Annotated in this window: 43 protein-coding genes; 26 read left to right on the top strand and 17 right to left on the bottom strand. The window is 63.1% G+C overall.

What is annotated here, in order from left to right; all coding sequences use genetic code 11:
- The first annotated feature begins 121 nt into the window (after positions 1 to 121).
- Together flgK and flgL are read left to right on the top strand one after the other, a co-directional pair.
- Positions 122 to 2,080 (top strand): flagellar hook-associated protein FlgK, encoded by a 1,959-nt coding sequence (flgK, locus tag C1H69_RS01700; RefSeq protein WP_102651692.1) that lies wholly within the window; start codon positions 122 to 124, stop codon positions 2,078 to 2,080.
- A 17-nt stretch (positions 2,081 to 2,097) separates the two neighbouring features.
- Positions 2,098 to 3,387: a flagellar hook-associated protein FlgL gene (gene flgL / locus C1H69_RS01695; RefSeq protein WP_102651691.1), complete on the top strand. Its 1,290-nt coding sequence runs from the start codon at positions 2,098 to 2,100 to the stop codon at positions 3,385 to 3,387.
- A gap of 256 nt (positions 3,388 to 3,643) precedes the next feature.
- Here flgL and fliR read toward each other — a convergent pair whose 3' ends face one another.
- From fliR to fliF, 13 genes are all read right to left on the bottom strand, one after another.
- The gene (gene fliR, locus C1H69_RS01690; protein ID WP_102651690.1) at positions 3,644 to 4,438 is read right to left on the bottom strand and encodes a flagellar biosynthetic protein FliR; all 795 of its coding nucleotides are present in this window, start codon (positions 4,436 to 4,438) and stop codon (positions 3,644 to 3,646) included.
- A gap of 7 nt (positions 4,439 to 4,445) precedes the next feature.
- Positions 4,446 to 4,715 (bottom strand): flagellar biosynthesis protein FliQ, encoded by a 270-nt coding sequence (gene fliQ, locus C1H69_RS01685; RefSeq protein WP_102651689.1) that lies wholly within the window; start codon positions 4,713 to 4,715, stop codon positions 4,446 to 4,448.
- A 16-nt stretch (positions 4,716 to 4,731) separates the two neighbouring features.
- Positions 4,732 to 5,493: a flagellar type III secretion system pore protein FliP gene (fliP, locus tag C1H69_RS01680; RefSeq protein ID WP_102651688.1), complete on the bottom strand. Its 762-nt coding sequence runs from the start codon at positions 5,491 to 5,493 to the stop codon at positions 4,732 to 4,734.
- Positions 5,490 to 5,930, bottom strand: a complete 441-nt coding sequence (gene fliO / locus C1H69_RS01675) for a flagellar biosynthetic protein FliO (RefSeq protein WP_102651687.1) — start codon at positions 5,928 to 5,930, stop codon at positions 5,490 to 5,492. Before fliO ends, fliP begins: the two co-directional genes overlap by 4 nt.
- Entirely contained in the window at positions 5,927 to 6,493 is a 567-nt protein-coding gene (fliN, locus tag C1H69_RS01670) for a flagellar motor switch protein FliN (protein WP_102651686.1), read from the bottom strand. The genes fliO and fliN overlap by 4 nt, the downstream gene beginning before the upstream one ends.
- The gene (gene fliM / locus C1H69_RS01665) at positions 6,486 to 7,532 is read right to left on the bottom strand and encodes a flagellar motor switch protein FliM (protein WP_102651685.1); all 1,047 of its coding nucleotides are present in this window, start codon (positions 7,530 to 7,532) and stop codon (positions 6,486 to 6,488) included. Before fliM ends, fliN begins: the two co-directional genes overlap by 8 nt.
- An 18-nt stretch (positions 7,533 to 7,550) precedes the next feature.
- Positions 7,551 to 8,030, bottom strand: coding sequence for a flagellar basal body-associated protein FliL (gene fliL / locus C1H69_RS01660; protein WP_102651684.1), 480 nt, complete (start codon positions 8,028 to 8,030; stop codon positions 7,551 to 7,553).
- A 114-nt stretch (positions 8,031 to 8,144) separates the two neighbouring features.
- Entirely contained in the window at positions 8,145 to 9,410 is a 1,266-nt protein-coding gene (locus tag C1H69_RS01655) for a flagellar hook-length control protein FliK (RefSeq protein ID WP_205738381.1), read from the bottom strand.
- 19 nt (positions 9,411 to 9,429) lie between these two features.
- A complete protein-coding gene (gene fliJ, locus C1H69_RS01650) occupies positions 9,430 to 9,885 on the bottom strand; it encodes a flagellar export protein FliJ (RefSeq protein WP_102651682.1) in 456 nt (151 codons plus the stop codon).
- The gene (fliI, locus tag C1H69_RS01645; RefSeq protein WP_240609774.1) at positions 9,882 to 11,282 is read right to left on the bottom strand and encodes a flagellar protein export ATPase FliI; all 1,401 of its coding nucleotides are present in this window, start codon (positions 11,280 to 11,282) and stop codon (positions 9,882 to 9,884) included. The genes fliJ and fliI overlap by 4 nt, the downstream gene beginning before the upstream one ends.
- Positions 11,283 to 11,300: 18 nt before the next feature.
- On the bottom strand, positions 11,301 to 12,059 hold the full coding sequence (locus C1H69_RS01640; protein WP_102651681.1) for a flagellar assembly protein FliH: 759 nt from the start codon (positions 12,057 to 12,059) through the stop codon (positions 11,301 to 11,303).
- Positions 12,052 to 13,059: a flagellar motor switch protein FliG gene (gene fliG / locus C1H69_RS01635; protein WP_102651680.1), complete on the bottom strand. Its 1,008-nt coding sequence runs from the start codon at positions 13,057 to 13,059 to the stop codon at positions 12,052 to 12,054. The genes C1H69_RS01640 and fliG overlap by 8 nt, the downstream gene beginning before the upstream one ends.
- Positions 13,056 to 14,786 (bottom strand): flagellar basal-body MS-ring/collar protein FliF, encoded by a 1,731-nt coding sequence (gene fliF / locus C1H69_RS01630; protein ID WP_102651679.1) that lies wholly within the window; start codon positions 14,784 to 14,786, stop codon positions 13,056 to 13,058. Before fliF ends, fliG begins: the two co-directional genes overlap by 4 nt.
- Positions 14,787 to 15,041: 255 nt before the next feature.
- Here fliF and fliE point away from each other — a divergent pair, with 255 nt between their 5' ends.
- On the top strand, positions 15,042 to 15,371 hold the full coding sequence (fliE, locus tag C1H69_RS01625; RefSeq protein WP_102651678.1) for a flagellar hook-basal body complex protein FliE: 330 nt from the start codon (positions 15,042 to 15,044) through the stop codon (positions 15,369 to 15,371).
- Between the two features lie 25 nt (positions 15,372 to 15,396).
- On the opposite strand, the gene C1H69_RS01620 is transcribed toward fliE, so the two are convergent.
- Positions 15,397 to 15,762, bottom strand: a complete 366-nt coding sequence (locus C1H69_RS01620; RefSeq protein WP_102651677.1) for a flagellar protein FlaG — start codon at positions 15,760 to 15,762, stop codon at positions 15,397 to 15,399.
- A gap of 456 nt (positions 15,763 to 16,218) precedes the next feature.
- Between C1H69_RS01620 and C1H69_RS01615 the strand changes: the two genes are divergently transcribed.
- From C1H69_RS01615 to fliD (C1H69_RS01595), 5 genes are all read left to right on the top strand, one after another.
- Positions 16,219 to 17,856, top strand: coding sequence for a methyl-accepting chemotaxis protein (locus C1H69_RS01615; protein WP_165789397.1), 1,638 nt, complete (start codon positions 16,219 to 16,221; stop codon positions 17,854 to 17,856).
- A 160-nt stretch (positions 17,857 to 18,016) separates the two neighbouring features.
- Positions 18,017 to 19,774, top strand: coding sequence for a diguanylate cyclase domain-containing protein (locus C1H69_RS01610; protein WP_102651675.1), 1,758 nt, complete (start codon positions 18,017 to 18,019; stop codon positions 19,772 to 19,774).
- A gap of 138 nt (positions 19,775 to 19,912) precedes the next feature.
- Positions 19,913 to 20,995 carry an OmpA family protein gene (locus C1H69_RS01605; protein WP_102651674.1) on the top strand — a complete coding sequence of 361 codons (1,083 nt, stop codon included), beginning with the start codon at positions 19,913 to 19,915 and terminating at the stop codon, positions 20,993 to 20,995.
- A gap of 201 nt (positions 20,996 to 21,196) precedes the next feature.
- Positions 21,197 to 23,608 carry a sensor domain-containing protein gene (locus C1H69_RS01600; RefSeq protein WP_102651673.1) on the top strand — a complete coding sequence of 804 codons (2,412 nt, stop codon included), beginning with the start codon at positions 21,197 to 21,199 and terminating at the stop codon, positions 23,606 to 23,608.
- 166 nt (positions 23,609 to 23,774) lie between these two features.
- A complete protein-coding gene (gene fliD, locus C1H69_RS01595) occupies positions 23,775 to 25,160 on the top strand; it encodes a flagellar filament capping protein FliD (protein ID WP_102651672.1) in 1,386 nt (461 codons plus the stop codon).
- Between the two features lie 34 nt (positions 25,161 to 25,194).
- Here fliD (C1H69_RS01595) and vapC read toward each other — a convergent pair whose 3' ends face one another.
- A complete protein-coding gene (gene vapC, locus C1H69_RS01590; protein ID WP_102651671.1) occupies positions 25,195 to 25,605 on the bottom strand; it encodes a type II toxin-antitoxin system tRNA(fMet)-specific endonuclease VapC in 411 nt (136 codons plus the stop codon).
- The gene (vapB, locus tag C1H69_RS01585) at positions 25,605 to 25,835 is read right to left on the bottom strand and encodes a type II toxin-antitoxin system VapB family antitoxin (RefSeq protein ID WP_102651670.1); all 231 of its coding nucleotides are present in this window, start codon (positions 25,833 to 25,835) and stop codon (positions 25,605 to 25,607) included. Before vapB ends, vapC begins: the two co-directional genes overlap by 1 nt.
- Before the next feature lie 268 nt (positions 25,836 to 26,103).
- On the opposite strand from vapB, the gene C1H69_RS01580 reads away from it, so the two are divergent.
- Positions 26,104 to 26,928 carry a flagellin N-terminal helical domain-containing protein gene (locus C1H69_RS01580; protein ID WP_102651669.1) on the top strand — a complete coding sequence of 275 codons (825 nt, stop codon included), beginning with the start codon at positions 26,104 to 26,106 and terminating at the stop codon, positions 26,926 to 26,928.
- A 143-nt stretch (positions 26,929 to 27,071) separates the two neighbouring features.
- On the opposite strand, the gene C1H69_RS01575 is transcribed toward C1H69_RS01580, so the two are convergent.
- Complete coding sequence (locus C1H69_RS01575) at positions 27,072 to 27,785, bottom strand: putative metalloprotease CJM1_0395 family protein (RefSeq protein ID WP_102651668.1); 714 nt, start codon at positions 27,783 to 27,785, stop codon at positions 27,072 to 27,074.
- A gap of 91 nt (positions 27,786 to 27,876) precedes the next feature.
- Between C1H69_RS01575 and C1H69_RS01570 the strand changes: the two genes are divergently transcribed.
- From C1H69_RS01570 to C1H69_RS24340, 17 genes are all read left to right on the top strand, one after another.
- Complete coding sequence (locus tag C1H69_RS01570) at positions 27,877 to 28,098, top strand: DUF2835 family protein (RefSeq protein WP_102651667.1); 222 nt, start codon at positions 27,877 to 27,879, stop codon at positions 28,096 to 28,098.
- Between the two features lie 184 nt (positions 28,099 to 28,282).
- Positions 28,283 to 29,533, top strand: coding sequence for a GGDEF domain-containing protein (locus C1H69_RS01565; protein WP_102651666.1), 1,251 nt, complete (start codon positions 28,283 to 28,285; stop codon positions 29,531 to 29,533).
- Positions 29,534 to 29,658: 125 nt separating this feature from the next.
- Positions 29,659 to 33,267 carry a bifunctional diguanylate cyclase/phosphodiesterase gene (locus C1H69_RS24050; protein WP_102651665.1) on the top strand — a complete coding sequence of 1,203 codons (3,609 nt, stop codon included), beginning with the start codon at positions 29,659 to 29,661 and terminating at the stop codon, positions 33,265 to 33,267.
- A 77-nt stretch (positions 33,268 to 33,344) separates the two neighbouring features.
- Positions 33,345 to 35,021 (top strand): HD domain-containing phosphohydrolase, encoded by a 1,677-nt coding sequence (locus C1H69_RS01555; protein ID WP_102651664.1) that lies wholly within the window; start codon positions 33,345 to 33,347, stop codon positions 35,019 to 35,021.
- Between the two features lie 188 nt (positions 35,022 to 35,209).
- The gene (gene fliD, locus C1H69_RS01550) at positions 35,210 to 36,604 is read left to right on the top strand and encodes a flagellar filament capping protein FliD (protein WP_102651663.1); all 1,395 of its coding nucleotides are present in this window, start codon (positions 35,210 to 35,212) and stop codon (positions 36,602 to 36,604) included.
- 56 nt (positions 36,605 to 36,660) lie between these two features.
- Positions 36,661 to 37,080: a flagellar export chaperone FliS gene (gene fliS, locus C1H69_RS01545; protein WP_102651662.1), complete on the top strand. Its 420-nt coding sequence runs from the start codon at positions 36,661 to 36,663 to the stop codon at positions 37,078 to 37,080.
- On the top strand, positions 37,081 to 37,473 hold the full coding sequence (locus C1H69_RS01540) for a flagellar protein FliT (RefSeq protein ID WP_102651661.1): 393 nt from the start codon (positions 37,081 to 37,083) through the stop codon (positions 37,471 to 37,473).
- Positions 37,470 to 38,756 (top strand): flagellar hook-length control protein FliK, encoded by a 1,287-nt coding sequence (gene fliK, locus C1H69_RS01535; RefSeq protein WP_102651660.1) that lies wholly within the window; start codon positions 37,470 to 37,472, stop codon positions 38,754 to 38,756. Before C1H69_RS01540 ends, fliK begins: the two co-directional genes overlap by 4 nt.
- Positions 38,749 to 39,048, top strand: coding sequence for an EscU/YscU/HrcU family type III secretion system export apparatus switch protein (locus tag C1H69_RS01530; protein ID WP_102651659.1), 300 nt, complete (start codon positions 38,749 to 38,751; stop codon positions 39,046 to 39,048). The genes fliK and C1H69_RS01530 overlap by 8 nt, the downstream gene beginning before the upstream one ends.
- Before the next feature lie 324 nt (positions 39,049 to 39,372).
- Entirely contained in the window at positions 39,373 to 39,699 is a 327-nt protein-coding gene (gene flhD / locus C1H69_RS01525) for a flagellar transcriptional regulator FlhD (protein ID WP_102651658.1), read from the top strand.
- Between the two features lie 2 nt (positions 39,700 to 39,701).
- Positions 39,702 to 40,292 carry a flagellar transcriptional regulator FlhC gene (flhC, locus tag C1H69_RS01520; RefSeq protein WP_102651657.1) on the top strand — a complete coding sequence of 197 codons (591 nt, stop codon included), beginning with the start codon at positions 39,702 to 39,704 and terminating at the stop codon, positions 40,290 to 40,292.
- A gap of 192 nt (positions 40,293 to 40,484) precedes the next feature.
- Positions 40,485 to 41,357: a flagellar motor stator protein MotA gene (motA, locus tag C1H69_RS01515; protein WP_102651656.1), complete on the top strand. Its 873-nt coding sequence runs from the start codon at positions 40,485 to 40,487 to the stop codon at positions 41,355 to 41,357.
- Positions 41,354 to 42,301, top strand: a complete 948-nt coding sequence (gene motB / locus C1H69_RS01510; protein WP_102651655.1) for a flagellar motor protein MotB — start codon at positions 41,354 to 41,356, stop codon at positions 42,299 to 42,301. The genes motA and motB overlap by 4 nt, the downstream gene beginning before the upstream one ends.
- A 41-nt stretch (positions 42,302 to 42,342) precedes the next feature.
- Positions 42,343 to 44,442: a chemotaxis protein CheA gene (gene cheA / locus C1H69_RS01505; RefSeq protein WP_102651654.1), complete on the top strand. Its 2,100-nt coding sequence runs from the start codon at positions 42,343 to 42,345 to the stop codon at positions 44,440 to 44,442.
- Entirely contained in the window at positions 44,439 to 44,933 is a 495-nt protein-coding gene (locus tag C1H69_RS01500) for a chemotaxis protein CheW (RefSeq protein WP_102651653.1), read from the top strand. The genes cheA and C1H69_RS01500 overlap by 4 nt, the downstream gene beginning before the upstream one ends.
- A gap of 96 nt (positions 44,934 to 45,029) precedes the next feature.
- Positions 45,030 to 46,391 (top strand): methyl-accepting chemotaxis protein, encoded by a 1,362-nt coding sequence (locus C1H69_RS01495; RefSeq protein ID WP_240609773.1) that lies wholly within the window; start codon positions 45,030 to 45,032, stop codon positions 46,389 to 46,391.
- A gap of 133 nt (positions 46,392 to 46,524) precedes the next feature.
- Positions 46,525 to 48,509, top strand: a 1,985-nt coding sequence (locus C1H69_RS24340; RefSeq protein WP_102651652.1) for a methyl-accepting chemotaxis protein, incomplete at its 3' end; no start/stop codon positions are given.

Below are 48,509 nucleotides of genomic sequence, written 5' to 3'. Positions count from 1 at the left end.
AATGAGTACTTTGAGCCGATTTTTAACGCTGTATGGGCGAGCGCAGACAGTTTTCGTACAATGCCTAAAGTTTTGGGCGTGAAGGCCGATAGACAAGGCATTGGCGAAAGGAACCGACACCATGAGCATTCTCTCCATCGGCCTGAGCGGCCTCAATGCCGCACAGAACGCGCTGAACACCACCAGCAACAACATCAGCAACGTCTATACGCCCGGCTACAATCGCGAGCTGACGATTCTTGGCCAGGGCCGTGCCGCCGGCGGGGTCCAGGTCAACGACATACAGCGTCAATTCGACCAGTACGTGGCGTCGCAGCTCAATGCCGCCACCAGTTCCTCCAGCGCGCTCAGCACCTACAAGAATCAGATCAGTCAGATCGACAACCTGCTGGCCGACCGCGATGCCGGCCTGGCGCCGCTGATGCAGAACTTCTTCTCGTCGCTGGAAGACTTGGCCGGGGCGCCCTCCGACCCCGCCGCGCGGCAAGGCCTGCTGGGCACCGCCGACACCCTGACCTCCCAGTTCCGGGCCTTTGACGGTTACCTCCAGGACATGCAGGAGGGCATCAACGGTCAGATCCAGGATGAAGTCACCCAGATCAACAACATGACCGAGCAGCTGGCAACGCTGAACCGGGAAATCGCCCTGGCGCGGGCGCGCAGCGGTGACGCCCCCAACAGCCTGCTGAACCAGCGTGACCAGCTCGTCCATGAGCTCAGCGAGCGCATGGACATCCGGGTGAACATCCAGGATGGCAAGACCTACAACATCAGCCTGCCCAACGGCCAGCCGCTGGTGTCCGGCACCAATCACTATCGCATGGAGGCCATGGATGCCCCCTACGACCCGCAGCGCACCGTGGTCGGTTATCGGGACTCCGGCGGGAATCTGGTGGCGATACCGGAAGACACCATCAAGGGCGGCACCCTAGGCGGGCTGATGACCTTCCGTTCGGAGACCCTGGACAAGACGCAGAACCAGATCGGTCAATTGGCCATATCGATGGCCGTGGGTTTCAATGAGCAGCACCGCCTGGGCGTCGACCTCGACGGCGAGCAGGGTGGGGACTTCTTCAGCATTGGCAAGCCACAGGCCTATTCCCACGTTCGCAATACCGGCGACGCGGAGGTCACCGCAACCGATTTCGATGCGGCGAATATCGACAAGCTGCGGGCCACTGATTACACCGTTCGCTTTGGCGACCCGGGTGATCCGCCACAGGTCATTCGCAAGGACAATGGCCAGGCGGTGCCGGCTGAAGAAATCGAATGGGAGTGGGATGGTGACGAAAACGAAGGCGTGCTGAGCTTTGGTGGCATCACCCTTACCTTTGAAGGGGCTCCCAGCCCGGGCGACCGTTTTGAAGTCCAGCCGGTGCGGCGTGCCGCGGCAAGCATGGAATCGACTATCAGCGATCTGGACAAGATTGCCGCGGGCAGCCTGGTGGCCATTGATGGCGATATGGCCACCAGCGGTATGCGAGCTGAAGAGGGCGCCCTGAGCGGCCTGCCATCCGGCACCGCCTACGAGCTGTCGCTTGATAGTGACGGTACCTTGACGTTCAGCACCGAGGATGGGGCGGCCATACCCGCCACGATCATCGTCGATGGCGAGACGCGTACCGTGGACCCAGGTACCGGGCAGATCGGCGGGGATCCTGTCGCGTCCGGTGCAATTCTGACGGTCGACGGTGTCAGCTTTGAGGTCAATCGTCCCGAGGCTGGAACTGCCACACTGACTCTGGGAGCTGCTGAGTCCGGCACCGGCGATAACCGCAACGCGCTGGCCTTGCAGGACCTGCAGGACCGGTCCCTGGTGGGGGGCAGGGCCACCCTGAGCCAGGCCTATGGCGGCATGGTCAGCGACGTGGGCAACCGTACCAATATCGTTCAGGTCAACCTCGATGCCCGCGAAGGGCTCACCGCCCAGTTGAAGGCCGTGCAGCAGTCCGAGTCCGGGGTCAACCTGGATGAGGAAGCGGCCAACCTGATCCGCTATCAACAGTTCTACATGGCAAATGCCCGAGTCATCGATACCGCCTCCACGGTGTTCGATACCATCCTCGGCCTGCGTAACTGATTCAGGGAGTCATAGCGATGCGTATCAGCACCGTGACCATGTTCGATCAGAGCGTGGCATCCATGAACCGCCAGCAGAGCGATTTCCTCAGGGTCAGCCAGCAGGTCGCCAGCGGGCGCCGGGTGGTCAACCCCTCGGATGACCCCCAGGCCGCGTCTCGCGCCGTGGGCGTTTCCCAGTCCATGGCCGTGACCCAGCAATTCGCCGATGCCCGTATATCGGCGCGAAACACGCTCTCCCAGGCGGAAAGCGTGCTCAACAGTGTCAGCGATGCCTTGACCAGCGCCAAGACGCTTCTGGTCAAGGCGGCCAGCGATACCTTGAGCGACGTCGACCGGCAGTCCGAAGCCAGCGTGCTGCGAGGCATCTACGAGACGCTGATCGGCCAGGCCAACGCCACCGACGGCAACGGTCGCTACCTGTTCGGCGGCTATAACGATGATGCCCCTCCCTTCGCTCGTACCAGTGAAGGCGGAGTCTCCGGCACCCAATACAACGGTGACGAGAACGCCCGTGAACAGCGCATCGACGCATCGCGCCTGATGTCGGTGGCCGACAACGGCAAGGCCATCTTCCAGAGCGTGCCCAGCGGTGCCGGCTATGTGGCGCGGGCGGAGCGCGATCCCGCAGCCGCTGATGCCACGTCCCTTGGGGTCCAGACGGGTTACTCCGCCAATGAGGGCTCGGTCACCTTCACCAGCGGTCCTAACCGGGTCGATCCTGGCGACCCCGCCTTTGGCGAGAACTTCACCATCGCGTTCGTCGACGTCGCGGGCGAGATGCACATCCAGGTCGAGGACCCCTCCAATCCGGGTGACTTTCTCTACGATGCTCCCTATGTATCCGGCGAGACCGTCAGCTTTGGTGGTGTCAGCATCACGCTGGAAGGCACCCCGGCAGACGGTGACCAGATCCAGCTGCGCCCGGCCAATGACGAAGGCGCCAACCAGGACCTGTTCAAGTCCCTGAAGGACGCCATTGACGTCCTGGAAATGGACCAGGAGGGCACCCCGGAAAACCGGGCCCATTATCGCAATACCATCAACTCCGTCATGCGCGAACTGGACAACAGCCTCGACAACGTCCTGACGGTTCGCGCCTCCATGGGTGCCCGTCTGAACGAGCTCGACGTCGTGGATGCCGTGGGCACCAACCGCATGATGAACTACGATCAGACCCTGTCCGACCTGGTGGATCTCGACTACAGCGCAGCCATTGCCGAGTACAGCCTGCGTCAGGTAGGGCTGCAGGCGGCCCAGAGGACCTTCGTCGATATCAGGGGGCTGTCGCTGTTCAACTTCCTGTAGTGCGCCTGAAGCGAATGCTCTGTCCAGGGCGTTCGCCGCTTGCCCGATCGAATCGTTCCTGCTGATCCGTCTCGGAACGTCCGGCCGGCTTCTGATGCACTTTCTGACGTTCCCTGCGGGTCATGGTTTTTCTGCCATGGCCTCTTTTCTCCGCTCCGGCTTGCCTGGGCGGTTTTTTTTGGTTCGTCAATTCGGACCCGGTCCCGACTGGCACCGCAGGCGCCCGGGCAGGTGGAAAACAGGGATCAGGCAGCCATCAGGTGGTGAGCGGTGCCAGTGCTTCGATCAACTGGTGCATGACATGCAGTCCATTGCTGAACAGGCGCTGCAGGAAGCGGCCCATGTCGGTCATGAGCACCATCAGCAGGATCAAGCCGACGGTCAGGGACGTGGGGAAGCCGATATTGAACACGGTCAGTTGGGGCGCCGAACGGTTGAGGATGCCCATGGCCAGGTTGATGATCAGCAGCGAGCCGACCAGCGGCAGTGCCAGCGACATACCGGAAATGAAGATCGTGCCGCCATAGCGCACCAGCATTTCGAAGGCGGCCGGATTGAAGGCGCCGATGCCGATGGGGAGGCTGTGGAAACTGCTGGCCAATGCCTCCAGAACCATCAGGTGCCCCCCCATGGCGAGAAACATCAGCAGGGTGACCATGAAGAAGATTCGCGACAGGATCATGGTATTGGTGCCGCTGCCGGCATCGAAGAAGCTGGCGAAGGCCAGGCCCATCTGCAGGCCGATGAATTCCCCCGCCGCCTGAACCACGGCGAACACCACGTGCATGACCAGGCCGATGGCGATACCGATCAGCATCTGTTCCACCATCAGGCCAAAGCCGGCCCAGGAAACGATGGGCACGTCCGGCATCGGCGGCAGAACCGGGGCAACCACCATGGTGACGAGGAAGGCGAGGCCGATCTTGGCCTGGTTGGGTACGCTGGAATGCCCCCACAGGGGGGAAGCGACCAGGAACGAGGTGATGCGGACGAAGGGCCACAGCAGTGCCACGAGCCAGCCATGCAACTGGTCAAAGGTCACCTCGACCATGGCTGCCTCACATCAACATGCTGGGAATGCTGGTGAACAGGCTGCGGGTGAAGTCGGTGATCAGCTTCAGCAACCAGGGGCCTGCGAATACCAGCACGGTGAACACGCCCAGGATCTTGGGAATGAAGGATAGGGTCATTTCGTTGATCTGGGTGGCGGCCTGGAACAGGCTGACCGTCAGGCCGGTCAGCAGGGCCGTGATCAACAGCGGGCCTGCCAGGAAAAGCGTGACGCGCATGCCCTGATAGGCGATGCCCATGACCATTTCCGGTGTCATTCTTTACTCCTTGCTTCTATATGAAGAAGCTTTCCGCCAGCGAGCCGATGATCAGCTGCCAGCCATCGACCAGTACGAATAGCATCAGTTTGAAGGGCAGGGAGATGGTGGCCGGAGGCACCATCATCATGCCAAGCGACATCAAGGTGCTGGCGACCACGAGATCGATGATCAGAAAGGGGATGAAGATCGTGAAACCTATCTGGAAGGCCGTCTTCAGTTCGCTGGTCACGAACGCCGGCACCAGGATCCGCAGGGGGACGTCTTCGGGTCCCTGCATCGGGCCGATGTCCGCCAGTCGCGCGAACAGTGCCAGGTCGGGCTCCCGGGTCTGGGCCAGCATGAACTCGCGGAACGGGTCCTGGGCCAGAATCAGGAATTCCTCGAAGCCGATCTCGTCAGCGGTCAGCGGCAGCCAGGCCGTTTCGTAGACGAGGTTGAAGACCGGGGACATCACGAAGAACGTCAGGAACAGGGCCAGGCCCAGCAGTACCTGGTTGGGTGGCGTGGCCTGCGTGCCGATCGCGGTGCGCAGCAGGCTGAGCACGATGATGATGCGGGTAAACCCCGTCATCATCAGCAGGACCGCCGGCAGGAAAGCCATGGCACTGAGCAGCAGCAGGGTCTGCAGCTGGATGGACCATTGCTGACCGCCATCGTCCAGGGGCTGACTGACGATGCCGGGGATCTGCTGGGCGGCAGCCGACAGCGGCAGCAGCGTCAGCAGCAACAGCCCTGACAGTATGAAAAGGGACTTCAACGAGACAGGGCGGGTCATGACTCTCCCCGGCCAGGGCCTCCCAGGCCGGCGTTCTGTTTCAGGGCACGGGCGAAGCGAGCCGCGAAACGCTCGCCCTGAACGGGATCGGGTATGGAATCGACGACGGGACGTTCCGGCGCGTCGAGCTCGTGAAGCTTGCTGATCTGCCCGCCGCCCACGCCCAGTACCAGCCAGGTGCCTTCCACTTCCACGAGGACCAGGCGTTCACGGGGGCCCAGCGCCGTGCTGCCGATCACCCGCAGGTGGCCACCGGCTGCCCGGCGCTGGGGACCCCAGCGCTTGAGCAGTGAGGTGCACACCAGGATGATGGCGATGACCAGGGCCAGGGCGGCGGCGGTCTTGCCCAGCGTTGCCATGCCCACCAGGGCATCGCCACCAACGGACAGTGCCTCCAGCCCGGTTGCCGTGGCCTCGGTGGAAGGGGTATCGCTCATCGGTTGAGTTTCTGAACCCGCTCGGAGGGGGTGATGATTTCGGTGATACGGATACCGTACTTGTCATCGACCACGACCACTTCGCCCTGGGCGATGAGGTAACCGTTGATCAGGATATCCATGGGCTCGCCGGCCAGGCCGTCGAGTTCGATGACGGAACCCTGGGCAAGCTCCAGCAACTGCTTGATGGTGAGCTTGGTACGGCCGAGCTCGACAGTGAGCTTGACCGGTATGTCCATGATCATGTCGAGATCACGGGCGGCTCCACCTTCGGTTCCCTTGTCCAGGGGGCGGAAAATACGCTCTCCGGCCGACTGCGGTGCCGAAACGGGCGCGCCGCTGTCGACAGGGGCTCCCTGTTCAGCCGCGTCGGCGGACTCCTGCTCGGCCAGGGCCTCGGCCCAGGGATCGTCCTCGGCTGCCGCTTCGGCCGCCTCCTGCTCGGCCATGGCTTCCGCCCAGGGGTCATCCTCTGGAGCTGGCTGGTCGCTCTGCTGATCCGACATGGCGGCCGCCCAGTCATCGTCGGAAACGTTCTGATCGGGTTTCTTGGGATCAGTCATGCTTGGATTCCTTGGCTTGAGGCGCAGCGCCCTTGATGAAGGCGTCTGTAGGCACCGAGTTCTGCGCACCATGATCGATGATGCGGATGACACGCAACGCACGCTGTTCATGCTGGCTGCCGTAGTCGCATGCCATGACCGGCACGCCATCGACGCTGGCGGTCACGGTTTCGGGCAGATCCAGCGGCAATACGTCACCCACCTTCAGGGCCATCACGTGGGCGATCCGGCTGGGGATGTCGGCGAAGTTGGCAATCAGTTCCACCTCTGAATGGCGGATTTCGCCGGCCATGCGTTTCGTCCAGCTGCCGTCCTGATTCTGATGCCCATCGTTCAGCGGATTGGTCAGCAAGTCCCGCAGCGGCTCGACCATCGAGTAGGGTATACAGATCTGGAAGCTGCTGGAAAGGTTGCCCACTTCGATATTGAAGCTGGTGTTCACCACGATCTCGTTGGGCGAGTTGGTGATATTGGCAAACTTCGACTGCATCTCCGAGCGCAGGTAGCTGATCTGGAGCGGGTAGACCGACTTCCATGACTCCTCGTACGCTTCGATGGCCAGTCGCAGCAGGCGCTGGATGATGCGCTGCTCGGTATTGGTGAACTCGCGTCCCTCCGACTTGGTCAGGAAACGCCCGTCACCACCGAACAGGTTGTCCACCACCATGAACACCAGGTTCGGGGGGAACACGATCAGCGCCGAGCCGCGCAGCGGCTTCATGGCGATGATGTTGATATTCGTCGGCACCGGAACGTTGCGCGAGAAATCGCTATAGCTCTGGTAGCGCACCGAATCCACCGTGATATCGGCACTCCGGCGCAGCAGGTTGAACAGCCCCATGCGAAAATGCCGTGCGAAGCGTTCATTGATGATATCCAGGGCCTGCAGGCGCTCGCGAATGACCCGATGCTGGGAGGCCGGGTCATACGGGCGAATGCGAGACTCGTTATCGCTGCGTGCAACGGGTTCGTCGTCGCCGCTGACCCCCTTCAGCAGGGCGTCGATCTCATCTTGTGACAGCAGATCGTCTTGGGACATGGTGGCCAGGGCACCCGGTTATTGCACGATGAACTCGGTGAACAGCACGTCCTGGATGTCCAGGGGCGGCTGCGGCTGGGTCAGTGGCTCGGAGAGTGCCGCCGTGACTTCAGCGGCCAGGCGACGCTTGCCTTCCGGTGAGGTGAGCTCGCCCGCCTGCTTGCCGGAAAACAGCATCAGCAAACGACTGCGAACCTGGGGCATGTGCTCCTCGAGGACCGACCGGGTCTCCTCATCGCCGGTTTTCAGCGAAAGGCCGACATACAGCAGCCGGGAGCCGAAGTCGTCGTCGGCGAGATTCACGGTGAAGGGGTCGATCTTGAGGAATATCGGGGCCTGGCGCTCGAACTGCTGGCCCTGCATGTTGCCCTGACCAACCTGGCCATCCCGATCGTTCATGACCATGTAGATCGCTACCCCGGCCGCAGCCGTGGAGATCAGTACCAGCAGTATCATCAGCCACAGCAGCTTGGAGGAGCTACCCGTCGATTTCGCCATTGCCTTGCCTATCGTGAAGTGTTGGTCCAGCCGTAAAGCCGCATTATGCGCAATTCATACGAGCCATGATGAAATGAACAGACCGCGCGAAAGGGTCTATCTTGGCTTTTTGTTTCAGGCGTAGAGATTCACTCGCCCATCCAGGGTCATGCCGATTGCCGAGTCGGCCATGCCCGGTTCGGCCATGTCCGACAGCGCGTCATCCGCATCGGAAGCCAGGCCCGGGCCGCCTTGACGCTGTCCGTCCTGGCCGGCAAAGGCTTGAGCATCCTGCTGCCGCTGTTCGCCGACCGAAGTATCGCCGAGCGTGATGCCCTGCTCGGCCAGTGCGTCACGCAGTTGCGGTATGGCCTGCTCGATGACCTGGCGAACCTGGGCATGGGCAGAGAGGAACTGCGCCTGGGCTCCCTGTTCGGTCATCTTCAGCGTGATGGAAAGGGGGCCCAGCTCGGCCGGATGCAGCTGCATCTCGATGCGCTGTTCGCCACCCAGGCGGGCAAACTGGATCAACTGCTGGCCGAGTTGCCCGGGCCAGGCCTGGCTCTGCACCTGCGTGGCAAGGCTGGCCTGGGCCGGCATGGGCTGAGCGGCCGACGTGCCTGGCTGATGGCCTGCCTGCGGGGCCAGCGGGTTGATGGACTCGGCGGGCATCAGGCCGGCACGAGCGGTTTCCGGCATTGCCACCCGCAGCTCGTTGCCGCCCAATGGCGAAGCCGGGGGCAGGTCGGCGGAACGGCTGAACTCTATCGAACGCAGTGGCGGGTTGGCGCTACGGGTGTCCCGCTCGATCGGGGCGTTCTGGCGTTGGCTGGTATCGGCAGCCTCATGCCCCGGGCTCGGCCGCCCCTGGCGAAGGGCGTCCTGAAGGCCGGCCGGGGGCGGCGGGACGTCACCCGAGCGAGCCGCGCCGGAGCGTGCCTCGAGGGGGCGGGCCGGGTCGTCCATGGCATGTCGGAGCCCTTCGTTCGCGGCCAGGGCAGCCAGTATGACCGCCTCGCTATCCTCGGGTGGCACCTCGGTCACGTCGGGCGTCTTTTCCGGCAGTTGACGCGGGTCGAACCGGTGGGTGCTCTCGATCAGCGCCAGACGCTCCATGATCTCGTCGAGCGGCAGCGAGTCGGCCGACGCCAGGCCATGTTCCGTTGCGGCATCGTGATGTGCGAGCGCCTGCAGCAACGCCTGTTGCGCCGCCATGGTGTGCGGCATGCCGGTAGTGGCGCCGTCGGCCAACTGAGCGGCGAGATCGCTGGCATGGTCACCCCTGGACTGGCCGGCGTTGGCCAGGGCCAGGGCGAAATGGCCGCCCTGCGTGCTGTTGTCCGGCTCTGCCTTGCCCATGGGTTTGCCCGGCAGGGCGGACAGTATCATCTGAATATCCATTGCGATCTCCCGATTCGAATCACGAATCACGCGTGTTGCGTTGCCGAAGTAGTCGTCCGGCTGACATGTCGTCACTGTTGCGTTGTTCGCGCCGCTCATCCTGCCTCTGCTTCTCGGCATGGCGGCGCGAGGAAAGGGTGTCATAGGCCGACAGGCGCTTCTGCTCCTGCTGCCACTGCTGCTGGCTCTGCTGTACGCGCCGCCGCTGCGAGTTCAATGCCTCTCTTGCCCGCTCCAGCGCGGCATCCAGTGACGCCAGGAAATGCTGGTAGTTGTGCATGCTGGCGGGGTCGATACCCTCGCTCATGGCAGCCTGAAGGCGTTCCGCGTATTCGAGCCGGTAGCGGGTGAGTGACTCGAGCTGTGCGGCCACCTGGCGTTCACTCTGTCGCTCGCCCGCCAGCACCTGACCGGCCTGGTCGCGGGCGTCGCGGGCAAGATCGCTCAGCATGGCGAGCTGTGATGACGCGCTCATTGCCCGACTCCCAGGGTCTCTGCGAGATCCAGCCGTGAGGCCTCGATCGAGGCATTGTCATGAATGTTCTGCTGGAGGAAGCTCTCCAGCAGCGGATAGCGCTGGACGGCTTCGTCCAGCTGCGAGTCGTGGCCCGGGCTGTAGGCGCCCACGCTGATCAGGTCGCGGTTGCGCTGATAGCGGGAAAACAGCCGCTTGAACGTCTGTGTCATCCGCAGCTGCCCGTCGTCGATGATGTGCGTCATGACGCGGCTGATCGACGCTTCGATATCGATTGCCGGATAGTGGCCGGCCTCGGCCAGCGTCCTCGACAGCACGATGTGGCCGTCGAGAATGGCCCGTGCCGAATCGGCGATCGGATCCTGCTGATCGTCGCCTTCCGTCAGTACCGTATAGAAGGCGGTAATGGAGCCTCTTCCGCGCTCCGCATTGCCGGCCCGTTCCACCAGGCTGGGGATCTTGGCGAAGACGGAGGGCGGATAGCCCTTGGTGGCGGGCGGCTCGCCGATGGCCAGGGCGATTTCACGCTGGGCCATGGCGTAGCGGGTCAGGGAATCCATGATCAGCAGCACGTTCTTGCCCTGGTCGCGAAAACCCTCCGCCAGTCGGGTTGCGTAGGCGGCCCCCTGCAGGCGCTGCAGCGGCGAGGTATCGGCCGGTGCCGCTACGACCACCGCGCGGCGGCGTCCCTCCTCGCCGAGGATGTTGTCGATGAAATCCTGAACTTCGCGCCCCCGCTCACCGATCAGCCCCACCACGATGACATCCGCACCGGTATAGCGTGCCATCATGCCGAGCAGGACCGATTTGCCCACGCCGGAGCCGGCAAACAGCCCCATGCGCTGACCGCGGCCCACGCTGAGCAGGGCGTTGATGGCGCGGATGCCCACGTCGATCTGTTCGTTGATCGGAGCACGGGCCAGGGGGTTGAGCGGTGGCGTGGAAAGCGGGAAGCGGGGGGCGGTGTCCAGCGGACCCAGCCCATCGAGGGGGTCGCCATTGCCATCCACCACCCGGCCGAGCAGCGAATCGCCGAGCGGAAAGCGGCGCGCGGCATGGTCGGGGCCGTCGCCCAGGGGAAAGACCCGCGCGCCGGGCATGAGGCCGGTGATCTCGGAAAGCGGCATCAGGAACAGGCGCTCGCCGGCGAAGCCGACGACTTCCGCCTCGGCAAAGCGGGGGGGCTCGTTGCCGCCTGGCGACGGCAGCTCGATACGACAGGCATTGCCCAGTGCCACCCGGAGGCCGATCGCCTCGATCACCATGCCGGTTGCGCGCAGTACGCGACCGCTGGCGCGAAACGCCGGCACGGCATCCACGCGCTCACGAACGTGCTGCAGCGTCTGCTGCCAGCGCGTCTGATGCGCATTGCGGGCCTGAACCGGGGCTTCTGTCATGCCGTTTTCTCTCCTTGCTTATTCAACTGGCTCATCATCGGTCGCCGAGGCGGGTGGTGGCCGGCGTCGACGTACCTGGGCCTTCACGGCCTGCCAGCGGCTTTCCCAGGTGGCGTCGAGTTCGCCACTGGCACTGGTCGCTCGGCAGCCGCCGCGGCTGAGCTGGTCGTCGGGCTGCAGTTTCCAGCCAGCGGCTCCCAGCTCCTGTCCAAGGTGCTGTTCCACCAGCTTATGGTCCTGCGGGTGTAGCCACAGACGCTGATGACCGGTCAACGGCGGCTCCGTATGCAGCAGGGCCCTGACCAGTTCCAGCACCTGGCGAGGCCGGGCCTTCAAGGCCTCGCCGGCCAGTTGGCGACCGGTGGAAAGGGCCAGTTCCACGAGGTCGTTGGCGATCTCTTCGTCCAGTACCGCCAAGGCCTCGGAAAACTGCTCGGCCAAGGGCTTGAGAGGGGCGAGGGCGTCATGGGTCAGCACCTCGAGCTCGCGTTGGGCCTCCTGGCGGCCCTCCTCCAGACCCTGGGCATGGCCCTGGGCGCGGCCTTCTTCGAAGCCGGCCTGATAGCCCTCCTCCCGGGCCTCGCGGAAAATCTTTTCGCGCATGGCCTTGAGTTCGGCCTGGCGGCGAAAGCTCTCCTGGCGACGAGCTTCTCCGGCGATATCGGCGGCCCGACGCTCCTCGCCACCCTCGTGACGTGCCTCGCTCTGCAGCTCGCCCATCCGCCAGCGTCGCCAAGAGCTCTGCTGTTCCGAGTGGGGCGTCGAGCGATCAGACATAGGTGTCGTCTCCACCGCTCAGCACGATATCGCCGGAATCGGCCAGTCTGCGGACCACCTGCAGGATCGACTTCTGCTCGGCCTCCACCTGGGAGACGCGAATCGGTCCGCGGGCCTCCATGTCCTCGCGCATCAGGTCGGCGGCACGCCGCGACATGTTGCGCAGGAATTTTTCCATCAAGGTTTCCGGGGCTCCCTTGAGCGCCACGACCAGGGAGTTGGTGTCGATCTCCTTGAGCACCAGCTGGATGCTGCGGTCGTCCAGGTCCATGAGGTTCTCGAACAGGAACATCTCGTCGATGATCTTCTGGGCCAGGTCTTCGCTGTGGGCGCGCACCGTCTCGATGGCGGTCTCTTCCTGGGTGGAATTCATCAGGTTGAGGATCTCGGCTGCCGTTCTCACGCCGCCCATCTTGCTGCGCTTGAGATTCTGGCCGTCGAGCATTCCCGTCAGCACTTCGGTCAGCTCCTGCAGTGCCGCTGGCTGCACGCCGCTGAAGGTGGCGATACGCAGGACCACGTCGTTGCGCAGCTTGTCGTCGAACAGCTCCAGCACATCGGCCGCCTGGTGGCGGTCCAGGTGGACCAGGATGGTGGCGATGATCTGCGGGTGCTCGTCGCGGATCAGTTCCGCCACCATCGGTGCTTCCATCAGGTTCAGCGAGTCGATGCCGCTGCTGCTGCCGGAGGATTCCAGGATGTCCTCGATCAGGCTGGTAGCGCGTTCGCTGCCGAGCGCCTTGGTCAACACCGAGCGGATGTGGTCGCTGGAATTGAGGTTCAGGGCGATGAACTCCTCGGTTTCGTCATGGAACTGCTGCAATACCTTCTGCATGTCCTCATGAGAGACCTGGTCCATATCGGCCATTTCCATGCTCAGCTTCTGGATCTCCTTTGGCGCCAGGAACTTGAACACTTCCGCCGCGCTGTCCTCGTCCAGGGCCAGCATCAGGATGGCGCTACGGCGTACGCCGGTGATGGCTTTGGTAGCGGTACTCATTCTTTGTTCATCCAACTGCGAATGATCATGGCAACCATGCGAGGATCCTCCTGGGCCAACTCGCGAAGCTCGGCGAGGTTATCCTCATAGCCCGAGGACTTGCGCCTGCGCTTGGGCTTCTGGTAGGTCCGCTCGGCTTCCAGATCCTCCTCCAGCTGGCCGTCGGTACCGTCGAGTGTCTCATCGCCGACCTGGGCCCGCAGGCCGGTGCCTGGCGCTGCCGCCAGGGCAGGCTGCTGCACGTGCCGCTTGATCAGCGGACGCAGGATCAGCAGGTAGGCCAGCAGGATGCCGAGCGCGACGAGGAGGTAGCGGCCGAAGGTCAGCGCCAGGTTGTGTAGCTCGGGCGACTGCCACCACTCCAGCTCCTCCCTGTCCTCGACCGGGCGGCTGAACGGACTGTTGACCACTTCGACTTCGTCGCCGCGGGCCTGGGAAAAGCCCATGGCCTGGCGTACCAGACGCTCGATCTGGGCGATTTCGACTTCGGTAAGCGGTACGCGCTGCCACTCGCCGTCTTCGTCCCGCTCTTCCCGGAAATCCACCACGACTGCAGCGGAGAGCCGCTGCACCTGGCCCTGGCGATGCTGGATGTGGGCGATATTGCGATCCACTTCGTAATTGACGACGTCGTCCTGGCGCAGGTTGCTCAGCGCCTGCAGCCCCTGCTCGGCTTCCTCGAGAAGTTCGCCATCCTCATCGACCGGCAGGTTGATGGGGGAGGGAGCCACTCCGGGAGGCGTGTTGCTCAGCGCGCCGGGAATGCCCAGTGCCAGGTCGTCGCCACCGCTATAGGAAAGGCTGGACTGACTGCTGCGCACGGCAGCCTCGTTGGGTGGCTGGTTGGGCCCGAAGCGTTCGGACGTTTCCTCACGGCGGGAAAAGTCGATCTGGGCGGCGACCTGGGCCCGCACATTCTCCTGGCCGAGGATCGGCGCCAGAATGCTCTCGATGCGCTGTCGGTAGGAGCGCTCGACCTCGGCGATGTAGTCGAGCTGAGTGCCGTCCAGGTCGCGACCGTTGGCGCTGGGCATGGAGAGCAGGCGGCCGTTCTGGTCGACCACGGTCACGTCTTCGGCGGAAAGGTCCGGGACACTGCTCGACACCATGTGGATGATGGCATTGATCTGGCCATCCCCAATGACGCGACCCGGCTCCAGCGTCACGATGACCGATGCCTTGGCCGGCTCCTGGTCGCGCACGAATACCGACGAGCGGGCCATGGCCAGGTGAACCCTGGCCCGCGAAACCGGACCGAGGGATTCAATGGAACGGGACAGCTCGCCTTCGAGACCGCGCTGGAAGTTGACCTGCTCGGCAAACTGGCTGATGCCGAAGGCCTGGCTGTCCATCAGCTCGAAGCCGACGTTGCCGCCGCGGGGCAGCCCCTGCTCCGCCAGTTGCAGGCGCAAGCCGTGCACCGCATCCCCGGGCACCAGGAGGGCGGTCCCGCCCTCACTGAAACGGTAGGGCACGCCACGACTGTCCAGCTCGTTGATGATACGGCCGCCATCGACTTCCGTGAGGTTGCTGTAGAGCACCCGGTAATCGGGTTCGCGTGCCCACAGCAATAGGGCCACGATGATAGCGATAACGGCGGCGCCGCCAATCAGTATGGCAATCAGCGGGTTACCGCGCAATTGTTCCTGAATGCGCCCGAGTAGGGCGCTTGCCGGCTGGCTGGGCGTGGACTCCTGACGATCCTGCGTCGTGGCGCCATTGCTCATGCACGCCCCCTCGAGAGTGGCCCGTCCGCCGCTTGAATCCTGATCCTAGAAGATGGCATTGACTGCATCCGTCCACCGCGTTCTGGCTGCCCACAAGGGGCGCAACTGTGATGAACGCTATTATGCGAACCGCCGTCCAGACCAAATGCGGGAAAAGCCCGGTTTTTCCATGCCAATTGCCAGTATGGTCATCGGGTTGTAGCTGGTAGCCTTGCGCTACACTTCGAAAAATGACGTTACAGGGGGCCGCGGGCCATGAGTTCACCTGCCATTCAATCCGCACTTGCACAGATGCAGACCCTGGCCACTCAGGCCGGCGGACAAGCCACCAAGGGGCAGCTGGTTTCCACACAGGTGGGGCAGGGCGGTTTCGCTGGGGAGTTGCAGGCGTCCATTCAGCGTATCAATCGGCTGCAGCACACGGCCAGCACCAAGGCCATGGCTTTTCAGGCCGGCGACCCCAATGTCGAGCTCAACGATGTCATGGTCGACATGCAGAAGGCCAGCGTGGCGTTCCAGATGGGCTTGCAGGTCAGAAACCGGCTGGTTTCCGCCTATCGCGATGTCATGAACATGCAGGTCTGATTGTCCTGCCGTATGCCTTTACGCATCAGGCCTTGAGATCGATCAGGTTGCCCTGCAGCTCCTGCAGGCGTTCGGCGATGGCCAGCACCTCCTCGGAAGGAATCTGGCGCAGCACTTCACCGGATTCGCGGTCCACGATCTGCGTGATCACCCGTGACGGCACGTCGTTGAGCTTGAACTCCACGCCATACTGGCGCAGCACCTCATTGATCCGCTGAATCGGCTCCACCAGCTCGGCCGGGTTGATCGCCTGGGCGCTTTCGGTCTGGGCCAGCACGCCGCCTGCGGTGGGTAGCGACGCGATCACCGACTCCTTGCGCTCGCGCGGTGTCAGATCATGCAGGTAGGAAGCGCTGAGTGTGCTGGTGGCATCGGTCAATGGTGATGACATGGCGAATTTTCCTTATGTATGCCTTGAGGAGCACCGACCCCATATCGGTGCTCTCTCCTTTCTTGGTCGGCGCAAGGCCGCATTCCCCTGAAAATCCATCGGTAGAGACCCTATCGGCAGCCGAGCGGAGAAACTTTAGGTTTTGTATGAAAAGTCGGCATCACGACCTTGTTTTTTCTCCCGGCTCGACGCCTCGACCTGCCTTTTCCACCCTGTTGGAGCGCCGCTCCGCATCGCGACTGGCGCCACAGGCACCTCGGCGAAGGCCACTGCGCTGACGTATAAGTCGTTTATTTTACGTCTGTCAATACATCATAGAGCCTGACTATGATCCAGATCATGGCAACATTGTTACTGACTGAGTAGCCTCGGAAAGCCGAGCGGGGCAGGGGTACGGAAGATGAGGGAACAGCGCCGCTGCCAATACAGCAATGACAACACATGGGCAGAGACACGATGCGCATCAATCATCCGGTGACCGACCGCGAGTATGAGATACGCGACGATCAGAACCTCATTTCACGTACCGACGCCAAGGGGTGCATTACCTACGCATCTCCTACCTTCTGCGAGGTCAGCGGCTACTCCCGCGAGGAACTGATCGGCTCGCCCCACAACCTGATACGCCACCCGGACATGCCGGAAGCCGCCTTCGCCAACCTGTGGCAGACCATCGAGGCCGGCGAGATCTGGTCGGGGGTGGTCAAGAACCGGCGCAAGAACGGCGATTTCTACTGGGTGCATGCCCATGTGGTGCCGATTCTGGAGAACGGCGAGATGCGGGGTTACACCTCGGTGCGCGTCAAACCGGTACCTGGCGCCTGTGAAAGAGCCGAAGCGATCTATGCCCGGCTGCGCGAAGGCCGCACCCGCGGCATCCGCCTCGACCGCGGTCGGATCGTATCCACCGGGCCGCTGAGCCGCATGGTCAGGCTGCTGCCATCGGGGCTCGGGGGAGCGTTGTTCGCCATGGCCCTGGTGGCCATCGGCGTGATTGCCGCCAGCGACTTCATCGGCTGGCAGGGCCGGCTGGCCGGGGCCGTGGCGATCCTGGCAATGGCCTTTGCGGGCGGGCGGCGCTTCGATACTGCCGTGGCGCGCGTGCGCCATTTCTCCATGCAGGTGGCCGCGGGCAATCTGGCGGCGTCACCGCCACCCGCACGCCGGGATGGAATGCGCGAGGTCATTGACGCCATGGCCATCATGCAGTGCAGTCTGGCCAATATTTCAGGGGACATTCACCGTACTCTGGACGTGGTCGAGCGGGGAACCCTGGACCTGGAACGTGACAACCGCAACCTTGCCGAGCGGGCCCAGCAGCAGTCGACCTCGCTGCAGCAGACCGCCGCCAGCATGGAAGAGCTCACGACCACCGTTCAGCAGAACGCGGCAAGCACCGAGCAGGCGGAAAACGAGGCAAGACGGGTACGTGACGCCGTAGGCCGGAGTGGCCATGACGTCGGGCAACTGGTCGAGAGCATTCGCCATATCGCATCCAGCGCCGGCAAGATGACAGAGGCCATCGAGGCCATCGAGGCACTGGCCTTCCAGACCAACCTGCTGGCGCTCAACGCTTCCGTTGAAGCCGCCCGTGCCGGGGTGCATGGCCGTGGGTTTGCCGTTGTCGCGCAGGAAGTTCGTCGGCTGGCGGAGAGTTCCGCCACATCGGCCGATCGCGTGCGTGAGCTGATCGATCGCACTCAGGATGACATCGAGACAGGGGAGACGCGCATCGGCCAACTGGCCGAGAACAATCGCGGCGTGGTCGAGGCGGTGAACGGCATCGATCAACTGATTCGTGAAATGGCCATCGCTTCCCGGGAACAGGCCATCGGTCTCGAGCAGATCAATCAGGCGGTGGTGGCAATGGACAACGCCACGCGGCAGAGTGCCGAGAGAGTGTCCAATTCCGCCGCCCTCGGCGAGCTGCTGGCCGAGCAGGTGGAGCGGCTCACGGTGGCCATTTCGGCCCTGCGCCAGGCCGGTGAAGGCAAGGAGCGGGTGAGCCGCGAGCAGCGCTTTCGGGGCGCTGCCCGTGAGGTATCTCAGCTCGACGACTACGAGTCACTGCGGCTGGAAAACGAGCCCGTCTGACACGGGAGCGCCGATCCGGGGTACCCGATCAAGAGGGTCTGATCCAAGTGTGAATCGTGGAGTGGCTGGGGTATTCTGATGGTAATGGCTTGATGTTGATCAGCTGGAGTTCGCGTCAGGCCCATCAGGCAGCAAGCGCTTACCTTGCCAGCGAGGCGTCATGAGTCACGAGCTACCTATCGAACGCATCATGCAATCTGGCCTGCTGACCTGTGAGCCGGAGACCCCCCTGTGTATGGCGGCGGATCGCATGGCCGAACGCCAGTGCAGTTCTATCCTGGTGGTCAAGGCAGGGCAGGCGGTAGGGATATGGACCGAGCATGATGCGCTGTCGGTGAATTTTGCCGACTCGGATGCCGTATATGTGCCAATCAGCCGGGTGATGAGCCAGCCGGTGGCAACGCTGCACAAGACCACGTCAATCAGCGAAGCCGCCATGCGTTTCGGCACCGAGGGGCGCAGGCACTTTCTCGTGGTGGACAACGACGGTGCGCCACAGGGCATCCTGTCCCAGACCGACGTGGCGCTCAATCAAGGGCTCGAACCCTATCTGCGCCTGCGGGAAGTACGGGCCGCCATGCGGCAATGCCCACTGGTGCTTGCCGGTGACCGGTTGCTGGCCGAAGCGGCCGACGACATGCGCCAGAGCGGGTGCGATGCCGCGGTGGTGCAGTGCGAACAGGAGGGGCTGGGGATACTCACCGAGCGTGACCTGGTACGCTTCGTGGCGCGCCATCCCGGCAATACCCCGGTCTCGGACCTGGCCAGCCGCCCCCTGCTGACCGTACGGCTGAGCGACACGCTGATCTTTGCCCGCGATCTGCTGTTGAACCACCGGGTGCGCCACCTGGCGGTCAAGGATGAGGGCGGGGCGGTCGTCGGCTTGCTAGGCTTCCGCGACATGCTGGTCGGGGCCGAACACCTCTATATGCAGGACCTGCGCGAGGCGCTGGAGCAGCGTGATCGTGCCCTGGCCCAGTCGCGCCAGAACCTGCAGCTGGCGGAGCGAGTCATCGACTCTTCGCTGGAAGGCATCCTCATCACCGATGCCGACAACCGGATTGAATTCGTCAATCCGGCGTTCACCCACATGACCGGCTATACCGCAGAGGAGGCAATCGGCAAGACACCGGCCCTCATCTCGTCGGGACGCCACGATGCCGGCTTCTATCATCAGATGTGGGCGACCCTGAGGTCGTGCGGCTACTGGCGGGGTGAAATCTGGAACCGGCGCAAGGGCGGCGAGCTCTATCTGGAACTACTGACCATTACCGCCATCACCGATGACAGCGGCACCGTGACCCACTATGCCGCACTGTTCAACGACATCACCCATATCCGCGAGAACGAAGAGCGAATACGCAAGCTGGCCTACTACGATCCGCTGACCGGGCTGCCCAATCGTCGCCTGCTGGAAGATCGGCTCGACCTGGCGATTCGCCACGCGCATCGCAACCAGTCCCGTTTGGCGGTCATCTTCGTTGATCTCGATCACTTCAAGCAGGTCAACGATAGCCTGGGCCATGCGGTGGGGGACGAGCTTCTCGTGCTGGTTGCCCAGCGGCTGCAGAGCCGGCTCAGGGAGGACGATACCCTGGCGAGGCTGGGCGGTGACGAGTTCCTGATACTGTTGCCCGATCTCCGTGGTGTGGAAGAGGTGACCCCGGTCGCCCGGCGACTGATCGGCTCTCTTGGTGAGCCTTGCTTCATTGGCGGCCATGAACTGACGCTGGGGTGCAGCCTCGGCATCAGCCTTTATCCCGACGATGCCGACAACGCCGAGGCCCTGCTGCATGATGCCGATGTGGCCATGTACCATGCCAAGCAGAGCGGGCGCAATGCCTTCCGGTTCTATCGGACCGAATGGAACTCGCCGGACAACGAGCAGAAGGCAACGGTGCTGCCCGACTCGCGCTAGACGTGCTTCGTTCTGGAAAGGGGCGTTCCAGAAAGACACATTCAAGAACGGCGGCATGAAACGGCCCTTTTCCCGGTTTCATATGGTTTGCACTGCGGGTAGGCTAGGCGGCTGTTTACGGTTAACCGGCAGCCCTTGATGACCCGAATCAGCCCCAGCGGCGGCAGCGACCATCGTGGCCCCATGCGGCACGAATCGCTGATGGCGACCCACCATGATCCAGACCAGGACAACACCTGGATGATCGGCTATCTGGACATCATGACCCTGCTGGTGGCGTTGATGGTACTGCTGTTCAGCATTTCCTTCATGGACGACGGCGAGCCTCGTGACGCACGGGCCCTCGATGCCGAATGGCCCATGACCATCCCCCTGCCCAGCGAGTTGACATGGGCCATGGCGGCGCGGCCCCTGCTCCCTTCCGATCAACTGAGCCCAGGGGCCATTTCCGCCGCCCTGGGCGTTGCCGGTCTGCCGGTACGACGCGGCCTTGTGGAGCCTGCCCCGAAGGGAGCCCCCGCGCTGCTGGCGCTTCCTTCGGCTCGGCCCGAGCCCACGGCGCCCGTCGCATTCGCGTCGCCGCCGACGCCACTGGAGCTGCTCTCACGGATACCCCGCCTGGCGGGTCCGCCGCCCGATGCATTACCGTTTCCGCAGCCGGTCCTGCCCCGAGACACCGAGATGGCGGCGCCCCTTGCCGACTTCATGCTGGTGCTGACCGACCGGCCGCCAACGGGCGCGCTGAGCGTGATGCCGCAAGCGATTGCCGGTGCCATGGCGTTGAACCGGTCGTTGAGCGAACGAATCGAGGAAGCCCCCTATCTGCCCGACCTGGAAGGAGTGGAGGTGTCGCGGGTGGCGGAGGGCATCAAGCTGCGCGTGGAGGACCAGTTGCTGTTTCCCACCGCGGAGGCCGAGTTGACCGATGAAGGCCAGTCGCTGGTGCAGCGTCTTGTCGAGGTCATTCAGCGCCACGACGGTGAGGTGGCGGTGGAAGGCCACACGGATAGCCGTTCCATCCAGACCCCTGAGTTTCCCTCCAATTGGGTGCTCTCCAGCGCCCGGGCCATCGCCATCGTCCACGCCTTGGAGCAGGCGGGCGTCAGCTCCCATCGCCTGCGTGCCGTGGGGCTTGCCGATACCCAGCCCCTGGCCGGGAACGACACGGTGGAAGGTCGCGCCCAGAACCGCCGGGTCGAGGTGACGATCCATGCGAGATAGCCCCTTGTCGACAAACGTTTGAATGAAACGGCCATGTCATCCAGGCAGGGCAATCATGATGTGAATCAATTCTTATGGGATGAACCAATCCAACGGTTGCGCATCCCTTCTCTCAGGCAACACTCTCAAGCGACAATGGGCGACAGCAGGTCCCAGATGCACCAATAACAAAGCCTTAACACCTTAGCAGGGAAAGACGGCATGAAGCAGGTACCCGGCGAGCCTCGGGAAGACTCATCCACACGTCCTGCCAGCGAGCAGAAAGCCTGCCCGCTCTATCGACGGCAGCAGGAAGAGCTGCGCTTGATGGCGGCTGCGTTCGAGACCGGCCAGGCGACCCTGATCACCGATACCGACACGCGCATCATACGCGTCAACCAGGCCTTTACCCGGATCACCGGCTACCGCCTTGAGGACGTGCTCGGCCAGACCCCCCACCTGTTCAAGTCCGGCCGCCATGGCCCCGGGTTCTACGCCATGCTGTGGAATAGGCTCATGGCCAAGGGGCACTGGCAGGGGGAGATATGGAACCGCAACAAGCATGGGCAGGTGTACCCGATCTGGCAGTCGATCACGGTGGTGAAAGGCGACGATGACCAGGTTCTGCACTATGTGGCCGTCTTTCACGATATCACCGAACGCAAGCGTATCGAGCGCGCCCTGGCGCGGGAGGCCAGCAGCGACCACCTGACCGGTGTCGCCAATCGTCGCAGCTTCGACCGGGCGCTGGTCAAGGCGGTGAAATCGGCCCAGGCGGAAGAGCGCGAACTGGTGCTGGTGCTGTTCGACATCGACCACTTCAAGCGCGTCAACGATATTCATGGCCACGATGTCGGCGATGAGATCCTACTGCTGCTCGCGCGCTGCGTGCAGGACCGCCTGCGCAAGACGGATCTGCTGGCCCGCTGGGGTGGTGAGGAGTTCACCCTGCTGCTGTCGGATACGCCTTTGAGCGGTGCACTGCAGCTGGCGGAACGGTTGCGCCGCGACGTGGCCCGAGCCATCTTTCCCGGCCCGACCGTGACGATCAGCATTGGCCTGACCCGTTTCCAGCCCGGCGACAGCGCTCGCGACCTGCTGACCCGTGCGGATCGTGCGCTCTACCGCGCCAAGCAGAACGGCCGCAATCGGGTGGAAGTCATGACCCCGGATGCTTCCGAGCTGCCGCCTTTCCTGGAGCGAAGGGCCTTCGGCACCAGTGCGAAAGGCATCATTAAACTCCCCGCGACATCGTCGGCGGGAAGGCGTCCGGCGAAGGACTCGCACCAGGGGAGTGCAGGCGCTACCGTGCTGGATTCCGAGCATGCCGTACTGCCCAGCCACTCCCGCCTGTCGCGGGTGCTGGACAACGCTCTGGCCATCGCCATCGAGCGTCGCGGTTCATTGACGCTGTGCGCGCTGGATATCGACCATTTCAAGGCTATCAACGATACCCTGGGAAATGAACAGGCTGACCGGCTGCTGGTGCTGCTGGCGGAGCGTCTGGGCCACTACTTGCAAAACGACGACATGGTGATGCGTACCGGTGGCGACGAATTCGTGCTGCTGATGCAGCGTATGGCCGACGATACGGCGCTGCAGGCATTGCTCGAGGTCATCAGTCGCCCCTTCACCCTGGGCGATCGGCAGGTCAGGGTCACTGCCAGCATGGGCGTGTCCTGTTTTCCCAATGACCAGGCCGAAGGGGACAGCCTGTTGCGCCATGCCCAGCAGGCCATGTATCGCGCCAAGCAGAACGGCCGCAACATCCTGAGTCGCTTCGATCCCCGGCACGATCGCCAGGTACAGCAGTTCATGGTGGAACGTCGCCGTTTCGAGCGGGCCATCGACCAGGATGAGCTGCGCCTGCACTACCAACCCCAGGTGGACATGGCCACTGGCCAGGTAGTGGGGGTCGAGGCCCTGGTGCGCTGGCAGAGGCCGGGCGAGGGGTTGCTGGCACCGCACACCTTTCTCCCCCTGATCGAAGGCTCCCGCCTGGAAGAGGCCCTGGGCGAGTGGGTGCTGCGAACGGCGCTGACCCAGCTCGATCGATGGCAGGAGCTGGGCATCACGCTGCCGGCCAGCGTGAACATCAGCCCTTCGCACCTGCTCACTCGTGATTTCGTCACACGGCTTTCCGCGCTGCTCGCCGAGCACCCCAATGTCTCGCCCAGTCGTCTCAAGATCGAGGTAGTGGAAACCGCCGCCATGCACGATATCCAGGCGGCGCTGGAGGTGATCACCCGTTGTCAGGACATGGGAGTGCAGATGGCCATCGACGACTTTGGCACGGGGTTCTCCTCGCTGACCTACCTGCGCCAGCTACCGGTGGACCTCATCAAGGTGGACAAGAGCTTCGTCCGCGACATGCTGGCCGACCCGAGCGATCTCGCCATCGTGGAAAGCGTGATCTACATGTCGCGCCGTTTTGGTCGTTCGCTGCTGGCGGAAGGGGTGGAAACCCTGGAACACGCCAGCGAACTGCTGGCACGCGGCTGCCACCTGGCGCAGGGCTACGGCATTGCGCGGCCCATGCCGCCGGAATCATTGGAAGAATGGTTGGCGCAATGGCCCAATCGCGCCGACTGGCAGGCATTGGCAGGGGAGGTTGGTCGCTCCGGGCATGCTTGAGAGGTGGCTTCAGCTCGCGACCGTGTTGCCTCCGCCAGGGCGCCGGCCGCGATGGAATCAGCGCTACCAAGAGCCTTTTTTTGCGGGTCACCCTAAAGTTCTTCGGTGATAAGCCGAACCATACAGGTGAGGAGGCTCATTCACCTGACAGACAAGGCAGTTCCCCATGTCAACGATCTCATCCCTCGGCATAGGCTCCGGCCTGGACCTCAATGGTCTGCTGGACCAGCTCAACGAAGCCGAACGCGGCAAGCTCGAACCCATCGAGCACCAGATAGAGTCCCAGCAGGTACGAATTACCGCCTACGGTGAGCTGAAGGGGGCGCTGTCCAGCTTCCAGTCGTCCGTCGATGCGCTCAATGACGCTTCGCTGTACCAGAGCCTGTCGGCCGACGTGAGTGGCGAGGCGGTACAGGCAGCCACCAGCTCGGATGCCAGCCCCGGCCGCTATGACGTCACCGTGAATCAGCTGGCGATGTCGGGCAGTTTGGCCACCCAGCGGGTCGAGGGCCTGGACACGGTACTCACCGACGCCGATACCACGCTCAACTTGACCTTCGAGAACGGCGAACTCGATCATGGCGTTGCCATTGCAGCCGGCAGCACGCTGGAAGACGTGCGCGATGCCATCAACGCGGACCCCGAGGCGGCGGTCACGGCCTCCATCGTCAATGATGGCGAGGGTTTTCGCCTGGCGCTGATGTCAAAGGATACCGGTGAGCAGGCCGCGATTACCGGTACGGATTTCGCTGCGATGGCGACCCAGGCCAGCCTGACGGACGACACTATCGTTCAATCGGGCCAGGATGCTTCTCTCGAGGTTAACGGCATCGCCATCTCCAGCGCCACCAATCAGGTCGAAGGCGCCATCCAGGGCGTTACCCTCGGCCTGACCCAGGAAGGCAGCAGCACCATCAACGTGGAGCGCGACACCCGCGCCGTGCGCGAGGCAGTGACCAATTTCGTCGAGGCCTACAACGCCTTCAGGACGACGACCGGCGAACTGGCCGCCTTCGATGGCGAAACCGGCCAGGCTGGTGAATTGCTTGGCGACAACACCCTGCGTACCGTGGAGTCCCGGCTGCGTGCCGACCTGGCTGGCGGCGTGATGCAGGGTGGCGAAGAGGGTGGGATGTCGATGCTGGCGGATATCGGTATCTCGATGCAGCTCGACGGCAGCCTGGCACTGGACGAGGACCGCCTCGACCTGGTGATCGGCGAGGACATGGATGCCCTGGGTGCGTTCTTTACCGGCGACCCCGATAGCGACGTCGAGGATACAAGCGTCGGCATGGCCGGCCAACTGAGCGAGACCCTGGGGCAACTACTCGGTACTAACGGCATCGTGGAGAACTCGATCAGCGGTGCCGAGACCCGCATCGACAGCCTCGTCGACCGCTATACGCGAATGGAGCAGAGCATCGACGCGACAATTGCCCGCTATCGCACCCAGTTCGGCCAGCTCGACGCCATGATCGCAAGCATGAACCAGACCAGCAGCTATCTGACCGAGCAGTTCGACATGATGAACGCCCAGCTTGGCCGGAATTGAGGTGGCCTTTGTGAACTGAAGGGTAACGGGGAGCTCAGTGCTCCCCGTTCGTCCAGTCTTCAGTCCTCAATCCGGGCACACGTTCGAACTCGCGCAGATTATTGCTGACGACGACCAGCCCAAGCGATCTGGCATGGCCGGCTATCATCTGGTCATAGGGGCCGATAGGGGTGCCGTGCCTGGCGAGTTCAGCCCTGAGTTGGCCAGTATGGGCAGCGGCATTGGTATCGTAATCCAATATGTCCAGCCTGGCGGCGAAACCTTCGACGACCGTCAGGTTTCTCTCCGGTGCCGCCGACTTTTCTGCTCCATATACCAGTTCCATCAGCGTGATGGTGCTGATGCACATCTGGCCCTGATGGAGGCGGAAGGCTTTCCGAACCTCCTCGGGTTTGTTCTTGATGGTGAATATGGCGATGTTGGTGTCCAGCATGTACTTCAGCATCAGATCGCCTCGCGCTCTTGCCCCTCGGGTTGCTCGCGCTCGGCCATGAAATCAGCGCTGACGTTCTCACCGTCGAACCAGCTATCCCAGGATTCGCCTGCTGGTGTAATGATGCGGATACGGCCGACAGCGACGATGTCGACACGTCTGACGTCATCGGGTAGAGCGACAAGCTTGGGTAAGCGGATCGCTTGGCTACGATTGCTCTTGAATACGGCGCCTTGTTCCATGATCGGCCCTCCATGGATATGTCAAATGTATATGGCAAAAGAATAGCGCGGCGCCTGGATATGTCAATGGGATATGCCGTCGGGCTTCGCGCACCAAGCCGCCCTGCTCGGTACCAGTCCGCGGCACACGGCCATGCTGCGTCTCGCGCCAGCGAGTGAAGCCGACCCGTTCGGCAAGTGCCGGATGACCTGCCAGGCCTAAAGTCTTGCCGCTTCCGGCCGATAACCTTCCCACAGGGCCGTGTCGCGCCCTTGCGAGTGTCACGCCGTGGCCGTCATCAACACCAACATCCTTTCCCTGAAGGTGCAAGCGAACCTGCGCAGCAGCCAGGCCGCGATGCACACGGCCATGCTGCGTCTTTCATCCGGCCTGCGCATCAACAGCGCCAAGGACGACCCGGCCGGTCAGGCCATCGCCAATCGCATGACCGCGCAGATACGCGGCCTCGAGCAGGCCGCGCGTAACGCCAACGACGGCATTTCCCTGGTGCAGACCGCCGAGGGCGCCCTCAACCAGGTCAACGACAACCTGCAGCGCATTCGCGAGCTTACCGTGCAGGCCGGCAACGGAACCCTCAGCCCTTCCGATCTCGACTCGATACAGGAAGAGATCGACATGCGCCTGGACGAGATCGACCGCATTGCCGCACAGACCGGATTCAATGGCATCGGCGTGCTGGGGGAGGGGCGCCGCGTGCACATCCAGGTGGGAGCCAACGACGGCCAGACCATCGCCATCGACCTGCCGCGCTTCGACCGCCACACCCTGGGCCTTGGTGAATTCCGCGTTGCCGAAGGCGCGGGCGGCGCCACCGAATCCCCGCTCGAAACGCTGGACAAGGCCCTCAACCAGGTGGATCGCCAGCGCAGCCGGCTGGGTGCGCTGCACAACCGCTTCGAGGCGGTCATCGACAACCTGCAGAACACCTCGCTCAACCTCAGCGCCGCGCGCTCGCGCATTCAGGACGCCGACTACGCCCGGGAAATATCCAATCTGGTGCGCGCCCAGATCCAGCAGCAGGTGGGTATGGCCGTGCTGGCCCAGGCCAACCAGCAGCCGGCGATGGTGCTGGAGCTATTGCGCCACCTCTAGCAGGGTGGCATCGGCGGGTTGCTCGATGATCGCCGCAAGGCGCGGGGGGCGATGGTGAATGCGCCGCCACTTGGCGCTGTGAAACTAGCGAGTGGCGCTGCGCGGATGAGTGCCCAGTGGCGGCCATGCCCGGCTAGCCAGAGTCACGCTCGGCCACTCAGTGTGCTCTTGCCTCCCGTGGATTGTACGGCCCGGGCGATGATGTCGTACTGAGTCAGCTCAGGCGGGGACTCCAGTGTGCCGCTGTCGGCGGCGATGCGAGCCCGGGTACCCTCGGTGGTATTGGGTTCGGTACGTTCGGTACTGTGCCGCTGGTTGGCCTGTTGTGCCATTTCCAGTTGGGCGGTGAGCAGATACTGGCGGGCGGTGGCGGCCACCTGGTGATCCTTGGGTGACGGGTCGGCCGGGGCAAGGGCGGCGCTGATCACCTGCTGCATCTTGCCGATGGTGGCCCGGGGGTCGCCGGGCACGGGGCCGTAGTCGATGGGCACCTGACCGGCCACGGCGTAGTGTTGCCCGTCTGGCCCGCGTTCGTATTCGTAGCTGGCAACGCCGGTGTACTGGCCGCCGGCAATCTGATGGGCCAGTTCGTGCTGGCGCACCTCGCGATCGATGGTCTTGAGCTGCTCCAACTGACGCAGTTCTTCTTCGCTCAGGGTTTCGCCGTTGGGCTTCTGCGCCGCTTCGCTTTCGGCAACCTTGCCCTGGGCCGCTTCCTCGGCGGCCATGCCGGTTGCCTCGCCACTGGCGGGCTCTCCCACGCGGCGTGCGGCGTCGGCATTGCCGAGGTGGCTGCCGCCGGGTTGCCAGCTGTTCGAGGTGAAGGGTACGGGGCCGATAACGGTGGAAGCGTGCATTAAGGAATGTCCGTAAGGCGGGCGTAATCCGGTAAAGTATTGGCGACCCTTGCGTTGACGGCAAGCCCCACGCAATCATGACCGACAGCTCATGCCGACCATTGACGTCATCATCGAACTTTCCCCGGAATCCTGCCTGGCCCATTACGAAGGGCGAGTCGGGCAGGTTCATGCCCATAGTCTGGATGGCCGACGGGTCATCTTTCCGGCCGAGGCGCTGCGCCGGGTCGTGACCCGCGAGGGTGTGCATGGAATCTACCGGCTGACCTTCACTGTGGAAGGCCGTTTCGAATCGATCCGGAAAATAAGATGACCGAGGTCAAGACCGTGGGCTATTGGTCTTTGCATCATGCTGTTTCATCGGCGCAACTTAGATACCATTCTCCCCTCCGGCTTTTCAGACGGAGCCCCCGGGCGTTTCGTCCCAGGGCTCGGGCGGGGTCATCAGGCATCAACTGCTTATAAAAAATAATTCACTATGAAAAGAAGGCATTGCCATGTTGTCAGGGGTGGCTGAAGAGAAGCGTGCGGGCAGGCGGCAGAGAAAGCGCCGTCTCGATTCAGTAGACACGGTGGCCAAGCCGCCCGAGATCGGTCAGGAACTGTTCGTGGGGCTCAACTCCCTGCGCGATACCTGCAGCAGCCGGCACCACTCGCGGGACTTCGCCTTCGCCCACGCCCATTATCTGCGCAGCCGGGTGCTTGCGGTGGGGCTGATCTTTGCGCTGCTTTCGCCGCTGTGGATCGTGGTGGACGCGCTGGTGCTGCCTTCCAGCCTGCTCAAGTACACCCTGGCAGGAAGGATGGTGTTGATGCTGGGGCTGGTCGGGCTGCTGCTGCTGGCGCTGGTCAGCCGTGAGCGCATCCGCTGTATCCGGTTCTCGGCCGGTATGCTGCTGGCGCTGCCCGCGGCGTTCTATGTGCTGGTGCTTGTCATGCTGCCATCCGATGAACTGAAGAGCCTGGTGGGCTACGGCTTCATTCCTTTCCTGCTGGTGGCGTCGCTCAGCGTCTTTCCCTTCACCCTGCTGGAATCCTTCCTTGCCGGCATGGCCATGCTGACGCTGCTGATGTTCTCCCAGGTAATGGATGGCAGCTGGATGTCCGGCAGGGGCGTGGAGTCGCTGTGGCTGTTGACCAGCCTGCTGGCGGTGTCGCTGGCGGCCAACCACTTTCAGCTCAGCCTGCTGCTGCGGCTCTACCGCCAGGCCACCCACGATTCGCTGACCGGGCTGTTCAACCGCAGGGCGCTGGAGCTGCACCTGGAGAAGATCCAGGCCTGGCAGCGCGAGATAGAAGGCAGGGCCAGTGCAGGCAAGGCACCCTGTTCGGTGCTGATGATGGATCTGGACCACTTCAAGCGGATCAACGACACCCATGGCCATTCGGTAGGCGACACCGTGTTGCGCAAGTTTGCCGCCATCCTGTTGGGTCAGACGCGCAAGCACGACTGCGCGGCGCGCTATGGCGGCGAGGAATTCGTGGTCATCCTGCTGGGCAGCGATGAGCAGCAGGCGACAGAAGTGGCCGAGCGCATTCGTTACGCGGTGGAATCCCACGAGTTCAGGAACCACGAGCGGCAGCGCGTGCCGGTCACCACCAGCATCGGGGTAACCCAGTTGCGCCAGGACGAGCCCCCGCAGAACGCGATCAAGCGAGCCGACGAGGCGCTCTATCGTGCCAAGCACGAGGGCCGTAACCGGATCGCGCTGGCGGAAATGCCGGTCGTGGAAGGCGGTGCGGCATGATTCCCCGCCTGAGCGGCTAGGGCGATAGGCGCCTTGCGCCGGGCGTGCAGCGGCGTCGCCGACATTCAAGTAACCGGGCCCATGGCCGATATCCCCTACAGAGTGTCTGCAAGAGTGGGGACTGCATGCCCAATAATACTCAGCAGGTAGCGCTTCATACCTGGCTGATCATGGTGCCAGTCCTGCTCATCGTGATGGGTTTGATCAACGGCCTGGCTGCGTGGCAACTGGCGACTGCATGGAAGCCGTCGCTTGTCAGCATGCCGCTGTTGGTGCTGGCGGGGATGGGGCTGCTGTCCGTGACCTTTGGCCGTATGGTCTTCGCACGGCTGTGCGGTGGCCTGCTGGTTCTGTTTTGTCTGCTGGCGGCGCTGGCGGCCCATATGCCTGGTGTGCCGATCCCCTGGCCGCTGCCGATTCGGGTTGCCACCGGCGTGGCTATCTTCTGCGTGGCGGTCTGCCTGCTGGCCGGCGCCGGTTCGGAGCGGGTGCGCTGGCTGTGGGTGATGCTGGGGTTTGTGCTGACGCTGCTCGGCGGTCTCGGCGTCGTGGGAGATATCTGGCCCGACACCACGTTGCATGACCGGCTGGGCGGCTCTTTCAACAGTGCGTTCACCGCACTGCCTGCGCTGCTGTGCGGTACCGCCATGCTGCTGCACGGCTTCTTGCCGCCACTGCGGCGGGCAGAGATTCCCCGGGTGGTGCTGGTGGCGCTGCTGTGTGGCTCGCTGGCCAGCGTACTGACCTGGTACGGCCTCAGTTGGCAGCATTACGATGACCAGCGACGGCAGGGCGCCGAGCTGCTGGCCAACTTCAAGACGTCATCCGAGCAGGTGGTGGGCAGCAGCCAATTGCTGCTGCAGCGCATGGCGGAGCGCTGGACGCACCTGGGCGGCCTGCCCGAGGCGGGCTTCCGCGAGCTGGAGCTCGCTACCTATTTCCGCGACACGCCCAGCCTCGTATCGTTCTACTGGCAGAACAGCGAGGAGCGTTTCCACTGGGGAGTGGACCGTGATACCAGCTTGGTGCTGCCGCACTGGGTGCAGCAGGAGGATGGCTGGCTGATGGACTGGCTGGCGGTGGGGGGCCTGGCACCGCGCTGGGTGCTGCCGGACCCGGCGCGCCCCGGACTGGCGCTGGTGTCGGTGCCGCTCGGCCGTGGCCAGGAAAGCCGCCTGGTCGGGGTGGTGGATCTGGGGCGGCTGCTGAGCGAAGAGGTGCGCACCATCGTCAGCCCCCTGGCGCTGACGGTGCATCGTGACTCCCATCTGCTGTTTTCCAACCGGGGTGGCAAGGACGAACTCGGCCATCAGCTTGCCACGACGGGTATCGTGCTGCCGGGCGGGGTGACGCTCGAGGCTCGAGGATACGCGCCGGCGTCGGTGGCGCCTACGCTTGGGGGCCTGGTGCCGCTGGGGGTGGCCGTAGGCGGGTTGACGCTGACCTATCTGCTGGCGTTCAGTCTTGGCGTCACCGGCCTCAGCTCGCGCCGTTCGTTGATGCTGGCCCAGGCGCAGCGCCATCGCCGAGCGCAGCAGCGGGTGCAGGCCATGGTGGCGCGGGATCGTCCGCTGCCGGAAACCCTGAGGGCCATCTGCCGGCTGGTGGAGTTCCAGTCGCCGGGAGCGCTGTCTTCCATCATGCTGTGCGACCGGCAGCAGCGAACGCTGGATCGCGCCTTCAGCACCAGTCTGCCCGCCAGCTATCTGGACAAGGTGAGCGGTGCGCGGATCGACCCGGCATCGAGCGCCTGCGGCCGCGCTGCCTATCAGCGGGACTTCGTCATCTGCCGCGACATCGCCACTGATCCGCTGTGGGCGGGCTTCCGTGAGGTGGCGGAAGCCCATGGGCTGCGTGCCTGCTGGTCCTGCCCGGTAATGGCCAGTAACGGTCGCGTGCTGGGCACTTTTGCCATCTACTACCGCCAGCCTGGAGAACCTTCCCGCGGCGACCGGCGCCGTCTCGTCGAAGCGGCCGAGCTGGCGTCGCTGGCGGTGGAGCGTGAAGAGAACCGCCAGGCTCTCCACGAGAACGAGCAGCGCTACAGCTCGCTGTTCACCTACCATCCGGATGCGGTGTTCTCGCTGGATCTGTCGGGCCGTTTCATCAGTGCCAACGCCGCCTGCAGCAAGCTCACGGAGTACCCGCTGGATCGACTGATCGGCATGCATGTCAGGGCGCTGTTCGATGAGGAAGACCGGGAGCAGGTCGAGAATCGCTTTTCCTCCAGCCTGCAGGGTGAAGCCCTCCGCTACTCGGTGGAGGTGAAGCGCCGGAGCGGTGAGGCGGTGTCGGTGGACCTGACCCATCTGCCGATCATCATCGATGGCGAGGTGGTGGGGGTGTACGGCATTGCCAAGGATACGACCGAGCGCAAGGCCTACGAAGCACAACTGGCATTCCACGCCAGCCATGATGACTTGACCGGCCTGGCAAACCGTGCCCTGTTCGAGGAGCGTCTGGTACACGACGTGCAACTGGCGCGGCGCCATGAGCGGCAACTCGCCGTGCTCTTCATCGATCTGGATGACTTCAAGCCGATCAACGACAGCCTGGGGCATGAAGTGGGGGACCAGGTGCTGAAGCAGGTTGGCCAGCGGCTGGCCGAGGAGTTGGCGCCTGGCGATACCCTGGCTCGATTCGGTGGAGATGAGTTCATCGTTCTGCTTCCCGAACTGAGTTACGAAAGGGCCGCGCTGGAGTTGGCGGAACGCTTGATTCTCTGTGTCGGCCGGCCCTACTGCGTGGAGGGGCACGAACTTTATATCGGTGCCAGCGTTGGCGTGGCCTTCCTGGTGGAGGCGCTTGCCAGCCCGCTGGAGCTGATCCAGCAGGCTGACATGGCCATGTACCGTGCCAAGCAGCAGGGGCGCAATACCTGGCAATGCTTCACCAGTGAGATCAATGAGGACGTGAGCTCGCGCATGGCCTTGCGCAATGATCTTCAGGAGGCCATCGAAGCGGAGAATTTCGAGCTGCATTACCAGCCCCTGCTCAATGTCGCCGACGGCTCCGTGGAAGGGGTCGAAGCACTGGTACGCTGGCATCACCCGGACAAGGGCTACCTGACTCCTGCTCTATTCATTCCCCTTTCCGAAGAAACCGGCCAGATCGGACCCATCAGCGAGAGGGTGCTCAGAAAGGCCTGTCGTGACATGTATCAGCTGGAGAAAGAGGGGCTGGGGCGCCTTCGGGTGTCGGTCAACCTCTCGCCGCTGCAGTTCCATCGTCCCAATTTCCTGGCAAACCTCAGGCAAACGTTGAGGGAAACCGGCCTGGATGCCACCTGTCTGGAGCTGGAACTGACCGAAGGTATCCTGATGAGCGACACGATCGGCGCCATCGAAACGCTCCAGGCGTTGCGCAACATGGGCGTCGAGGTGTCGATCGATGACTTCGGTACCGGGTTCTCCAGCCTGAGCTATCTGAAACAGTTGCCGATCAACAAGATCAAGATCGACCGCAGTTTCATTCATGATGTCACGACGAACCCTCATGACAGTGCGATCGTGCAGGGCATCATCTCGATGGCGCACCATCTCGGCGTCAGGGTGGTGGCGGAAGGCATCGAGGAGAGCGAACAGCGTGATTTCCTGCTGGAGCACGGCTGCGATGTCTTCCAGGGGTACTTCTTTGCTCGGCCGATGCCACTGGATCAGCTAAAGGCCTATCTGGTGCGGCGGCCGAGAAAGGTGTCCGGTATGAAAAAACCGTTGATGCCGGTCGATAGATAGCAGAGTCGACCCTTGGCCTGGCTCCCGCCAGGCCGGTCGAGTTCCACCTAGACGCAGCAAGGTCAGACGAGGCGAGGATGGCAAAGCAAGACGATTTCATTCGAGTCGGCAGACCAGCCGAGATCGAGATGCTGCTGGATCAACTGATCCAGCCCGGCGGGGCTTCGCTACTGCTCGACAAACCCGACAGCACCCCCTTGCCGGTACTGCTCATGGAGCAGGTGCCGGCTGAGTCGCTGGCGATGGATATCACCGCCGTTCGCGAGATCGCGGTGGAGCTCAAGCATGGCCTGGCGTTCAGGCTGATAGGGCAGGTACAGGGCAAGATGATTCGCACCCCCCTGCTCAAGGTGGTGGAAACGGACACCTCGGGTGGCCGTGTGACCTGCTACTGCGAGTATCCTCTCTACCTGGAAGAGCTGCAGCGTCGCGAGGCGTTTCGGGCCAGACTGCGGCTGGGCATGGAAGTGGGGGCCATCCTCAGGGGCGCCGGGGAAATGACGGCCCAGGGCGATCTCAAGGATCTTTCCCAGGAAGGGTGCCAGCTCGAGCTGCCCGCCTCTGCCGCTGCCCTGTTGTCCGGTTCGTCCCCGCTCGAGATCGAGCTCTGCTTTCCCGATGGGACGCGTTTCGTCGTCAAGGCATCGCCGCGCCACCGGACGACGGATACCGAGCGACAGGTATTGAGCGTGGGCTTTCGCTTCGAGAACTGCAGCTCCGAGCAGGAGCGCAAGCTGTGGTTCTTCGTTCGGGAGATCGAACGAGAATCCTCGCGTCATGCCGAGGAGGCCGATGTGGGACGCCTGGCCTCCATGCTGTTCCAGAGCCAGTCCAGCGTGGCGGCGCCGGTGGGGCGACGCAACCTGTTGACCTATCCCACCCCCATGGCACGACGCCTGTCGCGTGTGGCCGGTTATCTGGATTCACAACTGCTCGAGCTTCAGCAGGGTGACGCGATCGACTCCGTGCAGCTTTCCCGTCATGCGGACATGCTGCTGACGCTGGCGGAAGAGGACATCGAGGCGCTACTGTTCGCCAGTCGCTGTCTCGGCCGTGAACCGCTGCTGGTACGCCACGGATTGTCGGTCGCCATTCACATGCTGGCACTGGCCAGTGAGAATTCGGTGCCGCGAGACGTGCGCAAGGCGCTGGCCGCCAGTGCCATGGTGCATGATCTGGGCAAGGGCCTGTTGCCGGCATCGCTGTTTTCGGCGACATCGCTCGCGCCCCCCGAGTACGAGCAGTTGAAAGAGCATGTGCCGCTGCTGCTGCAGGGCTTGAGGCATTGCCAGTGGCTTTCCGTCAGCGTGGCGAAGGCGGTCATAGAGGGCGCCAACGAGCGCCTGGATGGCAGTGGTTATCCAGCCGGACTGGTCAGCGACCAACTCCAGGAACTCTCCCGCATGAGTGCGGTGGTGGATGTCGTCGATGCCATGCGCCGCGACCGACCCGATCGGCCGGCCTGGCGTATCGATGCGGTGTATCGACATCTGCTCAAGGAGCCCGGGCAGTTCGATCCGCGCTGGGTCAAGCGCTATATCCAGCGCTTCGGGTTGCGGCCGGTAGGCTCCCTGGCGCGTTTCGCCAACGGCGACATGGCCTGGATCCAGCGCCTGGACCAGCAGGGCAAGCCGTTCCAGGTGCAACTGACCGATAGCCTCGAGCCGCCGGGAGAGTCACTCGGCGAGATCGTGCGTGGCGATGTCACCGCTCGACTGGGCGAACCGGTCGAGGAAATCCCTGTTTCGACATGATGCCTGCCGACAGGCTGCTCGCGGCAGAGGGACGAGCCGGCTCGGTGGTGGCAAGGTAATGCAACGAGCGATTAAAGTTGTCGGCGCGGATGCCGATACAGGGAAATAACCGCTAGGTCTTGGGCTTTTCACCGAAACCCCCTGGTGCCGGCCCTGTCAGAATGGTCAGGAATGAAAAAGGACGTGTCATGAGCACAATCACTTCTCTGGGTATCGGGTCGGGGCTGGACCTCAACGGTTTGCTGGATCAGCTCAACGCCGCCGAGCGCAAGAAGCTCGAGCCGATCAAGCTGCAGCAGCAGAGCCACCAGGCGAAGATATCCGCCTACGGCACGCTGCAGGGCGCCTTGTCGAGTTTCCAGACCGCAGCCGCCAAGCTCAACGATCCGGGCTTTTTCCAGAGCGTGAGCAGCACGGTAACCGGCAGTGGCGTGAAGGCGGCCGCCAGCGCCGATGCGCCGCCGGGGCGCTACGACGTCAACGTCGAGGCGCTGGCCCGCTCCCAGAGCATTGCGACGGGCGGTTTTGCCGGGGATGCCACCTTTGGCGGCGAGCTGACGATGACCGTGGGGATGGGCGACGAGGCCAGGGAACTGACGATCGACCTCGATGAGGGTAGTTCGCTGGCCGACCTGCGTGACGCCATCAACGCCGAGAAGGGGGGAGTCACGGCGTCCATCGTCAACGATGGCAACCCCGACAGCCCCTATCGTCTGGTGTTGACCGCCAACGAGACCGGTACCAACGCGGCGGTGCAGTCGGTGTCGCTCGGCGGGGAGAACGGCTTCAGCTTCGGCTTCGATGCAGAGGGTAACGCCACCGGCAGCATGACTCAGACCGTGGCGGCCCAGAATGCCCGTCTGGAAGTCAATGGCATTGCGATCACGAGCCAGTCCAACCAGGTGAAGGGTGCCATTCAGGGCGTCACCCTGGATCTTTCCGAAACCACTGCCGACGGCTCTACCACCACGGTCACGGTCGAGCGCAATACCCTGGCGATTCGCGAAGCGGTGAGCGACTTCGTCAAGGCATACAACGAGGTGCGGGCCACGATAAACGGCCTGACCAGTTTCAATGCCGAAACCGGTGATGCCGGCGAACTCCTGGGTGACAGCACCCTGCGCACCATCGAGAACCGGATGCGTAGCACCCTGAGCGGCGGCGTGGCTGAAGGTGAGTTCCGCATGCTGTCGGATATCGGCATCACCCTGCAGCGTGACGGTAAGCTCAAGCTCGACGAAGAAAAATTGAGCGGGATCGTGGCCAGTGAGCCCGAGGCGCTGGCGGCTTTCTTTGCCGGCGAGAGCGAGGCCGGCGGCATGGCGGGCAAGCTGAATGAAGCCCTCGATCAGGTATTGCGCGACGAGGGCCTGCTGGACAACGCCAAGCGCGGGCTCGAGACGCGGATCAGCAACCTGGACGACCGCCACGAGCGCATGGAGCGCAGCATCGAGCAGACCATCCAGCGCTATCGTATCCAGTTTGGCCAGTTGGACGTCATGATCGCCAGCATGAACCAGACCAGCGACTATCTGTTCCAGCAGTTCGAGATGATGAACGCCCAGTTGGGGCGCAGTAGATAATCGGCCCAGGCCCTCGAGCCTGTGACTGGCCGTCACAACACAGGAGAATGAGTGCCATGACCGCAATGCGAGGGGCCGCCGCCTACGGCCGTGGAGCCGGGGCCTATGCCCGGGTTGGCGTGGAAAGCGGGGTGATGTCGGCAAGCCCGCATCAGCTCATCGTCATGCTGTTCGATGGTGCTCTGAGCTCGATTCGTGCCGCTCGCATTCATATGCAGGCCGGCAGTGTGGCCGAGAAGGGCAGGGCGATCTCCAAGGCGCTGGATATCGTCAACAACGGGCTGCTGGCAGCGCTGGATACCGAGAAGGGCGGCGAAATCGCCGAGCGGCTCGGTTCTCTGTACGACTATGTCGTCCGGCTGCTGCTGGCAGCCAACCTGCACGATGACCAGGAGAGCCTGGACCAGGCGGAACGGCTGCTGGAAGACATCGCCTCCGCCTGGCGGGAAATCGGCAGCGCCGGAGCGCAGGATTGAATGGCGACGTCAAACGCTGGGAAGCCGGCAACCGTGATCGTCGGTTATGTCCAGCTTCAGGAGCTGGTGTCTGGCATGCTCGAGCTGGCGCGGGCCGGTGACTGGGAGGCGCTGATCGAGCGTCAGGCCGACTATTTGCAGCTTGCCGAGCGGCTGAGGCGGCTGGATGCCGAGCAACCCCTGGGCGAGGCGGATGCCTCGCGCAAGGCGGAATTGCTGGAATCGATCCTGGCCGATGACCTGGCGATCCGCGAGTACCTGCTGGTGCGCCGCAATGAACTGGGACAGCTGATGGATTCATCACGTCGTCAGCGCGACCTGCATCGCAGCTATGGCAAGCAGGCGTCATCGACCAATGCTGCTGGGAACCACTATGACCAGGGGACCCCGTGAGTGGCATCACGCCGCTGCTGGACACCCTGCTCCATCAGGTGCTGGGCAAGCGTGTCGATACCCAGCCGCCTCGTGATCTGAACGAGCCGGTTCGCCCCGTCAACGCCGGTGAGGGTCCGAGGGCCCTGCACAGCGATTCAAGACTGGAAGGTCGCCGCCCGGGCACGACGCCGTTACCCGTACCCGGTTCGACCGGTCCATTGCCGCGCGGGGACGCGCCGGGTGGCCAGGCTGATTCGGCGCGCCCCCCGGCCTCTTTCCAGACCCACTTCAGTCCTTCGGCGCGTACCATCGCCGACCTTCTGGTTCGTTTTCCCGCCCCCCCCTCCGTGCTGAGCGCGACGGGGCCGCTCATGGGCGCCGATGAGTCACCCAGCGCCGCCACCCTGGCCAACCGGCTGCAGGTGGGTATTCGTGACAGTGGGTTGTTCTACGAGTCTCACCTGTCCCGCTGGTATCGCGGCGAACTGACTCGCCAGCAACTGGAGCGGGAGCCACAAATGTGGCGAACGCTGCGTTTCTCTCCAGCAGCGGTGACTCAAGGCGGTGCCGCAACGTCACCCGGCGCCATGGTGGGCCCGGCCGCTGGTGGCGCGGGGCTGCCAGGTGCCCAGGTGGCGGCAGGAGCGGGTTTGACGCCGCCACCCGTGACGGGGGGCGGCCCCATCCAGGGGCCGGCTGCCCAGGCCCAATCCTATGCCGTTACCGGCGCACTGCTTCCCGCCACTTCATCTGGCGGGGGTGACAGTGCGGCACCGCGCGACACGGCGGCCGCGTCATCGCGCGCGGCCGCCATGCCTGGTCAGGGAGCTGGCCCGGAAACGGCGGGGCGCGAGCCGTTGGAAAACGCTGCGCGGATGCGCCCGGGTGCCGGAGAGCCGGTGCACGAGAGCCTCCAGGGGGTCGTTCGCCATCAGTTGGAGATGCTGGTGACGCCTGTCCTGCGCTGGGAAGGGGATGTCTGGTCGGGCATCTTCATGGCGCTGATGGTGCAGTTGCCGGTGGGTGCCAGGCACGAAGACGAGGGTGAGCAGGAAGGGGATTCTTCGCCTGGATACTGGCATTCGGAACTCCGGCTGACGGTGCCCAGCCTGGGCGAGATCCGTGTGGCCATGTGGCTGCGTGACGTGGATGTCAGGCTTGAGTTGAAAGCGGCTGATGAGCCGACCTTGGCGATACTGCAGGGTGGCGTGCCGACACTGGAGCAACGACTTCAGGCGGCAGGCATGTCCCGCGTCCTGATCGACGCGCGCCTCTTGGAGGAGGGCAAGTCCCATGGCTGAGCCCGGTCCTGAGCATCGTCGACAGGCCATAGCCCTTGCCTACCGGGACGGTGATGATGCACCGAGAGTACTGGCCAAGGGTTACGGTGACATGGCCGAGCGCATTCTGGCCGAGGCACAGCGCCAGGGCATCTATGTTCACGATGCCCCCGAGCTTGTGGCACTGCTGATGGGGCTTGATCTGGATGAACGGATCCCACCGGTGCTCTACGAGGTGATTGCCGAGCTGCTGGTCTGGGTTTACGAGCTGTCCGAGGAGCGTGCTTCCCTTCAACAAAGTAACAGTATGTAAAAAATAGTGTCGATTTGTATACGGAATTTGTTCTCTTTTGTTTGTCAAGTGAAACTGATCTGTTTTTTTACGTTACCGGCCAAATGCTTAACGATTTAATCGTGCAGTTTGAGATTCGTCATGCTGCAGGATGACTTTCGTGGTCTTTTGGTCGGTTGGCAACGCTGTTTCAAAACATCACAATGGAAAGGTATAAAGAAAGTCCTTGATCGGGCGTTGTTCCGGCTTTCGCAGGTCGCTCCTTTTTGCCAGCAGCCGTCGGCGCCCCGAAAAGCATAAAAAATAATAGGCACATGCGCTTGTCGCGTGCAGGGAACTCGAAAAATGAAGAACATGAATCACCTGGACGATATCCAGGAACTCAATCTCGCTTATCTGCTGCTGGCCCAGCGGCTGCTCAACGACGATCGCACGGCGGCGATGTTCCGCTTGAAGATCGAGGAAGAAACGGCTGACCTGCTGCTTTCGCTGGGCGCCGTGCAGCTGACTCGCCTGGCGCGTACCAACCAGTTGCTGTGCCATTTCGGCCTCGAGGGCGCGGATCAGTTGCGTCAGGTCGTTGATAACCCCCGTGACAATGGGCTGTCCCAGTTCCATGCCTCGCTTCTGATGGCTGGGCGAGGGGCTGTATCGATGGCGAGGGAGGGCTGAGGATGACACAGCAGAAGAGCCTCGTAACGGAAATGCGCCAGGTTCAACTGGCGATCGAGCTGATCGAGCTGGGTGCGCGTCTGCAGGTACTGGAAACCGAGACCGACTTGAGCCGGGCGCGCCTGATTCGCCTGTTCAAGGAAGTGCGCGGCATGTCGCCGCCCAAGGGGATGCTCCCGTTCTCGACGGACTGGTTCATCACCTGGTTGCCGAACGTGCATGCTTCCCTCTTCTACAACATCTACCTGAACCTGCATGAGGGGCAGCAGTGCGAGCGGATGCGGGCTTTCGTGACCGCTTACAAGCTTTACAACGAGCAGGTGAACATCGATCAGGTCGAGCCGGTGCTGGGCCTGACCCGTGCCTGGACCCTGGTGCGGTTCTTCGAAAGCGACCTGTTGCAGCTCTCTTCATGCACGCAATGCAGCGGACACTTCGTGGCGCATGCCCACGCGCCCGATCACGACTACGTGTGTGGCATCTGCATGCCGCCCTCCCGTGCCGGGAAGACGCGCAAGCGTCGCGAGAGCGAGGCGGCCAAGGCGAGACTGGTGGGTGTCGAGCTGGCACCTGTCGCTCGCTGCGGTACCTGAGTGCCTCCGTAGCACACTCTTGCAGCCTCCCGGCCCTGGCCGAAGCCTCTGTCGCCGCCCCGATTTCATCACCGGGGCGGCGTCGTTCTGTCTGTCCTCTCCATGCTTTTTTCCCGTGGGGGCTCAAGTCAGCGCGTGCCTGGCCGATAACCAGAAATATAGACAAGTCGCACCCATTAAAGGATATCGGTTGTGCTGATTCTGATTGGCTACATCGTCGTCACACTCAGTGTCTTCGGGGGCTTCGTGCTTGCCGGGGGCAGTCTGGGGCCTCTTTACCAGCCCACCGAGCTGCTGATGATCGGCGGGGCAGGTGTCGGCGCCTTCATTGCGGCGAACAATGGCAAGGCCATCGTGGCCACCTTCAAGATGTTCCCCAAGCTCAAGCGAACGAAAAAGTACAAGAAAGTCATGTTCATGGAGCTTCTTGCCGTTCAGTTCAAGCTGCTGGGCAAGATCCGCCGCGAGGGGATGCTCGGCATCGAGCGGGATATCGATAACCCTCAGGAGAGCGCTCTGTTCCAGGAGCACCCCAAGGTGCTGGCCGATCCCATGATCATGAACTTTCTCACCGACTATCTGCGCCTGATGGTCAGTGGGGGAATGGACCCCATGGAAATCGACGAGTTGATGCTCCACGAGATCGAGGCCTTCGAGCAGGAGGCCCATATCCCGGTCGACGCTATCGCCAAGGTCGGGGATGCCATGCCGGCCTTCGGGATCGTGGCGGCGGTCATGGGGGTGGTGAAGGCACTGAGTACGGCGGATGCCGGGCCGGACCAGATGGGTGAGATGATCGCCCACGCCCTGGTCGGCACCTTCCTCGGCATCCTGCTGGGCTACGGCTTCATCAATCCCGTCGCGAGCAATCTGGAACGTCAGGCCAAGGAGGCGGAAAAGATGTTGCAGTGCATTCGCGTCACCCTGCTTGCCAGCCTGCACGGTTACGCACCGCAGCTGGCCGTGGAGTTCGGGCGCAAGGCGCTGCACACGGCGGAGCGTCCGGGCTTCAGTGAGCTGGAGGATTACGTTCGCAATGCCAAGGCGGGTGCGGCCCGCGAATGAGTACGCAAGGCGACAAGCGCCCGATCATCATTCGGCGCAAGAAAGTGGTGCACTCCCATCATGGGGGGAGCTGGAAGATCGCACTGGCCGATTTCATGACGGCCTTGATGGCCCTGTTTCTGGTCATGTGGATACTGTCCACCGCCAGTGAGGAGCAGCGGCAGGGCGTGGCGGACTACTTCAGCACCCCCCTGACCACGGCTATCGGCGGAGGCGATCGTTCGGGCAGCACCCGGGTCATTCCCGGCGGCGGACCCGATGCCGTTCACAGCGATGGCGAGCGAGCCCGTGTCGATACCCTCAGCCAGACTCGTCCCAGTAACCAGCAGCGTCGCTTCTTCATGGATCTGCAGCGTCGCATCGAGGCGGTGATCGAGGCCGACCCCGAACTGCGCGAGCTGCGCCAGCAGATGCGTTTCGACCTGACACCCGAAGGGCTGCGGATCCAGTTGCTGGATACGGAACAGCGTCCGATGTTCGACATCGGCAGCGACCGGGTCGCACCCTACATGCGCAACCTGCTGCGTACCATTGCGCCGCTTCTCAATGAGCTGCCCAACTACCTCAGCATCAGTGGCCATACCGATAGCCTGCCTTATGCCGGTGGTTATCGTGGGTACAGCAACTGGGAGCTTTCGAGCGATCGGGCCAATGCATCGCGACGGGAACTGGTAGTGGGTGGGCTGGATTCGGATAAATTGCTGCGGGTCTCCGGTTTTGCCGACCGGGTGGAGCTGCCGGATACGGACCCTCGCAGCGCGGACAATCGCCGGATCGAACTGCTGGTGCTGCTGCCGGAGGTGGCCGATTACATTCGCCGCCCGAGTATTCTCGGCGGCCCGGGTGTACCAAGCCCACTGAGTACGCGTCTGGAAAGCGACGTGGACCTGGCCCCCGTTCACCAATTTATGGAAAGCCTGCGTCGCTCGCTCGGCAACGAGTGAGCGAGGCTGGGAAAACAATCTGACACCAGGTGGTGATGCGCATGGATATCACGGATTTCTATGACACTTTCTTCGAGGAAGCCGAAGAGCTGTTGGCCGACATGGAACGCTACCTCCTGGAGCTGGACGTGGATGAGCCGGATATCGAGCAGCTCAACGCCATCTTCCGGGCGGCTCACTCGATCAAGGGCGGAGCGGGCACCTTCGGCTTCGAAGCGTTGCAGAGAACCACACACCTGTTCGAGAACCTGCTGGACCATACCCGCAAGGGCGAGCTGACGCTGCGCCGGGATATCGTCGACACTTTTCTGGAAACCAAGGATATGCTCAACGATCAGCTGGACGCCTACCGCAATGGCGGCGAGCCCGATCAGGAGGCCTTCGAGCGCATCTGTCAGACGCTGCAACGATTGGCGTTGGAGGAGATCGGTCGGGATCTGGATGACACGGGAAGGGCGGCATCCCCGGCGCCTGATCAGGCTTCCGCTCCCAGGATCGAGCCCCCGGCCGCGTCGACCGACGCCGGGAGTGCCGAGCCGGAGAGCGGCGGGCAGCGCATCGTTACTCTGCTGGGCGTTGCCGAGAAGGATCGCCAGCTCCTGATCGAGGAGCTGGGCCAGTTGGGGGATGTCGTGACGCATCGGGGCGATGAGGCGCGCTACGAAGTGGTGCTGTCGTCTGCCGTCGGTAACGATGATATCGAAGCGGTCATGTGCTTCATCATCGAGGCGGACCAGTTGCAGATCACCGCCGCGGAAGGTACGGAAACCGTGCAAAGCCCGGCTCCGCCGCCTTCCGCTCCCCAGGATTCGGCGGCATCTTCCGTTCCCGCGGCCAAGTCCGCGGCGGATGCGAAGCCGTCGAAGGCCAAGTCCAAGGCGAAGAGCAAGTCGGCCGGCGAGACATCATCCATCCGTGTGTCGGTGGACAAGGTCGACCAGGTCATCAACCTGGTGGGCGAACTGATCATTACCCAGTCGATGCTGGACCAGACCGTCAGCGAGATGGAAGGCGTGGCCGACAGTGCTCTCCTGAACGGGATGAGCCTGCTGCAGCGTAATGCCCGGGACCTCCAGGAGTCGGTGATGTCGATCCGGATGATCCCCATGGAGTTCGTTTTCAGTCGTTTCCCCCGAGTGGTCCGGGAAACGGCCGGCAAGCTGGGCAAGGAGATCGAGCTCGTTACCGAGGGGGAGTCCACCGAACTGGACAAGAGCCTGACCGAGCGGATCATCGACCCGCTGACCCATCTGGTGCGCAACAGCCTCGATCACGGCATCGAGATGCCGGATGATCGCGAGGCGGTAGGCAAGCCGCGTACGGGGCGGTTGACCCTGTCGGCCCAGCACCAGGGGGGCAATATCCTCATCGAGGTCATCGATGATGGTGCGGGCCTGAACCGTGACAGGCTGCTGTCCAAGGCCCGCGAGAATGGCTTGAACGTCTCGGATTCCATGACTGACGACGAAGTCTGGCAGTTGATCTTCGCGCCGGGTTTCTCCACCGCCAAGGAAGTCACCGATGTGTCCGGCCGTGGAGTGGGGATGGACGTGGTCAAGCGCAACATCCAGGGCATGGGTGGCCACGTCGAGATCATGTCCCGCTCCGGCGAAGGCACCCGCATTCGCATCGTCCTGCCGTTGACCCTGGCGATCCTCGACGGCATGTCCATCAAGGTGGGTGACGAGATGTTCATCCTGCCGCTGTCCGCGGTGCTCGAATCGCTGCAGCCGGCCAAGGAGGATATCTATGCCATGGCAGGCGACGATGTCGTGCTCAAGGTGCGCGATGAATACCTGCCGGTGGTGGCCGTTCATGAAGCGCTGGACGTGCCGAATGCCAAGACCAGGCTGACCGAAACCATCGCCGTGATCGTGCAGGGCGAAGGCCGCCGCTATGCGCTTCTGGTGGATGACCTGGTCGGTCAACAGCAGGTTGTGGTCAAGAATCTCGAAACCAACTATCGCAAGGTGCCGGGCGTCTCGGCAGCCACCATCCTGGGCGATGGCAGTGTGGCATTGATCCTGGATATCGCCGGGCTGCATCGCCTCAATCGTGCCAAGAAAGAGGCGCGCCGGCCCGAGCGCACCAATCACTCTCTCGAAGCCTTAACCGATAAAGAGCTGGAGACATCCTCATGAACCAGACGACCGATGCGGCGCTGACCGCGGCCGAAGCCCACAACCGTGAATTCCTGGTCTTCTCGCTGGGCGAGGAAGAGTACGCCGTTGACATCCTCAAGGTGCAGGAAATACGGGGTTACGAGAACGTCACCCGCATTGCCAATGCCCCCGACTTCATCAAGGGCGTGACCAACCTGCGCGGCGTGATCGTGCCCATCGTCGACCTGCGCATCAAGTTCCATCTCGACAAGGTGGAATACGGTGGGCAGACGGTGGTCATCGTGGTGAACGTGGAAGATCGCGTCGTGGGCATCGTCGTGGATGGTGTCTCCGATGTGATGACGCTGTCACCGGACCAGATCAAGCCGGCACCCGAGTTCGGCGTGACCCTCTCTTCGGATTTCCTGAGTGGGCTGGGCAGCCTGGAGGATCGCATGCTCGTCATCGTCGATATCGACAAGCTGCTGACCAGCGACGAGATGGAACTGGTCGAGCGCGTGGCCGAATAAGCGAACGCTTGCCTCCCGCCGATGGTATCGGCGGGTACGCTCCGGCTCGTCGATATGACAATCGGGCCCTGTGCCTGTCGACCATGAGGGAATGATGTGAAGCTTCTCGACAACCTGACCGTCAAAGCCAGTTGGCTGCTGGTGCTAATGTTCTTCGCCGGCATGATCATCGTGCTGAGTCTCCTTGGCCTTTATGCGCTGCAGCAGGGTCATCATGCCATGGCCGAGATGGCGCCACATGCCGGCGAGTCGGGGGCGGCATTGTTGCAGTCCTTCGTTGACTTTGCCGAGCTCATGCGTCTGGCCATCGTCGCCATGCTGATTGGTGCGGCGTTGGTGATGGTGGTGGTGATATGGGGGATCACGGTCAATGTGCTCCATCCATTGGCCAGGCTGGTGGGTTACTTCGAGGGTTTGGCCCGGGGAGACCTCTCCCAGCCGGTCGAGGAGCGTGGCAACAACGAAATCGGCCGCCTCTTCACCTCCTTGAAGCACATGCAGGATGGTCTGTCCGAAACGGTCGGTACGGTTCGTGGCAGTAGCGAGGGGATCTATCAGGGTGCGCAGGATATCGCCCAGGGCAATGTCGAGCTGTCATCGCGTACCGAGCAGCAGGCCGCCTCGCTGGCCGAAACGGCATCGAGCATGGAGCAGTTGGCCTCCACCGTGGAACAGAATGCCGACAACGCTCGCCAGGCCAGCCAGCTTGCCGCGGAAGCCTCGCGTACGGCTGCCACTGGCGGCGACGTGGTCGGCGATGTGGTGACCACCATGCACGACATCAGCGAGAGCTCGCACAAGATGTCGGACATCATCGGTGTCATCGACACCATCGCTTTCCAGACCAATATCCTGGCGTTGAACGCCTCCGTCGAAGCCGCAAGAGCCGGTGAGCATGGCCGAGGCTTCGCGGTCGTGGCCCAGGAGGTCCGCAGCCTGGCCGGTCGCAGCGCCGCTGCGGCCGGGGAGATACGCGCGCTCATCCAGAGCTCTCTGAACAAGGTGGACGTGGGGACTTCCCGGGTGGATCAGGCGGGCCAGACCATGGCCGAAATCGTGGCGGCCGTTCAGCGGGTCAGCGACATCATGGATGAGATTGCCTCCGCCTCCCTGGAACAGAGCAATGGCATTGGCCAGGTCAACCAGGCCGTTACCCAGATGGATCAGGTCACTCAGCAGAACTCGGCGCTGGTGCAGCAAGCCGCTTCCGGTGCCACCCAACTGGAAGCCGAAGCCGGCCGTCTGCGCGAGGCCGTGATGCGTTTCCGTCTGGCTGGTCAAGATAATGGCCCGGCCAGGGGCACGGGGTCGGCTTCCACGACGGGTAACCGGGCTGGAACCGGCAATAATGCGGCGCCGAAAGCCCTCACGCAGGATCCGCTGCCGGCAGCCAGGGACGCGAGAGCGTCGACGGCGGCCCGGGAGCAGAAGCAGGAGGAGGAATGGACGTCCTTCTAGGACCATGACGCCAGCGTAGAACCATGACGCCAGCAAGACAGGACATTCGTGGCGACGTCGACTCCGAACGTGCGTGTCGGCGCCGGACACGGGAAAGCCCCCGACAAGATGAGGCGGTATAAGGATAATAACCATGCGCGATAACAAGCCAGTTACACAGCGTGAGTACAAGCTGGATGATCAGCAGTTGCTGATCACTCGGACCGACCTCGAAGGGTATATCACCTACGCCAACACGGCGTTCGTGGAAGTCAGCGGCTTTAGCCATGACGAACTGATCGGCGCGCCGCACAACCTGATCCGGCATCCCGACATGCCGACCGAGGCATTTTCCGATCTATGGTCGACCATCAGGAAAGGTGACGCCTGGCAGGGAGTGGTCAAGAACCGACGCAAGAATGGCGACCACTATTGGGTGGAAGCCACGGTAACGCCGATTCTGGAGGACGGTAAATGCCTGGGCTACACCTCGGTGCGTGCCAAGGCCGAACCCGAGGTCGTCGACAAGGTCGAGGGCGCTTACGCGCGTCTTCGCGAAGGGCGCGGCAGGCATCTTGCCGTGAAGCAGGGCCAGCTCGTTCGCCGTGGACCACTCGGCTTCGTGTCAAGGCTCAACCTGCGGACCATTCGAGCCAGGCTGGTTCTGATCACGCTGGTCTCGCTGCTGCTGCTGGCGATAAGCGGAGGTGTTGGCCTGTATGGACTGCAGGCGTCGGGGGCGCGGGTGGCCGAGCTCAACCGTGACGGGCTCCAGGACGTGATTCGACTGCAGCAGCTCGATCAACTGATCAACGAGGGCCATCAGCGTGTCACCACCCAGGAACGCATGGAGTTGCTGGGGGAGCGCCATTCGCACGGAGAAGCGCTCCAGCGGATCATGGTCCAGTTGGAAGCGCTCTGGGATGAGTATGGTAACCGCGAGGTGAATCAGACGCCTATCGCCAACGAGTTTGGTGAAAACCTGAGAGTGTACGTCCATGAAGGACTGGCCGACATGGCCGCGGCATTGGGTGCGGAGGAAGCCTATGAGGCGCTGATGGCCCTCAATAATGACGTGGCGCCACTTCGCGAGCAGGGGGCATTGCTCTCTACGCGGGTCAATGACCTGATCGAGGTGGAGAGGCTGGCTGCGTTGGAGATGGCTGTCGAGGCCGAGCGCGGCCAGCGCCTCATGTTGGCCGGTCTGTCCATTTTCATGAGCGTGGCCCTTGTGCTGATGCTGGTTCTGGGTGGCTGGATTCTGGCGGCCATCAACCGTCCGCTGCGCCGGGCCGTGGACTTCACCCTGCAGGTCGCCTCGGGCAACCTGGCGGCACGTTCGCCGGATCAACGGCGTGATGAGGTCGGGGTCCTGCTCAGGGCGATGGACATCATGCGCAAGAGCCTCTACAGCACGACTTACAGCGTGCAGCAGGGGATCGAGGTGGTGAACCCGGCATCCCGCTCCATTGCCCGTGGCAACGAGGACCTCTCCGCCCGTACCGAGCAGCAGGCCGCCTCGCTGCAGGAGACGGCCTCCAGCATGGAGGAGATGACCACCACGGTGCAGCAGAATACCGACAATGCCCGGCAAGCCAGTGGCCTGGCGCTGGACAACGCCGGTCGCGTGCGTGATACCGGCGATCTGATGAACGGCGTGGTGAAGACCATGGAGCGCATCACCGCCAGCTCGAACAAGATGACCGACATCATCAATGTCATCGACGGTATCGCCTTCCAGACCAACATCCTGGCACTGAATGCCTCGGTGGAGGCGGCGCGTGCCGGCGAACAGGGTCGCGGCTTCGCGGTGGTGGCGGAAGAGGTCCGCAGCCTGGCCGGACGTTCGGCGGACGCGGCCAAGGAGATCCGTCAGCTGATCGACGGCTCGGCCGGCGAGATCAGGGAAGGGGCGGCCCAGGTCCAGAAGGCCGAGAGCGCCATGGCGGAAGTCGTGGCGGCGTCTTCCCGGGTCAACGACATCATGGGTGAGATCACGGCGGCTTCCGAGGAACAGAGCAGCGGCATCGGCCAGATCAATCAGGCCATCACCGAAATGGACCAGGTCACTCAGCAGAATGCCGAGCGCGTGCAGCAGAGCGCCCGTGCGGCCAGCGACCTGCGGCACCAGGCCGAGCA

Origin of the sequence: Billgrantia endophytica (genome assembly GCF_002879615.1) — a bacterium.
Taxonomy (GTDB): domain Bacteria; phylum Pseudomonadota; class Gammaproteobacteria; order Pseudomonadales; family Halomonadaceae; genus Halomonas; species Halomonas endophytica.
The sequence above is the reverse complement of the archived record's forward strand: the minus strand, read 5'-3'. Positions and strand labels throughout refer to the sequence as shown.

Bases quoted from the DNA above. Each gene is read 5' to 3' on its own strand.
- fliL (WP_102651684.1), bottom strand. From the start codon at position 8,030: ATGGCGAAATCGACGGGTAGCTCCTCCAAGCTGCTGTGGCTGATGATA.
- fliD (WP_102651663.1), top strand. From the start codon at position 35,210: ATGAGCACAATCACTTCTCTGGGTATCGGGTCGGGGCTGGACCTCAAC.
- fliP (WP_102651688.1), bottom strand. From the start codon at position 5,493: ATGACCCGCCCTGTCTCGTTGAAGTCCCTTTTCATACTGTCAGGGCTG.
- fliO (WP_102651687.1), bottom strand. From the start codon at position 5,930: ATGAGCGATACCCCTTCCACCGAGGCCACGGCAACCGGGCTGGAGGCA.
- vapB (WP_102651670.1), bottom strand. From the start codon at position 25,835: ATGGAACAAGGCGCCGTATTCAAGAGCAATCGTAGCCAAGCGATCCGC.
- flhC (WP_102651657.1), top strand. From the start codon at position 39,702: ATGACACAGCAGAAGAGCCTCGTAACGGAAATGCGCCAGGTTCAACTG.
- C1H69_RS01615 (WP_165789397.1), top strand. From the start codon at position 16,219: ATGCGCATCAATCATCCGGTGACCGACCGCGAGTATGAGATACGCGAC.
- fliJ (WP_102651682.1), bottom strand. From the start codon at position 9,885: ATGAGCGCGTCATCACAGCTCGCCATGCTGAGCGATCTTGCCCGCGAC.
- C1H69_RS01555 (WP_102651664.1), top strand. From the start codon at position 33,345: ATGGCAAAGCAAGACGATTTCATTCGAGTCGGCAGACCAGCCGAGATC.
- C1H69_RS01600 (WP_102651673.1), top strand. From the start codon at position 21,197: ATGAAGCAGGTACCCGGCGAGCCTCGGGAAGACTCATCCACACGTCCT.
- motB (WP_102651655.1), top strand. From the start codon at position 41,354: ATGAGTACGCAAGGCGACAAGCGCCCGATCATCATTCGGCGCAAGAAA.
- C1H69_RS01575 (WP_102651668.1), bottom strand. From the start codon at position 27,785: ATGCACGCTTCCACCGTTATCGGCCCCGTACCCTTCACCTCGAACAGC.
- C1H69_RS24050 (WP_102651665.1), top strand. From the start codon at position 29,659: ATGCCCAATAATACTCAGCAGGTAGCGCTTCATACCTGGCTGATCATG.
- C1H69_RS01500 (WP_102651653.1), top strand. From the start codon at position 44,439: ATGAACCAGACGACCGATGCGGCGCTGACCGCGGCCGAAGCCCACAAC.
- C1H69_RS01640 (WP_102651681.1), bottom strand. From the start codon at position 12,059: ATGTCTGATCGCTCGACGCCCCACTCGGAACAGCAGAGCTCTTGGCGA.
- flhD (WP_102651658.1), top strand. From the start codon at position 39,373: ATGAAGAACATGAATCACCTGGACGATATCCAGGAACTCAATCTCGCT.
- fliF (WP_102651679.1), bottom strand. From the start codon at position 14,786: ATGAGCAATGGCGCCACGACGCAGGATCGTCAGGAGTCCACGCCCAGC.
- C1H69_RS01655 (WP_205738381.1), bottom strand. From the start codon at position 9,410: ATGGATATTCAGATGATACTGTCCGCCCTGCCGGGCAAACCCATGGGC.
- C1H69_RS01570 (WP_102651667.1), top strand. From the start codon at position 27,877: ATGCCGACCATTGACGTCATCATCGAACTTTCCCCGGAATCCTGCCTG.
- C1H69_RS01620 (WP_102651677.1), bottom strand. From the start codon at position 15,762: ATGTCATCACCATTGACCGATGCCACCAGCACACTCAGCGCTTCCTAC.
- fliE (WP_102651678.1), top strand. From the start codon at position 15,042: ATGAGTTCACCTGCCATTCAATCCGCACTTGCACAGATGCAGACCCTG.
- C1H69_RS01565 (WP_102651666.1), top strand. From the start codon at position 28,283: ATGTTGTCAGGGGTGGCTGAAGAGAAGCGTGCGGGCAGGCGGCAGAGA.
- flgL (WP_102651691.1), top strand. From the start codon at position 2,098: ATGCGTATCAGCACCGTGACCATGTTCGATCAGAGCGTGGCATCCATG.
- fliM (WP_102651685.1), bottom strand. From the start codon at position 7,532: ATGTCCCAAGACGATCTGCTGTCACAAGATGAGATCGACGCCCTGCTG.
- fliS (WP_102651662.1), top strand. From the start codon at position 36,661: ATGACCGCAATGCGAGGGGCCGCCGCCTACGGCCGTGGAGCCGGGGCC.
- fliN (WP_102651686.1), bottom strand. From the start codon at position 6,493: ATGACTGATCCCAAGAAACCCGATCAGAACGTTTCCGACGATGACTGG.
- C1H69_RS01530 (WP_102651659.1), top strand. From the start codon at position 38,749: ATGGCTGAGCCCGGTCCTGAGCATCGTCGACAGGCCATAGCCCTTGCC.
- C1H69_RS01605 (WP_102651674.1), top strand. From the start codon at position 19,913: ATGACCCGAATCAGCCCCAGCGGCGGCAGCGACCATCGTGGCCCCATG.
- C1H69_RS01610 (WP_102651675.1), top strand. From the start codon at position 18,017: ATGAGTCACGAGCTACCTATCGAACGCATCATGCAATCTGGCCTGCTG.
- cheA (WP_102651654.1), top strand. From the start codon at position 42,343: ATGGATATCACGGATTTCTATGACACTTTCTTCGAGGAAGCCGAAGAG.
- C1H69_RS01540 (WP_102651661.1), top strand. From the start codon at position 37,081: ATGGCGACGTCAAACGCTGGGAAGCCGGCAACCGTGATCGTCGGTTAT.
- vapC (WP_102651671.1), bottom strand. From the start codon at position 25,605: ATGCTGAAGTACATGCTGGACACCAACATCGCCATATTCACCATCAAG.
- flgK (WP_102651692.1), top strand. From the start codon at position 122: ATGAGCATTCTCTCCATCGGCCTGAGCGGCCTCAATGCCGCACAGAAC.
- fliI (WP_240609774.1), bottom strand. From the start codon at position 11,282: ATGACAGAAGCCCCGGTTCAGGCCCGCAATGCGCATCAGACGCGCTGG.
- fliG (WP_102651680.1), bottom strand. From the start codon at position 13,059: ATGAGTACCGCTACCAAAGCCATCACCGGCGTACGCCGTAGCGCCATC.
- fliR (WP_102651690.1), bottom strand. From the start codon at position 4,438: ATGGTCGAGGTGACCTTTGACCAGTTGCATGGCTGGCTCGTGGCACTG.
- fliD (WP_102651672.1), top strand. From the start codon at position 23,775: ATGTCAACGATCTCATCCCTCGGCATAGGCTCCGGCCTGGACCTCAAT.
- fliQ (WP_102651689.1), bottom strand. From the start codon at position 4,715: ATGACACCGGAAATGGTCATGGGCATCGCCTATCAGGGCATGCGCGTC.